Source organism: Pedobacter suwonensis (genome assembly GCF_007833675.1).
Taxonomy (GTDB): domain Bacteria; phylum Bacteroidota; class Bacteroidia; order Sphingobacteriales; family Sphingobacteriaceae; genus Pedobacter; species Pedobacter suwonensis.
Map to the genome: position 1 here is coordinate 5419545 of NZ_CP031708.1, position 57671 is coordinate 5477215.

47 protein-coding genes and 4 tRNA genes (1 of these 51 only partly in view) are annotated in these 57671 nt (G+C 39.9%); 24 read left to right on the forward strand and 27 right to left on the reverse strand.

The window, feature by feature from the left end:
* From DV942_RS22260 to DV942_RS23730, 5 genes are all read right to left on the reverse strand, one after another.
* Window positions 1-552: the start of an SDR family oxidoreductase gene (locus tag DV942_RS22260; protein WP_090980101.1), read on the reverse strand. The gene continues 867 nt to the left of window position 1, outside the view; the window shows 552 of its 1419 coding nt (coding positions 1-552); the start codon lies at window positions 550-552; the stop codon falls past the left edge of the window.
* Between the two features lie 199 nt (window positions 553-751).
* Window positions 752-1774, reverse strand: a complete 1023-nt coding sequence (locus DV942_RS22265) for an NAD-dependent epimerase/dehydratase family protein (protein WP_145861182.1) — start codon at window positions 1772-1774, stop codon at window positions 752-754.
* A gap of 68 nt (window positions 1775-1842) precedes the next feature.
* Window positions 1843-2409 carry a Crp/Fnr family transcriptional regulator gene (locus tag DV942_RS22270; protein WP_145861185.1) on the reverse strand — a complete coding sequence of 189 codons (567 nt, stop codon included), beginning with the start codon at window positions 2407-2409 and terminating at the stop codon, window positions 1843-1845.
* Between the two features lie 356 nt (window positions 2410-2765).
* Entirely contained in the window at window positions 2766-3002 is a 237-nt protein-coding gene (locus DV942_RS23725; RefSeq protein ID WP_222431133.1) for a helix-turn-helix domain-containing protein, read from the reverse strand.
* Window positions 3003-3100: 98 nt separating this feature from the next.
* The gene (locus DV942_RS23730) at window positions 3101-3730 is read right to left on the reverse strand and encodes a hypothetical protein (RefSeq protein ID WP_222431134.1); all 630 of its coding nucleotides are present in this window, start codon (window positions 3728-3730) and stop codon (window positions 3101-3103) included.
* Window positions 3731-3834: 104 nt separating this feature from the next.
* Between DV942_RS23730 and DV942_RS22280 the strand changes: the two genes are divergently transcribed.
* From DV942_RS22280 to DV942_RS22290, 3 genes are all read left to right on the forward strand, one after another.
* The gene (locus DV942_RS22280) at window positions 3835-4944 is read left to right on the forward strand and encodes an FAD-dependent monooxygenase (protein ID WP_145861187.1); all 1110 of its coding nucleotides are present in this window, start codon (window positions 3835-3837) and stop codon (window positions 4942-4944) included.
* A gap of 632 nt (window positions 4945-5576) precedes the next feature.
* Window positions 5577-5990, forward strand: coding sequence for an NAD(+)--rifampin ADP-ribosyltransferase (arr, locus tag DV942_RS24065; RefSeq protein WP_403001992.1), 414 nt, complete (start codon window positions 5577-5579; stop codon window positions 5988-5990).
* A 192-nt stretch (window positions 5991-6182) separates the two neighbouring features.
* Entirely contained in the window at window positions 6183-7016 is an 834-nt protein-coding gene (locus DV942_RS22290; protein ID WP_145861191.1) for a transporter, read from the forward strand.
* A 134-nt stretch (window positions 7017-7150) separates the two neighbouring features.
* On the opposite strand, the gene DV942_RS22295 is transcribed toward DV942_RS22290, so the two are convergent.
* From DV942_RS22295 to DV942_RS22310, 4 genes are all read right to left on the reverse strand, one after another.
* Window positions 7151-8266 carry an FAD-dependent monooxygenase gene (locus DV942_RS22295; protein ID WP_145861194.1) on the reverse strand — a complete coding sequence of 372 codons (1116 nt, stop codon included), beginning with the start codon at window positions 8264-8266 and terminating at the stop codon, window positions 7151-7153.
* 78 nt (window positions 8267-8344) lie between these two features.
* The gene (locus tag DV942_RS22300; protein WP_244950776.1) at window positions 8345-9217 is read right to left on the reverse strand and encodes a helix-turn-helix domain-containing protein; all 873 of its coding nucleotides are present in this window, start codon (window positions 9215-9217) and stop codon (window positions 8345-8347) included.
* Window positions 9218-9421: 204 nt separating this feature from the next.
* A tRNA-Leu gene (locus DV942_RS22305) sits at window positions 9422-9505 on the reverse strand.
* 68 nt (window positions 9506-9573) lie between these two features.
* Window positions 9574-9649, reverse strand: a tRNA-Gly gene (locus DV942_RS22310).
* 587 nt (window positions 9650-10236) lie between these two features.
* Here DV942_RS22310 and DV942_RS22315 point away from each other — a divergent pair.
* Both DV942_RS22315 and DV942_RS22320 read left to right on the forward strand, forming a co-directional pair.
* Window positions 10237-10938 carry a hypothetical protein gene (locus DV942_RS22315; protein ID WP_145861197.1) on the forward strand — a complete coding sequence of 234 codons (702 nt, stop codon included), beginning with the start codon at window positions 10237-10239 and terminating at the stop codon, window positions 10936-10938.
* A 27-nt stretch (window positions 10939-10965) separates the two neighbouring features.
* Window positions 10966-11421, forward strand: a complete 456-nt coding sequence (locus DV942_RS22320) for a hypothetical protein (protein ID WP_145861199.1) — start codon at window positions 10966-10968, stop codon at window positions 11419-11421.
* An 81-nt stretch (window positions 11422-11502) separates the two neighbouring features.
* Here DV942_RS22320 and DV942_RS22325 read toward each other — a convergent pair.
* The 3 genes from DV942_RS22325 to DV942_RS22335 form a co-directional block, all read right to left on the reverse strand.
* Window positions 11503-11586 (reverse strand) — tRNA-Leu (locus tag DV942_RS22325).
* A gap of 69 nt (window positions 11587-11655) precedes the next feature.
* A tRNA-Gly gene (locus DV942_RS22330) sits at window positions 11656-11731 on the reverse strand.
* Between the two features lie 94 nt (window positions 11732-11825).
* A complete protein-coding gene (locus tag DV942_RS22335; RefSeq protein WP_145861201.1) occupies window positions 11826-12314 on the reverse strand; it encodes a regulatory protein RecX in 489 nt (162 codons plus the stop codon).
* A 61-nt stretch (window positions 12315-12375) separates the two neighbouring features.
* Between DV942_RS22335 and DV942_RS22340 the strand changes: the two genes are divergently transcribed.
* From DV942_RS22340 to DV942_RS22350, 3 genes are all read left to right on the forward strand, one after another.
* Window positions 12376-14835, forward strand: a complete 2460-nt coding sequence (locus tag DV942_RS22340) for a bifunctional UDP-N-acetylmuramoyl-tripeptide:D-alanyl-D-alanine ligase/alanine racemase (protein WP_145861203.1) — start codon at window positions 12376-12378, stop codon at window positions 14833-14835.
* A gap of 221 nt (window positions 14836-15056) precedes the next feature.
* Window positions 15057-15647, forward strand: a complete 591-nt coding sequence (locus DV942_RS22345) for a DUF502 domain-containing protein (RefSeq protein ID WP_090980081.1) — start codon at window positions 15057-15059, stop codon at window positions 15645-15647.
* A gap of 167 nt (window positions 15648-15814) precedes the next feature.
* Window positions 15815-16012 (forward strand): hypothetical protein, encoded by a 198-nt coding sequence (locus DV942_RS22350; protein WP_090980079.1) that lies wholly within the window; start codon window positions 15815-15817, stop codon window positions 16010-16012.
* Window positions 16013-16255: 243 nt separating this feature from the next.
* Here the strand turns inward: DV942_RS22350 and DV942_RS22355 are convergent, their stop codons facing one another.
* A complete protein-coding gene (locus DV942_RS22355) occupies window positions 16256-18601 on the reverse strand; it encodes a TonB-dependent receptor (protein WP_244950777.1) in 2346 nt (781 codons plus the stop codon).
* Window positions 18602-18918: 317 nt separating this feature from the next.
* On the opposite strand from DV942_RS22355, the gene DV942_RS22360 reads away from it, so the two are divergent.
* Genes DV942_RS22360 through DV942_RS22370 form a run of 3 tightly spaced genes read left to right on the forward strand, consistent with a single transcriptional unit; the run spans window position 18919 to window position 22435 of the window.
* The gene (locus DV942_RS22360) at window positions 18919-20064 is read left to right on the forward strand and encodes a PAS domain-containing sensor histidine kinase (RefSeq protein ID WP_134203487.1); all 1146 of its coding nucleotides are present in this window, start codon (window positions 18919-18921) and stop codon (window positions 20062-20064) included.
* Between the two features lie 53 nt (window positions 20065-20117).
* Window positions 20118-21491, forward strand: coding sequence for an NAD-dependent succinate-semialdehyde dehydrogenase (locus tag DV942_RS22365; RefSeq protein ID WP_145861208.1), 1374 nt, complete (start codon window positions 20118-20120; stop codon window positions 21489-21491).
* Between the two features lie 14 nt (window positions 21492-21505).
* Window positions 21506-22435 (forward strand): NADP-dependent oxidoreductase, encoded by a 930-nt coding sequence (locus DV942_RS22370; RefSeq protein ID WP_145861210.1) that lies wholly within the window; start codon window positions 21506-21508, stop codon window positions 22433-22435.
* A gap of 106 nt (window positions 22436-22541) precedes the next feature.
* On the opposite strand, the gene DV942_RS22375 is transcribed toward DV942_RS22370, so the two are convergent.
* Window positions 22542-23483, reverse strand: coding sequence for a cation diffusion facilitator family transporter (locus tag DV942_RS22375; protein ID WP_090980069.1), 942 nt, complete (start codon window positions 23481-23483; stop codon window positions 22542-22544).
* A gap of 266 nt (window positions 23484-23749) precedes the next feature.
* Entirely contained in the window at window positions 23750-24739 is a 990-nt protein-coding gene (gene mgrA, locus DV942_RS22380; protein WP_145861213.1) for an L-glyceraldehyde 3-phosphate reductase, read from the reverse strand.
* Between the two features lie 356 nt (window positions 24740-25095).
* Here mgrA and DV942_RS22385 point away from each other — a divergent pair, with 356 nt between their 5' ends.
* Window positions 25096-26268 (forward strand): aldose epimerase family protein, encoded by a 1173-nt coding sequence (locus tag DV942_RS22385; RefSeq protein WP_145861215.1) that lies wholly within the window; start codon window positions 25096-25098, stop codon window positions 26266-26268.
* A 70-nt stretch (window positions 26269-26338) separates the two neighbouring features.
* Here the strand turns inward: DV942_RS22385 and DV942_RS22390 are convergent, their stop codons facing one another.
* Complete coding sequence (locus DV942_RS22390; RefSeq protein ID WP_145861921.1) at window positions 26339-27001, reverse strand: HAD family hydrolase; 663 nt, start codon at window positions 26999-27001, stop codon at window positions 26339-26341.
* 204 nt (window positions 27002-27205) lie between these two features.
* On the opposite strand from DV942_RS22390, the gene DV942_RS22395 reads away from it, so the two are divergent.
* Window positions 27206-27826, forward strand: coding sequence for a Crp/Fnr family transcriptional regulator (locus DV942_RS22395; protein ID WP_090980059.1), 621 nt, complete (start codon window positions 27206-27208; stop codon window positions 27824-27826).
* Window positions 27827-27829: 3 nt separating this feature from the next.
* Here the strand turns inward: DV942_RS22395 and DV942_RS22400 are convergent, their stop codons facing one another.
* Complete coding sequence (locus tag DV942_RS22400; protein WP_090980057.1) at window positions 27830-28456, reverse strand: phosphatase PAP2 family protein; 627 nt, start codon at window positions 28454-28456, stop codon at window positions 27830-27832.
* 446 nt (window positions 28457-28902) lie between these two features.
* Here DV942_RS22400 and DV942_RS22405 point away from each other — a divergent pair, with 446 nt between their 5' ends.
* A complete protein-coding gene (locus DV942_RS22405) occupies window positions 28903-29403 on the forward strand; it encodes a very short patch repair endonuclease (protein WP_145861217.1) in 501 nt (166 codons plus the stop codon).
* On the opposite strand, the gene DV942_RS22410 is transcribed toward DV942_RS22405, so the two are convergent.
* The gene (locus tag DV942_RS22410; protein WP_090980053.1) at window positions 29404-29754 is read right to left on the reverse strand and encodes a hypothetical protein; all 351 of its coding nucleotides are present in this window, start codon (window positions 29752-29754) and stop codon (window positions 29404-29406) included.
* A 446-nt stretch (window positions 29755-30200) separates the two neighbouring features.
* On the opposite strand from DV942_RS22410, the gene DV942_RS22415 reads away from it, so the two are divergent.
* The gene (locus DV942_RS22415; RefSeq protein ID WP_145861219.1) at window positions 30201-30893 is read left to right on the forward strand and encodes a lysoplasmalogenase; all 693 of its coding nucleotides are present in this window, start codon (window positions 30201-30203) and stop codon (window positions 30891-30893) included.
* A gap of 1025 nt (window positions 30894-31918) precedes the next feature.
* Complete coding sequence (locus tag DV942_RS23595; protein ID WP_159435184.1) at window positions 31919-32074, forward strand: hypothetical protein; 156 nt, start codon at window positions 31919-31921, stop codon at window positions 32072-32074.
* Window positions 32075-32296: 222 nt separating this feature from the next.
* Here DV942_RS23595 and pbpC read toward each other — a convergent pair whose 3' ends face one another.
* The 3 genes from pbpC to DV942_RS22430 all read right to left on the reverse strand — a co-directional run bounded on the left by pbpC (window position 32297) and on the right by DV942_RS22430 (window position 40914).
* A complete protein-coding gene (gene pbpC, locus DV942_RS22420) occupies window positions 32297-34669 on the reverse strand; it encodes a penicillin-binding protein 1C (protein WP_145861220.1) in 2373 nt (790 codons plus the stop codon).
* Window positions 34670-34902: 233 nt separating this feature from the next.
* Window positions 34903-35451, reverse strand: coding sequence for a transposase (locus DV942_RS22425; protein ID WP_222431135.1), 549 nt, complete (start codon window positions 35449-35451; stop codon window positions 34903-34905).
* 93 nt (window positions 35452-35544) lie between these two features.
* Entirely contained in the window at window positions 35545-40914 is a 5370-nt protein-coding gene (locus DV942_RS22430) for an alpha-2-macroglobulin family protein (RefSeq protein WP_145861223.1), read from the reverse strand.
* Window positions 40915-41347: 433 nt separating this feature from the next.
* Between DV942_RS22430 and DV942_RS22435 the strand changes: the two genes are divergently transcribed.
* On the forward strand, window positions 41348-41785 hold the full coding sequence (locus DV942_RS22435; protein ID WP_145861225.1) for a nuclear transport factor 2 family protein: 438 nt from the start codon (window positions 41348-41350) through the stop codon (window positions 41783-41785).
* Between the two features lie 123 nt (window positions 41786-41908).
* Here the strand turns inward: DV942_RS22435 and DV942_RS22440 are convergent, their stop codons facing one another.
* Together DV942_RS22440 and topA are read right to left on the reverse strand one after the other, a co-directional pair.
* Window positions 41909-42313 carry a hypothetical protein gene (locus tag DV942_RS22440; RefSeq protein ID WP_090980043.1) on the reverse strand — a complete coding sequence of 135 codons (405 nt, stop codon included), beginning with the start codon at window positions 42311-42313 and terminating at the stop codon, window positions 41909-41911.
* Between the two features lie 75 nt (window positions 42314-42388).
* Window positions 42389-44953, reverse strand: a complete 2565-nt coding sequence (gene topA / locus DV942_RS22445; RefSeq protein ID WP_145861226.1) for a type I DNA topoisomerase — start codon at window positions 44951-44953, stop codon at window positions 42389-42391.
* 568 nt (window positions 44954-45521) lie between these two features.
* Between topA and DV942_RS22450 the strand changes: the two genes are divergently transcribed.
* Window positions 45522-46034 (forward strand): glutathione peroxidase, encoded by a 513-nt coding sequence (locus DV942_RS22450; protein ID WP_090980040.1) that lies wholly within the window; start codon window positions 45522-45524, stop codon window positions 46032-46034.
* Between the two features lie 537 nt (window positions 46035-46571).
* On the opposite strand, the gene DV942_RS22455 is transcribed toward DV942_RS22450, so the two are convergent.
* Entirely contained in the window at window positions 46572-47408 is an 837-nt protein-coding gene (locus tag DV942_RS22455) for an MBL fold metallo-hydrolase (RefSeq protein ID WP_145861228.1), read from the reverse strand.
* Between the two features lie 47 nt (window positions 47409-47455).
* Window positions 47456-47899, reverse strand: a complete 444-nt coding sequence (locus DV942_RS22460; RefSeq protein WP_145861230.1) for a MarR family winged helix-turn-helix transcriptional regulator — start codon at window positions 47897-47899, stop codon at window positions 47456-47458.
* Between the two features lie 170 nt (window positions 47900-48069).
* On the opposite strand from DV942_RS22460, the gene DV942_RS22465 reads away from it, so the two are divergent.
* A complete protein-coding gene (locus tag DV942_RS22465; protein ID WP_145861232.1) occupies window positions 48070-49299 on the forward strand; it encodes an MFS transporter in 1230 nt (409 codons plus the stop codon).
* Between the two features lie 167 nt (window positions 49300-49466).
* Here DV942_RS22465 and DV942_RS22470 read toward each other — a convergent pair whose 3' ends face one another.
* The gene (locus DV942_RS22470; RefSeq protein WP_450091362.1) at window positions 49467-50435 is read right to left on the reverse strand and encodes a LacI family DNA-binding transcriptional regulator; all 969 of its coding nucleotides are present in this window, start codon (window positions 50433-50435) and stop codon (window positions 49467-49469) included.
* Between the two features lie 303 nt (window positions 50436-50738).
* Between DV942_RS22470 and DV942_RS22475 the strand changes: the two genes are divergently transcribed.
* The 5 genes from DV942_RS22475 to DV942_RS22495 all read left to right on the forward strand — a co-directional run bounded on the left by DV942_RS22475 (window position 50739) and on the right by DV942_RS22495 (window position 56738).
* Entirely contained in the window at window positions 50739-52568 is a 1830-nt protein-coding gene (locus DV942_RS22475; protein WP_186462377.1) for a glycoside hydrolase family 2 protein, read from the forward strand.
* A 121-nt stretch (window positions 52569-52689) separates the two neighbouring features.
* Window positions 52690-53862: a glycoside hydrolase family 88 protein gene (locus DV942_RS22480; RefSeq protein ID WP_145861236.1), complete on the forward strand. Its 1173-nt coding sequence runs from the start codon at window positions 52690-52692 to the stop codon at window positions 53860-53862.
* 99 nt (window positions 53863-53961) lie between these two features.
* Entirely contained in the window at window positions 53962-54786 is an 825-nt protein-coding gene (locus tag DV942_RS22485) for an SDR family oxidoreductase (protein ID WP_145861237.1), read from the forward strand.
* A 74-nt stretch (window positions 54787-54860) separates the two neighbouring features.
* Complete coding sequence (uxuA, locus tag DV942_RS22490; protein ID WP_145861240.1) at window positions 54861-56024, forward strand: mannonate dehydratase; 1164 nt, start codon at window positions 54861-54863, stop codon at window positions 56022-56024.
* A gap of 204 nt (window positions 56025-56228) precedes the next feature.
* Window positions 56229-56738, forward strand: coding sequence for a YdeI/OmpD-associated family protein (locus DV942_RS22495; protein WP_145861242.1), 510 nt, complete (start codon window positions 56229-56231; stop codon window positions 56736-56738).
* A gap of 35 nt (window positions 56739-56773) precedes the next feature.
* On the opposite strand, the gene DV942_RS22500 is transcribed toward DV942_RS22495, so the two are convergent.
* Window positions 56774-57508 (reverse strand): polyprenol monophosphomannose synthase, encoded by a 735-nt coding sequence (locus DV942_RS22500; protein WP_145861244.1) that lies wholly within the window; start codon window positions 57506-57508, stop codon window positions 56774-56776.
* Window positions 57509-57671: the final 163 nt, after the last annotated feature.

A 57671-nucleotide genomic window follows, 5' to 3' on the forward strand; every position in this document is an offset into this window, starting at 1 on the left:
GATGGCAATTGGCTGGCATTTGGTATGTAACCACTTAGGTGCAACCATAACTGGCAACTTTTCTACTAAATCTCGTATAATTTCAAATGATGCACTACCAGAACCCACAATTATTCCGGCCCTCAATGTAGTGAGGGGAACTTTGCTTTCGCCCAGCAATTGTTCCACTTTTTTGCGTGAGGCCAGGTGTTTTGAAAGTTCAGTGCTGTTTACAATCCCGCTCAGGAAAATAATTTGCTTTGCCGAAGTTTCGCTAATCGCTTTTGAAAAGTTTCGGGCAGACTTTGCCTCACTATCGCTAAAGTCTTTGTTTCCGCTCATTGAATGGACGAGGTAGTAAGCTGCATCGATATCTGTTGGAAGTGATCGCAAACTTTCAGGTTTCATGAGGTCAGCTTCGATAACGGTGATCTTAGCATGACGGCTAAATTTGTTCTGGTCGAAGCGTGCTGCATTTCTAACCAGGCAAAAAACAGTATGACCCTGTTCTAAAAGAACTGGAAGCAATCGCTGAGCAATATATCCGGTTGCCCCGGTGAGTAGTATTTTCAAACCGTAATTTTAATGTGAAGAACATTTAACTGCATGTTATGTTTGCCAGATAGGAAGATAACTTAAAAAGGGCTTGATACAAAATTAAGAACTCATGAATATATTTCTGAGAAATATGAATCGACATCGGTTAAAAGCATAAATTGTTTATTGTCAATTACTTATTGTGTTGGCCATTTCAACCGACCCCGAACATGCATTAAGCATAATTAGCTGGAATTTTTTGTCGGTCGTACAAATAGTACATGGCCTCTTTCACAGCGTGTACCGGCTTTTTAGGGTTGAAACCTAATTCTGTCCGGGCTTTGGAAATATCAAAATCTTGCTGAAGTCCGGAAAACATGGCAATGTCTTTAGTGGTAAGCAAAGGTGTTTTTCCGGTTAGCTTACTTCCAATTTCCATCAGCCATGAAATGATAAAAAGTATGGGTTTTGGAACAGCTGCCGGTAATTTGATTTGCAGTTCCGGGAAAAGTTCCTGGGCAATTTTGGTAGTTTCCTTTATCGACATGCATTTTTCGTTTGCCAGAATATACCGTTCGCCATTCCTGCCTTTTGTAGCGGCAAGGTAGCAGCCTTCGGCTACATCTTTTACATCAACCCAATTCAGGGTAATATTGGTTTCAACTGGAATTTCTTTTTTCAGGATGAGGCTGATGATATTGTAGGAAACATTTAGTGGCTCAAATGCTTCGCTGCCTATCATTGCAGAAGGTAACACAGCAACCAATTCGATATGATGTTTTTTAGCCAGCTCAAACGCCAGCTTTTCGCCGTCATTTTTTGAGTTGTAGTATATATCCCTGCGGTCTGGATTGTAACCATTGCTTTCTTTTGCCGGAAGTGTGGCATAATCCACGGCCGCAATCGAACTTACATACACAATCCGCTTTACACCTGCTTCTGCGGCTGCTTCAACCATATTTTTTGTCCCAAAAAGGTTTACATCGTAGATTTCTTTTCTCGGGTTTTTGGCCCATAGCTTAAACATTGCGCCTACCGCATAAAATGTTTCCACATCTTGCAATGCATTGATCAATGACTGTTTGTTGGTAATGTCGGCCTGCACTACTTCGCATGTTAATCCTTTAAATGCTTCTTTATTTTCGATATTCCGGACTGAAGCCCGTACGGGAATGCCCTTTTCAATCAGTAATCTGACGAGGTTATTGCCCAGGTGACCGTTTGCGCCGGTAACCAATGCTAAATTCTTTTTTGCCATCTTTTAGTATTTGAAATGATAGCACAAAATTCGGCATGGTTTTTTCAAATCCGGTTCGCAAATGTTACCTAATGAATTTTTTTTCGAATCCTGCTCAGGCTTTTGGGGTTCATTCCAAGAAAGGAGGCAATATACTGCAAAGGGACATGCTGTAAAATATGCGGATAGTCTTGCATCAATTTCTGATAGCGTTCTTCGGCACTTAGGGTTGCCAGTTCCTTTGAGCGGTTGTTGTTATAAGCAAGTGATTTTTGAAAAACCGATATGCTGAAATCCTTGAACAACATGCTTTGTTGTGTTAATGTATCCAGGTTCCTTTTGGTAATCCTCAACAGTTCGCAGTCTGTAATGCATTCGAGGTTTTCGATTGATTTCGTCTGATCGATAAAGTGGAAGTAAGAAGTAATAAAACCTGGTGGGCAGTTGATATGGGTGGTAACTTCTTCCCCGCGTTCATCGTAGTGGAAAAGTCGTAGAAAGCCAGATACCACAAAGTATAGGTAACCTGGAACTTTTCCCTCTTTTTCAAGGATGTGGCCTTTTGTGAAAAGTACAGGTTCAAAATATCGCCTGCATAAGGCCGTATCGTCTGATGTTATATTTGCAGATAAAAGTTTAAATAATTTCTCGTACATGTTACAAAGTTAGAAAATCATTTTCCCCCCGCCATCTGGTTGCACTGGTCGTTCGGCTTTTTGAATTTCCATGTTTTTCTTCTGGTCAATCAGCCACTTTCTGCAGGGAAATCGCTTTTAACTTTTCTCTGTTAGTTCTAGCTCTTTCTGCGCATGCCTAAGCGTTTATGTTTGCCACGGAAGCACGAAAAACACGGAAAAATTTTAATCTACTCCGTGATTTCTGTGTTTCCGTGGCTAATTAATTTTTGAACGTGTTTTAAAAGCAATATCCCTGCACTTTCTGCTGTAGATTAGCATTTAATGATTAAAATTAGGATCTTGTAATAATAATTCAGGCCGAAATCTCCTGTATGTTAATTTTGTTGAATATTCTGAATATATTTTTTAGGCTTCTTGCCGATGTGCTTTTCAAATACCCTGGTAAAGTGACCAAGGTTTTCAAAACCCATTGCATACCCGGCTTCAGAAACCGAAAGTTTCTCTTCGCGCAAAAGACGTGCGGCTTCTTTCATCCGCAAATGTTGATAATAGTCATAAATGCCCATACCGAAAACCTGTTTAAATATCCTACGGAGTTTAAACTCGTTCATGCCGGCAATCTGCTTTAATTCCGCTATCGTATTAAAATGGCTTAATGAGGATACGATCTTGTCCCTTACATGGTAAACCGCCTTTATTTCTTTTGCATTTAATTCAGATTTTCAGCGCTTTCCCGTTTCTTTAAACTTTCAAACAGGTAAAATAGCAACTCCATTGCCTTCATTTTATAATAAAAGCTTTTCAGGTTGGCGGGTTCCTCTTTTTTTGATATATCATTAACTGTTCGTAAAATATAATCTGTCATCAGTTCTTCTATCCAAAAACTGTTAGCACGATCAAACAAATAGTCAAAGTAATCAGCCTCTTCCTTTAAAAAATCCTTCAAAAATTGGGCACTGATGCTAATGGAAACATGTGATACCTGGGTGTTCTTTTTAAATTGTAACGTTTGGCTGATCGTATACGGAAAGATGCGTACGTAAGGAGGCTCCGTGGTGTTATTCTTTTTACGATTCTCCGTTTCGTTGTTCCCATGGTTTTCAAGGATATTATGAAATATAATTCCGATACCTTCAACCAGATCAGACTGGCCGGTTACACGGGTAAAATCTTCTTTCACAACAAATGATCCGAAGTGCATTGCCATGTCAGGCAGAAAAGTTATTCCTTTGAATGAGGTGACCTCAAAATTCTGCAGTACATTTTCCACGACCAATCCGAGCTTGTTGGCGAACTGCTGCATATCGCTGTCAACATATTCATTTTTTTTATCGCTCATATTTTTCGACTAAAAATGATAGTTTATCGATTATTTTACTCGTAAAGATACGATTAGTTTTGTGGTGAATAAAAAGCTACATAAAAATTAATTTTAAAAAAGAGATGAAAAAACAGGTGTTGATATCGGGTGCCAGCTTTGCGGGCTTAACGCTGGCCTATTGGCTAAATAAATTTGATTACGAAGTTACGGTAGTGGAATTAGGGAAAGATCTGAGAACAGGCGGTTCACCAATAGATGTACGTGGTGCCGCTTTGGATATCGCCCAGGAAATGGGTATTTACGAGCAGATCATAGCCAATGAATTTGTTCATACGGACGAAATCGTTGACGCCGAAGGAAAAACATTGGTACACTTTGCCATTAATACCTTGCCAGAATACCTGGGCGATATCGAGGTTCACCGTGGTGATCTGGTTGAGATTATTTACAACGTTATTCCTAAAAACGAAGTAAATATCATGTTCAGCAACAGCATAACTGCATTGGTCCAGCAAGATGATCACGTAAAAGTATCCTTTGAAAAGGGTGACGATAAAATTTACGATCTGGTGTTTGGTGCTGACGGTACGCATTCTATGGTGCGAAAACTTGTTTTTGGTCCGGAAGATGACTTTAAAAAGTTTTTGGGTGTGTATTTTGCATTTGCAGCAGCTGACCATATCCAGACGGGACGGCCAAAATCCACTGGTATTGTATATCGCGAGCTGGGAAAACAGGCGGTCATCTTCCAGTTTAAAGCGGCTGCAAATGCTATTCTGGTATTCCGTGCACCGCAATTAAATTGGGACTACCGTGACCGCGACCGGCCAAAGCAAATCCTGAAAGATTATTTCGGCGGGAATGAGCACTGGAAACTTCCGGAAATTTTAGATGCCATGCTGGCTGCCGATGACCTTTATTTCGATGAGGCCTGTCAAATCAAAATGCCCACATGGACAAAAGGCCGGGTAGGTCTGGTCGGTGATGCCGCCTATGCCCCAAGTTTTTTTACGGGTATGGGCACCAGTCTCGCTATGCAAGGCGCAAGCATGTTGGCGAAAGAATTACATCACAACCAGGATCATCAAACTGCTTTCGCAAAATATAATAATGGTTTCAAACCTTTTGTAGAAAGCGTTCAGGCAAGGGTTAACGATTCACTCAAAATTCAGCTACCTGAAACCGAAGAGGAATTACAAGCTTCTTTTGCGGCCTGGAAAAATGATCAGTAAACACTTCGTTAAAGCGGTTTTTTAAGGTAGAATCAGTGGCTCGTTGTTAATGAAATGCCTGCCAGGTATCAATTGGCAGGCATTTTTAATTATATCATTTGATGACTTGTTTGACAGTTGGTTAGTCTTTGCAGAATCATCATTATTTCAATGCTGATTATCTGATTAACTGTGATCTTTTGTAATAATAACGCCGGAATCGAAGCTATAGTGTGCCTGGAAAATTATACCTCAAATCCTGATCTTTTAACGGATTTGGTAGCTATTTTTGGAGAAAGATCAATATTTTCGAGCATGTAAGTATGGAATTCAATCCGCATAATCACATTATTCAGCTTTGTATGCAGGGCATGCAGAATGAAGAAACAGGTAATTTTGAAGCGGCGGTCCAGCTATTTCTTAAGGCCTGGGGCGAAGCAACAAACGACTTTGAAAGGTTTATTGCCGCCTGGTTCGTTGCCAGGAGGCAGTTAAAAAATGCCGAGAGGTTAAAATGGTATGAAATTGCATTGGAACTGGCCTTCAGTGTGGATGATGAAGCAGTCAGGGCCGCCTTTCCGTCGCTGTACCTGAACATCGCCGATTGTTACCAGACACTGGGCGACATTGATCGGGCAAAGCATCATCAGGCCATGGCATTGGCATCAGTTAGTCAGCCCGCTGATGGTGGTCCTTTTTATCACGGCACCAGAGCAGACCTGAAGGTAGGTGATCTGCTGACTGCCGGATATTCATCCAATTACCAATCGGATCTCATCATGAACCATATTTATTTTACGGCTCTGGTAAATGGCGCAGGCCTCGCAGCTGCTTTGGCCAAAGATGACGCCCCGGAACGTGTTTATATTGTTGAACCTATGGGCAGTTTTGAGGATGACCCTAATGTTACTAACAAAAAGTTTCCGGGTAACCCGACCCGTTCTTATCGTACTAAAGAACCACTTAAAATAGTTGGCGAAGTAAGTGAATGGTTAAGGCAAACGCCTGAACAGCTACAGCAATGGCGCGAAAAACTGGCTGCCGACAACGGAGAGATTATTAATTGAGGCGAAGCTGGAGGGCAACCGGAAATCTCGTCTGGCAGGTTTGGCTTCGCCGCTTCTCTGGCATGCAAAACAATCTTTCATCCTATGCTGTTAAGGTAAATAACTAACTACTGTTATATCATTATTAATGCGATCAGACAAACTTTATCAACAACGAGAATCTGAACGTGGCAGTATCAGAAAAACTGAAATATGAACCCAAAATATCTCCTTACCGCTATTGTGATTTTTATGATGCCGAAGTTCATTATGGCACAGACTGCCCAAAAGCCTTACTCTATATTTTCGCCCGTACCGAAAGAAAAACTCCGGGAAATGGAAACAGATCGCCCAGACGTTACCGAATCTGCCATTACGGTGGATGCCGGCCATTTTCAGTATGAAAGCGACCTGTTCGCTCTGGAACGCGAGCGATCGGAATCTTCCTCACAAAAAACGGTAACGATCAATAGGGCTAACCTCAAAATGGGTCTTACCGGCAGCATATCCCTGCAGGTGGGCATTGAAACCTACACCTGGCAAAAAGAAAGGAATAATGAAACAGGAGAAATTGAGAATAGTAAAGGATTCGGCGATATAAATCTCCGGCTTAAACAAAATCTGATCGGGAATGATAAAGGCAATTTTTCAATGGCATTACTGCCCTATGTTACATTGCCGACAGCAACATTTGGTAACAGCAAACTTGAAGAGGGGCTTATTGTGCCCATGCAGGTTAAATTACCATCAGACTGGAAAGTTGGCACGCAGGTGGAGCTTGATCATTTAAAAGATAATTCTGGCGACCAAAAGCATGTCGAATACCTTCAGTCGCTAACAGTTAGCCACGAGATCAGGAAAACCGTTACCGGTATAGCTGAAACTTACTTTACCTACGATTTTAAACAACATCATTATTCAAACTTTTTTAATGCCGCGGTCCAGGTAGAAATCGCACATGATGTAAAAATTGATGGCGGTGTTAATTATGGAATCCAAAAAGATGCGATGAAAAAATACTTTCTTGGCATAGCCGTCCGGATTTAGTAAGCCAAAATAATTAAACAGGAATCTGCGAAAACAGCCACTTCCCGTATCAATTGCAAGCAGGGCAGTTTATCTTTTTCATCTGTCCTAATTGTGCTCCACTGCGATCGTGGATCCAGATTAAATCTTTGGTGTTAAAAAGCAATTCCATTTTCCCATATATCGCGTGCCTGCTGTTCGGTGGCGGGTAATAGTTTATCAAGGGTAGCGACGGCTTCTTTCTGAATCTGTTCGATGAAAGGCCTGAATTTTTTATTGTAAGTTTTGAAAGCCTTTTGAAAGTCGTGTCCCTCATTTGCAAATGCATCTGCAAGTGCGGTTGCACCGATAATTGCCAGCGAGCCTCCCATACCTGCGGCCGGGGAAGCACAATAGCCTGCATCACCTATAAGTGCTACCCTGCCTTTTGTCCATGAGGGCATTTTGATCTGACAAAATTTATCAAAATAGAAAGAAGATGCCTGCAATAGTTCGGCTTCCAATTCAGCAGCCCGCCAGCTCATGCCTTTCATCTGATTAGAAACAATTTCCTTCAATTGCTGCTGATTGCGGAAATCATAGCTGAGTTCTTTTTCGGGTCTGAAGGTGAAAATGATATCTGTCTTATTGTTATGGGCATAAAGCGCTGCGCCCTTATTCGCTTCTGAATACATTTGATAAGTACCGTTTTCAACCAATAATTTATCTACCACTGCAATTGAAAAATACTGACCTAAAAAATGCGAATACTCCGATTCGCGGCCAAACCAGATTTTACGAACCACTGAATGTATGCCATCGCAGCCGAATACATACGCATACTTTTCTGATGAACCATCTCTAAACGTAACTTCCATTTCATCAGCAGATTCGTTTAACCGTTCGATACTGTTATTGAATATGAACCTTACATCATCTTTAACCAGGTTGTATATCATCCCGAGCAAAGTATCCCGCTCCATTTCAAATTCGGTGTCTGGAAATTCTTCACCCGGGTGTTTTAAAATTAAACTGTAACCCGTTTGGTTTGCAGCGTTTTTAAATTCCCATTTTTCCGGACCTACCCGCTGGGCTTTAATCTGTTCGAAAATTCCCATTCTCTTAACGATCTCTATGGTATCCGCCTTGATATCTACGGGAGTGCCGCCTTTTTTGAGCGAAGCCCCGATTTCGATAACTGTTACATCATAGCCTGACTGTTGCATCCAATAGGCAGTGGTAAGACCAGCAAAACTTGCACCGGATATCAGCACATTTTTATTACGTTTCATTTTCTTGGAGTTTAAATACAGCGCGAAATTCTGCAACTTATCGACAGCAAGAAAGAATAGATCGAAGCAAGTATTGGACTAATCGATGTTTTTATTTCTAAAACCCATTGCCGTGTAGCCAGTGGCTTTGGAAAACAACCTGGAGAAATATGGGTAGTCAGCATAACCCAAATGAAACGCAATTTCTTTTACCGATTTATCGGTATGGTAGAGAAGCCTTTTCGCCTCCAGGATCACCCTGTCCCGGATCAGCCGCGATACGGAAAGGCTTGTGGCTTTTTTAATGCATTCATTTAGATAGGGAACAGAGATATGCATTAACGATGCGTACTCACTGGGCCGTTTCAATACCGCATACTTTTCTTCCAGTAACTTCCTGAAAGACATCGCCACGCTGTCAAATCGCGAATAAGAATCTTCAGCCTTTTTATGACTTAAAAATGCGTTTATCAACAAAGCGGTTAAAGCGTTACAGCTGTCTTTTACCAACAAATGGTAAAGTCTATTCTGTTTGTTGCGGTAAAGTTTTAAACTAAGTGAAAAGTGCTCTGAAATTATCTCAAAGGTTTCCGTAGTTAGCGGGAGGGGAGCGGTGGGAGTGAGGTCTTGTAATATGTTGAGGTAAGTTCTGTTCAGGCATTCACTCTGGATGGACATCGAAGATACCGATATATCATCAATATCGTGCATGCAATGTACCTGATCCGGATGGAGGAAAACGATAGCCGGAGCCATAACTTTATAGGTTTTGAAATCAATTTCTATGGTCACCTGTCCTTTTTCAAGAATATGAAAGGTATAACCTTCATCCCGATGCGCCCTGATCGCGGTTTCTTTTTCGGCTATAGTAATAAAGTCGATCTTTTTAAAGTCGTTTTTATCCATAGCGATACCCTGTCTGGAGGTATCGTCCATTGGATTAACCGGTATTTTTTCGCGATTACTTCGCATAAGCCTTATTGTACAAATCAAAGTTTAAATATAAACAACTTTGTTCTCACCTTTTTCCAAAATATAGCGATCTAAGAGAATAGCTTCTTCTGGTGTAGGTAATGTAGAATTCCCGACAATAGGGAACATTCAGTAGCAATCAGATGGATAGAAAAACAAAAAACCTTTCATTTCTGAAAGGTTTTTATTCGATTTTTTTTGATGTACTCGGGGCGGGAATCGAACCCGCACGCCTTTGAAAGCACAGGATTTTAAGTCCTGCGTGTCTACCAGTTCCACCACCCGAGCATTAGCCGCTGCCGATCTCCATCGGCTTGGTTAACTTAAAAATAAATGCCTTCTGGTAGGAAGGCATTTGGAGCGAAAGACGAGATTCGAACTCGCGACCCCGACCTTGGCAAGGTCGTGCTCTACCAACTGAGCTACTTTCGCAAAATTAACACATATGTTGTGTTCCTTTGGGGTTGCAAATATAGAAATATAAATATCACTGTCAAAAAATAATTTAATTTTTTTTGCTTTAATCAGTGTTTCCTGTGGTTTTTTATGGCGTATATCACAGAAATCAGTTGATTCAATTTTGATTTTAATTTTGTAAATTTTAAGATTATCAGCTAGTTAAAAGCGGCTTGATCAGCTCAGACGAAAAAAATTCCATCAGGTAAAAAAATAAAAAAAAATATGTGGTTGTTACTGTTATTGTTGACTATTCAATATTAACTTTTTTCAGCAAGGATGAAAATCAAAGAAATTTACTTTTTGTGGTGATAGCTGGAATAACATTGCCCCGGGAATTTAAATATTGATGGCTTGCAGATACAGGTTATTGACGATAAAGCAACGGTTCACCATCCGGATAAACGCGATTGAATAGTAAAAACTTTTATTAACTTACTCTTGTTTATGGATTCCGCTGAATGATAGCTTTGTATTTCCGGTTTCGGCTGGATATGTCAGGCTTATTTATTAAAGCACATCAGATTAGTTGCCGAATGAAAAGACGAATAGATGCATTCCTTATGATAGCAGTATGCGGGCTTTTGGCCTGTAATGCTAAAACAGCACAGAAGCAAGATTTGGTAAAGGTGAGCCCGACGCTGCAAAAGCCGCTTGCCGGACAAAAACGAAATAACGGTGGTGAACACATTGACCGGATGACTTTTGTAGAATATCTGGATGATGGTGATTATTCTCAGATTTTGGCAAAGAAAGGCGATAGTACCATTGTGCTGATCAATGAAGCGGATACCACCAGAAACCTGAATCGTGGAGATAAGATACAGGTTACCTGGAAAGACGGTACGGTTACCGTTCCCGGAGATCAAGAGGACGAAATGCCCGCCAGTTTGCTGGTCTCTGTAAAGAAAACGGCCGACGGACCGGTAACGGCCTTCAGAAATAACTATGGTAAAAAAATAAAATATACCTGGTCTGCCGAAGAGGAATTTACTTCATCATACCTTGACAAGGTTTATCGCTTAACAGAATATTACCTCACCCAAACCAAAAACCCTTTACTGCGGGCGGCCATAAAAAAACGGGAGGAACTGACTTATTCTATCGAATCGGCAGAAAGGAACGGTGAGCGCTACAGGGTAATTGGTATTGCACCGATAGGACCAAACGGCAGCAATATTGTTCAGTGGCTTTATGTTGAAGAAGAGAAGGGCAGGGTTTACGAATACGATCTTCCCGGGGATAAACTGGTTGCATTTGATTGACTGAATTTAAACTGATTTACAGAAGTAATGACCAAACTTATTTTAAAATATTGGATCATCGATTTACTGGCAGGCTTTGTTTTATATGTAGCCTACATCATCACCATTATGAATTCATCAGCTTCGGGTAACGGCCTGGAGGCTGCTATTCTTTATTTTGCAGATATCGTTTTAAACATCGGTTTTTCGTTGTTGTACCTGGCTGCAGCGGTCATTTGTTCTTTCACGGTTCTTTTAAATTTCATTCGGGAAATCAGGAATAGTTCCTTTTTTTTATGGCTTAGCTTTTCAGGTGCGCCGGTTTTGCTGATCGGGATGTTTATTGCCAGTTTATCAATGGATGGTTATCATTATAGCAAAAATGTGATGACCAAACTATGGATCTTTGCACTGCTTTATCCGTGTATCACCACAATTTTATATGTGCGGTTTAGAAAGCAATACAGAAACTCAATAGCATTTCCGGTAATGCGCGTTAGCTGAGCGTTAGGATTCAACTACAAAAGTGATTAAAAATAAAAAACCTCTCATTTCTGAAAGGTTTTTATTCGATTTTTTTTGATGTACTCGGGGCGGGAATCGAACCCGCACGCCTTTGAAAGCACAGGATTTTAAGTCCTGCGTGTCTACCAGTTCCACCACCCGAGCATTAGCCGCTGCCGATCTCCATCGGCTTGGTTAACTTTAAAATAAATGCCTTCTGGTAGGAAGGCATTTTGGAGCGAAAGACGAGATTCGAACTCGCGACCCCGACCTTGGCAAGGTCGTGCTCTACCAACTGAGCTACTTTCGCATTTACAAAACTGATGTTGTTGTTTCGTTTTGGTGATGCAAATATAGGCAGATTTATATATCTGTCAAGGGATTTTTTATTAAAAATTTAATATTTAATTTAAATTGCTGGCTTTCAGTACAAGTAAAATTAAATCAGTTTCAAATCCTTTTGCCTGAAGGTAGCTCATCAGCTTATTTTTCCGCTTAAACGGATCACTTTCACCCAAACTTTGTACTTTTTTTACTGCTAATTTTTCTATCGTCTGTAAATAATCATCTTCATCGATACTGTAAATTGCTTTTTGTAAAATTTTATCGGGAACACCTTTCAATTTCAAACCCTGCTTTATTTTAATCCGGCCCCAATGTTTGATGTTAAATTTGCCCGATGCATAATGTTTGGCAAACCTTTCTTCATTTAAAAAATTGTTGATGATCAGGTCGGTAATAATTTCTTCCAGTTCATCGCCGCGCATGCCCCATTCAACCAGTTTATAGCGCACCTCTTTTTGCGAGCGCTCCTGGTAAACACAAAAACTTTCGGCTTTGGCCAAAGCTTGCTTTTTATCTAATATTACTGCTTCTTCTTTACTGCTTTTCATAATTAATTACTGAAATTCGTAAAAATAAAAGCGATTACCTTATTTTTCTGAATATAATAACATGCAAAATCCCATATATACGGTTTCCAAAATAGCTGAAATTTTAAATGCCAATACCAAATTGTTTGATGGAGAGCTTATTATCCATTACCTGGTTATTGACAGTCGTTCGGTTTTGCTGCCAGAAAGTTCGATGTTTTTTGCGCTTTCTTCACACCGTAACGGACACGAATTTATTAAAGATGCTTATACAAAGGGAATCAGGAATTTTGTAGTTACTGAAGCAAAATATATTCATGAATATCCGGATGGTAATTTTTTACTGGTAAACGATGCCTTGGCGGCGCTACAAAAATTAAGCGCATATCACCGGAATCAATTTGATTTAAAAACAATCGGTATTACGGGCAGTAACGGGAAAACCATCGTTAAAGAATGGTTATATCAGCTTTTAGCAGCCGACTTTAATATTGTTAAGAGCCCTAAAAGTTATAATTCGCAGATCGGAGTACCACTTTCTGTATGGCAGATTGAGGCTGAGCATACCCTCGGTATATTTGAGGCCGGTATTTCTGCGGTGAATGAGATGGAACATTTAGCTGAAATAATCCGTCCTGAAATTGGAATTTTAACCAATATCGGTGAGGCCCATGCCGAAGGATTCAGTTCTAAAAAAGAAAAACTTACCGAAAAACTGAAACTCTTTTCAACATCCGGACTATTGATTTACGCACCGGAATATGTTAGTGAAATAGGTATAAAAAACCTGCCTGGTAAAAAACAGTTTAGCTGGAGCAGTAAACAGGCGGCAGATCTGCAGATCACTACGGTTGAACCTATTGAGGGAAGATGTTATTTAAGGGCCATTTATCAAAACAGGGAGATTGAATGTATTCTTCCCTTTAAAGATAAGGCTTCGATAGAAAATGGCATGATCTGCTGGGCAACATTATTGGCTTTGGGTTATAGCCCGGAGCAGGCTGATCTGCGGTTGGAGAAACTGAGCCCCGTAAGCATGCGTCTGGAATTAAAAAACGGCATCAACCAATGTTCCGTTATTGACGATTCGTATAGTGCTGATATTTCTTCTTTAGCCATCGCACTCGATTTTTTAAACCAGCAAAACCAGCATCCTAAGAAAACCGTTATCCTTTCCGAATTATTCGAAACCGGACGAGATGATCTTGATTTGTATACCGAAATAGCCGGGTTGCTATCGCAAAAAAAGATAAACCGTTTAATCGGCATCGGTGCGAACATAGCCCGTTATGCCAATCTGTTTACGTTCGAAACGCAGTTTTTCGAGGATACCAGTGCTTTTGTTGAAGCTTTTCCGGGTTTACATTTTAACCACGAAACGATACTGGTAAAAGGGGCCAGGCGCTTTGATTTTGGGCGCATCAGTAAATTACTTACCCAAAAAATACACGATACCGTTTTAGAGATCGATCTGAATGCCATGGTGGGAAACCTGCAGTTTTACCGGTCTAAAATTAAGCCTGGCGTTAAAATAATGGCAATGGTTAAGGCCTTTTCTTATGGTAGCGGAAGTTTTGAAATTGCCAATTTATTGCAGTTCCACAAAGTAGATTATTTGGCGGTAGCTTATGCCGATGAGGGCATTGCTTTGCGTAAAGCCGGAATTACTTTGCCTATTATGGTGATGAGCCCGGAAGAATCTGCCTTTGAAGCCATTATCAAACACCGGCTGGAGCCTGAAATTTATAGCGTAGAGATCCTGAATAGTTTTTTGAATGCCTTATCTGATTACGATTTTGATTATCCCATCCACCTTAAAATAGATAGTGGCATGCACCGCCTGGGTTTCGATCAGGCTGAAATAGATGCCGTAGCCGTCCTGCTAAAAGATTCGGCCAGGCTAAAAGTACAGAGTATTTTCTCTCACCTGGTGGCTAGCGATGCTGCAGAACATGATGGATTTACCCGGCACCAGATTGATGTATTTAAAATCGTAGCGACTCAATTGGTTAATGTTTTAGGTTATAAGCCATTATTACATATCTCGAATACTTCTGGCATCTCACGCTGGCCTGATGCGCAAATGGATATGGTACGTTTGGGTATAGGTTTGTATGGTTTTGATTCTGCGGTAATCAATAACCGAGGTTTGCAAACGGTAATGGTGCTTAAAACAACCGTTACCCAGGTGAAGCAGTTGGCGCCGGGCGAAACTGTAGGTTATGGAAGGAGGGGAGTTATGCCAAACGGCGGAAAAATAGCAACCGTAAAAATTGGTTACGCAGATGGCTACACCAGGTATTTTGGTAATGGCGTTGGCAAAATGCTCATCAACGGCCATTTAGTGCCTACAATTGGCTCAATTTGTATGGACATGACCATGCTGGATGTGACGGGCATCGAGGTGAAACCCGGAGATGAAGCGATCGTTTTCAATAAGGAGCATACCATTATGCAACTGGCTAAAGATATCGGTACCATTCCTTACGAAATCCTGACCAATATTTCACAGCGGGTTAAACGTGTATATTTCTATGAATAACGCATTGGTTTAGTTGTTCGTCAGTCATTAGTATGGCAAATCGACAATCGGTCCGGATGTTCCCTGGTCGTGAGTACGGCAGATTGCCTAATGGAGATTTACACATTAATCTCTGTTCACTATGCTAAGTAATAGTTTAATAATAGTTCGCAAATTTATACCTGCATCAATGAACTAATGACTAGTGAACAAATGAACTAAAAAAACACTAATTTTACGCCATGAATAGAGTTGGGAAAGCCATATTAAACTATCTGATTAAAGGTTTATTAATTGTGGTACCCATTGCGGTGAGTATTTTTATTGTTGTTTGGGCGGTTACCACAGTTGATAGCTGGTTAAATGTAAAAAATGTGCTTGGTGTAAATCCACTTACCGGCGAAAGCAGGAATATTCCGGGCCTGGGTTTGCTTACCGTTTTGACAATTATTTTGCTGGCCGGCATTTTTGTAACCAATTTGGTTACCGAGCCCATGTACAACTGGTTTCAGCGGATGATGAAACGCCTGCCGCTGTTTAATTTCATCTACTCTTCCATAAAAGATTTAACCGAAGCCTTTGTAGGCGACGAGAAGAAATTTAACCACCCGGTATTGGTTGAGGTAGAAGGCGGTTTAAAAAAAATTGGTTTTTTAACACAAAACGATTTGCATAAACTGGATTTACCCAATGAAGTGGCGGTTTATTTTCCGCTCTCTTATTCCTTTGCTGGTCAGCTGTGTATTGTGCAGCGTGATAAAGTTACTGATTTAAAAATGACAGCAGCTGATGCCATGAAACTGGTGGTTAGTGGCGGAGTAAGCGGACTCTAGATCGCTCTTTTCAAAGCGATTACGATCGTCAAATCCGGTGTCTTTAAGCACAGAATCAAAAAGTGTAAAATCAATATAAATTTGATGGAGTTTCGATTTACGTTTACTTTACCGTATAAAAAACCAAATTGGTTGTGATTGCGTAAGTATGCAAATACGCAATCATTATGGAACATAAGGGAAAATTCATTAAAAGAGCATCACTTGATATCAACCAGCTGGACAGCATTAGAATTGGAGATTTTTTATCAGATGAATACGGCAAATCCGGCAAAGTGTGCGAAATTGAAAAAGTAGAGCGCTATGGTGAATACCACTATTATTTCAAACTATCTAAAACGGGCACGATATTAATTATCCTTTAATTTTTATTGGCATTACGTGATCAGTTTTTGCTGGATGCTTCGTGTCTGCTGTGCGGGAGCGCAAAGAGAACCATTGATCGTTTGTGCCGAGGATGATTATTGTAGAAAATAAGTTGAATGCTTTCAACGTCAACCTATTGATATTCCTGTTGTGTTATTAAAAACATTTAATATCACTTCAAGCTCACCTGCGCTGAGCTTGAAGTGATGGATCTGGATTAGACTTTCTTTAACCCTTTTTCGTTAAAATTTATAAGATAAGGTAGTGGCAAATTGGCGCGGAGCAATGGGATTTACACTATAGTTTTCGTGCACAAAATAATTCAGTGCATTGGTAAGGTTAGAAACTTTTGCAAGCAGCGAGAACTTTTTCCAGCTGTACCCCGCAGAAAGATCGAATGTGGTAAAGGCGCTTAACGGGATTAGCCTTAGTGTTGTCGCATTTTTAGCATCGTTCCAGCCGCCGTTGCGTTTGCCGGTATAAAATGCAGAGGCACCCAATTTTAAACCTTTTATTGCTCCATCCTGGAAAGTATAGAATAAGGTGGCGTTCGCCGTGTTTTTAGTTGTACCCACCAGGCGAACATTTTCAATCATACCGGTAACATCAGGCGTGTTGGTAAAGCGCATAAAGTTGTAGCTAAATCCTGCCGTGAAATTTAAACCGGTTAAAATGGCGCCCGTTAAATCGATTTCAAGACCGTCACTTACGGTAGTTCCGTTTAATTGTTTGAGGTTGGTATTGGAGTTAAGGTTACCATTTTGATCATACATAGCGGTTTGCGCCGTGTTGTTGTTCCTGATTTTGTAATAAGTTAAATTGGCCGATAACCTACCTCCGAATAGATCATTTTTTATACCGGCCTCATATTGATCTACCAGTGATGGCGGAAGCGCCTCAAGATAAATGTCGGTACCGGTATTGGTAATAAAGTTGCCCGCATAGCTGATGTACAGCGATGTAGTTTTAAGAGGCTGGTATATTAATCCTAATTTAGGAGAAAAAGCATCATCAAACTTTGTTGCGCCCGGTGTAGTTATTCCGGTTTCTAAATTCAAGGCCCTTGAACTGGCATTTTTCTGGTCTGTATAACGTAGGCCTGCCAAAACCTTAAATTGCTCAGTTACTTCGATCAAGTCCTGAACAAAAGCACCATATCTGTATATCGGTGCAAGTGTGCTGGTTATGGCAAAAGCTTCAGGCATTACCCCTGAACCATAATAGGTGGCCGGATCAAATACATTTACATTGCCATAATTTAAGGTTGTGATATTGGCATCCTTCGCATCTTTACCATAAGCGAAGGCATTACTGGTTACTCTGGATTGATCGGCATCTGCACCAAATAAAACGGTATGTTTAATCTTTCCCGTATGGAAACTCCCGTTAACATTAATTTGCTGGTTATAAGTAAATTCTTTACTAAGTGCTCTCGAAAGATTTCTCGCTGCAATACCCGATGTATTGGCTTGGATGCGGTCAGATCCATAATAATTACGATTGTAAGATTGGAAGGAACCAATGGCATTTAACTTCCAGTTGCTGTTAAATTTATGGGTGATATTGGCCTGTGCAGTAGCCGTATTTGTTTTATTGTAAGCCCATGGTGTGTTGATGAATGCACTTCGTCCAAAATCTACAATCTGGTTATTCACCGATCCCACACCAAAATCGGGCGTGAAATCACTTTTCAAATAATCACCCTGGATCAAAACTTCCGTTTGCTCACTTATCTGATATAACATTGATGGATTAACATAAAAACGTTTTGATTTTACATTATCCCGAAAACTTCCTGCATTTTCATAAGTGCTGATTGCCCTAAAGGCTAGTTTCTTGGATATCGGACCATAAAAATCAATCATTGGCTTGTATTGATCATAACTACCTGTCCGCATACTTACCTCACCACCAGTTTCAAATTTAGGCTTTTTAGTCACCATATTTACAACGGCTCCACCGGTTACACCACCATAAAGTAAAGCAGCACTACCTTTTAACACTTCTACTGATTCCAATGTACTCGCCTCCGGGCTGCCGCCGATAGTTGTTCTTGCACCATTTTTAAAAATGTTATTGCTGCCCAGGCTATAACCCCTGGCATAGAAGTTTTCGCCAACGGCCCCGCGATTGGCACCTAAAGCCACGCCATTTACATTTTTCATTACATCACCAAGGGTATTTGCCTGCTGATCTGTAATAACCTGATTTCCAATAATTTGAACAGCCTGTGGAAGGTCAATAGGCGCAATGGCGATTTTACCTAAATTAACCGGTTTTCTATTGGGAGTTTTATAACCATTAACCGCTACTTCATCTAATTGTGAAGATGATTCTGCTATGGTAAAATCGGCATTTACGGTTTGACCGGTAGTTACCACAACTGACTTTTCCTGCGCAGAAATGCCCACCGAAGATATCTTGATGATGTATGTTCCAGACGGAACATTCTTGATTGTGAAATTACCTTTTTCGTCAGTTTGGGTGGTTTTACCCGTGTTTTTTAAACCAACATTGATGTAACCTGCCGGGATGCCATCACTGGTTTTGATAACACCTGCAATTGACCCTGTTTTATCTTGTGCCATGATATTTCCTGTCAAAAACAGAAAAAGGACAATAAAATTTAAAAGAAACGTAAAATTTTTATTCATTTTATTTAGATTGATTCTTATTTGGCGCAAAGAAAACAATTTTGCGGTTCAAAATCAAATTATTTTTATTTATTCTAAATAAGCTTAATTGAAATAGTGAATTCATTTATATCAATTAAAAGCAATGAAAAATTATTAAAATCAACAATTTGGAAGAATAGCCAAACATTTGTGAAGTTAGGCTTGTATCATAACTAGTTCAATTGTTTATTCAACATATTGTCGTAGCCGGTTTTAATTTAAAGTATAAAATGGAAAGATATTCAAAAGTTTTAAGCAATGATCAGCTTTTAGAGGTTCTTTCTTTATCAAAAGATGCAACAGCCATCTACACATCAGCGGATATTGTAATTGAAATGGCTAATGATGCCATGATTGATTTTTGGGGCAAAGACCGTTCGATTATCGGTAAACCACTGGAACATGCCGTGCCCGAATTAAAGGGGCAGCCTTTTATCCATATGCTCAAAAATGTAATGTTAACAGGAGTTACCGATCAAGGTAGTGCAATACCGGCTGAAACGATGAGGGATGGGAGGCTTCAAACTGCCTATTATAGCTACGAATACCGGGCAATAAAGGATGAGTCTGGAATTCCATATTGTATTCTTCATACGGCAAGTGATGTTACCGACATGGTAAAAGCCGAAAACGCCATTAAAGAAACTGAACTACAGCGTGAAGCACTCGATCAGGAACAGATTTTAATCAGTATAAAGGAAGAACAACAAAAAAATGATTTTATCAGCATGGTAAGCCATGAACTGAAAACACCTTTAACATCCATCAGTGCTTACGTACAACTGATGCAGAGTAAAAACCTGGCAGATGTTTTTGTGACAAACACATTGGCGAAGGTTCAGAAGCAGATTCGCAAAATGAGTACCCTGATCAGTTCTTTTTTAAATGTATCGCGTTTGGAATCGGGAGAAATCCAATTGAATTTATCGCATTTTGACCTGGATAAGGTAGCCTTGGATGTGGTAGAAGACTTAAGGTTAATTTATCCTGGTAATCAAATCGATTTTGAAGCAGGGGCATCTAAATTAATTTACGCCGATAAAGATAAAATTGGTTCTGTTATTTCAAATCTGATCAGCAATGCCGTAAAATATTCAGATTTAAACAGCACGGTTTTAGTTAAATCGGTGATCAGCGACAATGATGTTCATGTATCGGTAACTGACTTTGGTATTGGTATTCAGGCCCATGATCTGGAAAAACTTTTTGACCGGTTTTATCGTGTTTCAAGCCAGCAGACCAGAACGATTTCGGGATTTGGGATAGGGTTGTACCTGAGCGCTGAGATTATTAATTCGCATAAAGCTAAAATCTGGGCAGAAAGTGAATATGGCAAAGGTTCTACCTTTCATTTCCGTATTCCACTTGCTTCTTAATCCACTAATCTAAAATAAACAACACAATTAAAATGCTCATTTGTTATCATTAAATGAGCATTTCGTCTATAAACCCTATAAATGGGGAAATCATAAAAAAATACCGGGAAGATACTGATCATTCCATCGGTCAGAAGATAGATCAGGCGCATCAGGCATGGTTAAATTATAAGGAAACTGATTTCGAAACCCGTTCCGGATTACTGTTGCAGGTTTCAAAACTTTTAACCGGGCGCAAGGATGAGTTGGCCGAACTGATGGCCTTAGAAATGGGCAAACCATTAAAGGCCGGTGTGTCCGAAATACTTAAATGTGCCGCCGTTTGCGAATATTATGCTAAAAATGGAGCCGGATTTTTAGCAGATCAGCTCATCGAAACAGATGCGTCCAAAAGTTATGTGAGCTTTCAACCTATCGGTGTGGTACTGGCTATTATGCCCTGGAATTTCCCATTCTGGCAGGTATTTCGCTTTCTTGCTCCCGCCTTAATGGCCGGCAATGCGGGTGTATTGAAACACTCATCGGGTGTTACCGGCTGCGCGCTAGAAATAGAAAGGATAATTGAAGATGCAGGATTTCCGGAGCACGTTTTTAAAACGCTGATCTGCAGCAGTAAGGCCATTCCGAAAGTAATTGAAAATCAATATATCAAGGCGGTAACATTAACGGGTAGTACCGAAGCAGGCAAAAAAGTAGCGGAACAGGCAGGCAAACTGATTAAAAAAACAGTTCTGGAACTTGGAGGTAGCGATCCGTATATTATTTTGGAAGATGCAGATTTGGAAGAGGCAGCAAAAATATGTGCCGAAGCAAGGTTGATCAACAACGGACAAAGCTGTATTGCCGCTAAACGCTTCATTGTACAAGCATCAGTAGCAGAAAAATTTACGCAACTTTTTAAAGCCGAAATGGAAAGCAAAAGAACGGGCGATCCACTATTGGCTGAAACAGATCTTGGGCCAATGGCCAGGGCCGAACTTCGCGATGAGCTGCATCAACAAGTATTAAAAAGCATAGAACAAGGGGCAAAATGTATCCTGGGAGGCGAGATTCCGTCTATTGCAGGTCACCATGCCTATTATCAACCCACTATTTTAACCCAGGTAAAAAAAGGCGTACTGGCATATGATGAGGAGCTGTTTGGTCCGGTAGCTGCCATCATTACAGCAAAAGATGCCGATGACGCCATCTATATTGCTAATGATACCATTTTTGGACTAGGGGCGGCTGTTTTTACTAAAAACAACGCACTGGCAGAAGATATTGCGCGTAATAAACTGGCGGCAGGCTCCTGTTTTGTAAACCAGGGCGTAAAATCAGATGTTGCTTTGCCTTTCGGTGGTATCAATCAGTCTGGCTACGGCCGCGAGTTAAGCATGTTTGGTATCCATGAGTTCGTGAATATTAAAACAGTATATATCAAGTAATAATAATATCCTATATGAAAGCAGTTAGAATCCATGAGTATGGCGGTCCGGAAGTGTTATCAATTGACGAAATTCCAATCCCCCAACCAGCTCCCGACGAAGTATTGATCAAAGTGCATTCAACCAGCGTTAATCCGGTTGATTGGAAAATCAGGGAAGGACAACGTAAAGATAAATTTCCCGCAAAATTACCTTTAACATTGGGCTGGGACGTTTCCGGTACCGTGGAGGAAGTTGGAGAAAAAGTAAGTGCCTTTAAAAAAGGTGATGAAGTATATGGCAGACCTGATCCAACCAAAAATGGGGCCTATGCCGAATACATCGTAGTAAAAGCCAATATCATCAGTTTGAAACCGACGAGTATAGGACATACCGAAGCAGCTGCCGTGCCTTTGGCAGGCTTAACCGCATGGCAGGGTTTATTCGATCATGGTTTGCTGAAATCCGGACAAAAAGTATTGATCCATGCTGCAGCTGGTGGCGTAGGTACGTATGCTGTACAATTTGCAAAATGGAAAGGTGCTTATGTCATCGGTACTGCATCAGATACCAATACCGACTTTTTGAAGCGTTTGGGCGTTGATGAGGTGATAGATTATAAAATGGAAGATTTTGAGTCTGTGGTAAAAGATGTGGATCTTGTTTTGGATACAGTTGGAAAAGAAACCCAGCTCAAATCATTAAATATATTAAAAGAAGGCGGACGCGTAATTACGACTTTAATGCCGGAATTTGTGGCCGAAGCCAAGGTTAAAAAAGTTCGCCTGATTGGTTTTATGGCGCAGTCCATTCCTGCACAACTGACTGAAATAGCCGGTTTGATAGATTCAGGAAAAGTTAAGCCCATTATTGATAAAGTTTTGCCTTTTACGAGTGCAAAACAGGCGCAAATGGAAAGTGAACAAGGGCATACGAGAGGAAAAATTGTTTTGCAGGTGATTTAGCATCAATTATAAAGCAGTGCTGAATAAAGAGGGGGGAGATACTTAAAAGATCTCTCCCTGGCCTGCTAAAAATCACCAGTTCATTTGCTTAGCCAATTTAACTGTGTTATTCGAGATGAATATCAGTACTGAAATCATTTTCTGTTACATCAGCAGACTGCGGCTGGATAATCACAAACTTAACCACATTTAATTCTGCTTTAATTTTAGCTCTCAACCTGTCGATAGCATTGGTTAAATCGGTGGTGTTTAATTCTGCATGGAAAGTAAGAATGAGTACCAGTAATACTTCCTTTGGAGATTGATATTGTGATAAAACACTGGTTACGGTAATTACATCCGGATCATTTTCAACCATTTTTTTAATTTTCTGCTGCGTTTCTGATGTTAAACCTTCGCCCATGAGTAGACTGCGGCTCTCTCTCGCGAGTATAAACGATACAAAAATTAGAAGTGTGCCCACTAAAACCGAAGCCAGTCCATCTAAAAATGGTAAATTTAAATTATGGCTAAGTACCATGAAAATAAAAACAATTACCAATCCTAAAACTGCGGCACCATCCTCAAATAGCACTAAAAAGCCAGATGGATCTTTACTTTTAATGATCGCTTTCCACCAGGGTAAACCTTTACGCGTTTTATTAAATTCTTTTATCGCAATGATTAGTGAGGTGCCTTCGAAAATAAAGGATAAACCCAATACCACGTAATTCCATGTTGGATTGCCCAAAACCTCCGGACGGCGGATGTGTGCAATGCCTTGCGAAATTGAAACGACACCGCCTAAACCAAAAATCATAATGGATACAATGAACGACCAGAAATACAGCTCTTTCCCATAACCAAACGGGCGGGATTTATCTGGCGGTTTTACACTTCTTTTTAGCCCATAAAGCAATAAAAGCTGGTTACTGGTATCAACCGTTGAGTGAATGCCTTCTGCAATCATTGAAGAGCTGTTGGTAAACGCTCCAGCTATAAATTTGGTTACGGCGATTAATAAATTGGCTGCTAAGGCACTATAAATAGAATTATTGGCTCTTGCCATAAATTAAGAAATGTAATAGATTCATTTCTTAAACCCATTTAATCTCATTTGGTTTTAGAACAAATGATGAAATTGGGTTAATCTTTATTTCAATCATTGAATGCTCATCTCAATACAATACGTTTAAGATCAGCTTGGCTGATCCGCTATGTGGTTTTTGCCTGCGAGCGTAATGATTTTTAACGTCAACAGTTTTAAGACTTATAGATTCCATGATGCTCCATCCGATCGCTATAGAATGAAGCATCATGGCTGTTTACGAATTTTTAAGCTAAAATCTCGTCAATTAATTTGAGTTCGGCTTCGCTAAAGACGATATTATCCAATGCTTTAATTGAATCCGTAATCTGTTCCGGTTTACTTGCACCAATGAGTACCGTCGTGATTCGATTATCTTTCAATATCCACGATAAAGCCATATGCGCCAGCTTTTGTCCACGCGATTGAGCCAGATCATTTAATCTGGAAATTACGGCCAATTTATCTGGCGTAATGTTGCTTTCTTTCAGGAAAATGCCGCTTGTAGCTACCCTTGAGTCAGATGGGATTCCGTGCAAATATTTATCGGTAAGTAAACCTTGCGCCAATGGCGAAAATGGAATACAACCCACACCATTTTGCGATAAAACATCAAGTAAACCATTTTCAACCCAACGTTCAAACATCGAATATTTGGGTTGGTGGATTAAACAAGGCGTACCGTTATCTTTTAAAATCCTGATTGCATTTTCGGCTTCTTCAGCCTGATAATTCGAAATACCCACATACAATGCTTTTCCCTGCTGCACCAATAGACTCAAAGCACCCATCGTTTCTTCTAATGGTGTTTCAGGATCTGGACGGTGGTGGTAAAAAATATCCACATAGTCCAGCTTCATTCGTTTTAAGCTTTGATCTAAACTGGAAACCAGGTACTTTTTTGAACCCCAGTCGCCGTACGGACCATCCCACATGGTATATCCGGCTTTACTTGAAATAATCATTTCATCACGATAGCCTTTAAAATTTTCGTGCAGTATTTTTCCGAAAACTTCCTCAGCCGATCCAGGCGGCGGGCCATAATTATTAGCTAAATCGAAATGAGTAATTCCGTTATTAAAAGCAGTATAGATAAGGTTTTTGCTGTTTTCAAAAACGTTTACATGTCCGAAATTATGCCATAAGCCTAATGATATGAGCGGTAATTTTAGTCCACTCTTTCCGCAACGGCGATATTGCATTTTGTGATAGCGATCGGTTGAAATAATTTGATTCATGCTTATAATTTGATTGTTGCAATAATAATTAGTTTTGACGGATTTTCGCTGCTGATGGTTAATATATTCTTAGTTTCATACGTAATCATAAGAGAAACAAATAATTTGGAGCTTGTTTTACCGAAATCCAAAACGATGATCGCTTTAATTATAAGGCGTAAAATCATTATGAACAGAATCCTTATTGAAATTCTGATCTTCCGATTGTTCTTCTACATTTTGTAATGGGTATTCTACAAATCGTATCGTTACGTTTTAATGGTGCTAATATTTGTTTTTTAATTCATCTAAATCGTTTTATTTGTAAAATTAAGCGATATATTTATAATAAAAATCTAAACCAAGTATTCCAATTTATGAAATTAAAATCACTAGCAGGCCTGTGCGTAACGGCTGCAATCGGATTAGCTTCCTGCCAATCCGGAACCAAAAAATCTTCTTCAGCAGATACTTTGAAAGGTACCCCTTTAGCAGTTGTAAAATTAGTTGCCGATTCTTTTAAAAAAGAAATTGATGGTAAACAGACTGCCTTGTACATTCTAAAAAATAAAAACGGTGCAGAGGCCGTTTTTACCAATTACGGTGGTCGCCTGGTTAGTTTAACAGTGCCAGATAAAGATGGGAAGCTGGTAGATGTAGTGGTGGGTTTTAAAAGCATTGGCGATTACGAGAAATCAACCGAACCTTATTTTGGTGCAACCATTGGCCGTTACGGTAACCGTATAGCCAAAGGAAAATTTACACTTGAGGGCAAAAGCTATTCGCTTTTTACCAATAACGGACAGAATACCCTCCACGGCGGCAAAAAAGGCTTTCAATATGTTGTTTGGGATGCAAGTCAACCTGTTGCCAATAGGTTGGTCCTGCATTATCTGTCGAAAGATGGAGAAGAAAATTTTCCAGGTAATTTAGATGTTAAAGTGACCTATACCTTAACAGACGAAAATGAATTGAAGATGGATTATGAAGCTAAAACCGATCAAACTACCGTGGTAAATTTAACCAATCACGCGTTTTTTAATTTAAATGGGGATGGAAGTGGAGAAATTTTAAACCATGAGGTGAAGATTTATGCGGATGAATATACACCTGTTGATTCTACCCTGATCCCGACCGGGAAAATAGAAAAGGTTAAAGGCACACCGTTTGATTTTACCACTGCAACAACTATTGGTGCACGCATAAATGATAAAAACGAGCAGTTAACTTTCGGTAAAGGTTATGATCACAATTATGTGCTTAATAAAACCAAAGCCATGGGCATGTTTCATGCGGCTACGGTAAAAGGAGACCAGTCGGGCATCATTATGGACATTTATACACAGGAGCCAGGTCTGCAATTCTATAGCGGAAATTTTATGCAAAGCAAAAATACCTTTAAAAGTGGTGCTAAAGATGATTTTAGAACGGCAATTGCCATGGAAACACAACACTTTCCAGATTCACCCAACCAACCTGCTTTTCCGTCAACGGTTTTAAAACCAGGCCAGATTTATAAAACAAGCTCTATATACAAATTCAGTAAATAATCTGTCTGGTGACTGATTTAATGAAAATGATGATGAAACGTGCGGCCTGACTAATTCGGGCCGTATTGTTTTAGAAAAGTTCCTGTAACACGGGGTCAGTATAATCTTCTATAAATGCAATAATGTTATGATAGGCGGAAAACTCTGCTCTGGTGTGCATGGTTGTAAGTACAACACATTTCATTCCGGCATTTTGCGCCGCCTCAACACCTTTCGGTGCATCTTCAAAAACAATACATCGGTTAGCGGCCACACCCAAAATTTCAGCACCTTTGGTAAAGGTTTCAGGATCTGGTTTGCTGTTCGCCACATCTTCGGCACTTACTATTGCTTTAAAGTAAGAACGGATATTTAAGTTATCGAGCACAAAGTTGATGTTGAAAGGAATGGCTGCCGAACCGATAGCCATCTGGATACCTGATTGTCTTGCTTTTTCCAAAAAATCGCCCAAACCGGTTATTAATGCCAAATGCGCTCTATACGCGGCCTGATACCTGCGTTCTTTTTCGATGGAAATCTGATCAATTTGTTCCTGGGTGAAATGGCCCACGCCAAAAACACGTTCCAGCAAATCCTGGTTTTTGCCATACATCTGTTTCTTAACAGCGTCAAAACTGATGTTGGCACCTAAATCATGTGTAAGAATATCGTGCCAGGCTTTGTTGTGGAAAGCCATATCATTAATCATGGTACCGTTGAGGTCAAAAAGGAAAGCTTTGGGTTTATCGTTCATCATAGCGGCAAAATTATTATAATTTTTATTATTAAGTTAAAAGATACTTTGTCAAAACAAATAACCAAAATATAAATGCCTGAAGCTGTGTCACAATCAACCGATAAGACCATATATTCCTAAATATAATTTTTAACAGTCAGGCGCGTTTTTATCCTTTGGAAATCCTGTGTTCAAATAATAACTTGCACATGTTATAAAACCATGATCGATATGATGACCGATGCCTATGATGAGGGCGATGCTTTTATCAAATATTTAAATGAGCTGCAGCCATTAAGAAAAGAAATAATTGATCGGGTAAAGAAAGAGACATTTAAAATAGTGGTGCGGAAGAATGAGATTTTGCCTGAGTTAAACCACATTAACGGAGATTGTCTGTTCTTTATCCTTAAGGGATTGGTACGCGCTTTTATATTAGATGAAGGAAAGGACATTACCGCATGGTTAACAGCTGAAAATCAAATGATCGGGAAGATTAGAAATCCCGGGACACTCGTGCCAACCTACCCGGAACAATATCAGGCATTGGAAGATTCTGAACTGCTTATACTTCCTTACCGTTTTATCGACGATCTGTATGTTAAATTTCCTGAAACCAATATTTTGGCCAGAAAATTATTGGCTATACATTATCATACTTCGCAGGAAAGGTCTGTTTTATCACGAATTCCTTCGGCTGAAATCAGGTATAAACAATTCCAAGCAGGTTTTCCCGCGATAAAGTCCAGAGTTCCGCTAAAATTTCTGGCGAGCTATTTAGGCATGCGGATTGAAACTTTAAGCAGGGTAAGGAAGAAAGAAAAACTGCAGGCAAAAGCTTAATCGCTATCCTTTTTTAAAATAGAAGTAACAAAGCGGGAAAAGGCAGATTAAGCCTAACAGAAAACCACCTAGCGTATCTGTAAGCCAATGTGCACCCAGGTAAATTCTGGATGGTGCAATGCCGATCATTAAAAAGGCTGAAATGTAGGTTACGATATTCCGGGTTAGCTTCGGCACATCTTTCAGCGTATTCATCAAAATGATTAAAAACCCAAAAAAGAGTGTGTAAGAAAGTACATGGCCGCTGGGATAACTTTGAAATCGGTTCACTTCAACCAGTCGCACGTAAAATGCAGTTGGACGTGGACGGTTGATTATATTTTTTATACCTAGAATAATTAGTCCCGATAGTAAAACAGTCGAAATGAATATTCCTTCCCGTTTATATTGTTGTTGATAAAATACAATTGCCACGATAACTACAGATAGTAATGAGTAGGGGAGTTCGCCAAAAAAGCTGATGGCCAGCATTAATTGATCTAACCAGTCGGCATGGTACTGTTGAATAAGCAAGGAGGTTTTAATGTCAAAATCAAGTATGGGATGTTTTGCAATAAAGAAGCTTAAACAGGCAAAAGCAGCAATTAACAGGACAAGTATAAAAATTAGCGTATTTCGTTTTAATGGCATAGGTATAAATTGATCAGGGCCAAAACTATGGATTTTATGCTGATAGCTGCAAAATTTACGGCTTTTAAAATGCTATAATTTAAAAGTAAGGGTTGTGGAAATTCGGTTTCTGTACTTAATAAAATAAAAACCTTAAAATATTCATCAAGAAAATCAGACTATTCATCAAGGAAATACACCTATCTGTATAACAAGTTGGGAGGTGTTGAAATGATTTCCAATCTTCGGGTCAGATAATAAGGATATCTATGCTTATGAGGTTGGCAGGATTATTTTCTGCCAACTGAAAAAGCTCACTTTTCGACAATTTACTCAAATTATACTTTTTGTATTAACGCTTCGGCCCAAGTGCACCTCCTTTAAAAGAGGAGGTGCTTAGGTTGTTCCCGTTTATTCCATTTACCGCCGTTTTTAAACAATTCACTGTACTTTGGGTTAACTTAATTATGGAGCCCAAACCATATAAAGAAGAAAATATTAAAGTTCCGCGCTTTGAAGAAAGTGATGGTTTTTACACCACCACACAGCGAAGCCAGAACATGTCTAAAATTAAGGCAAAAAATAGTTTGCCGGAGTTAAAACTTCGGAAAGCGCTTTGGGTAAGAAATGTGAGGTTTAGGATTCATCCGAAGAAAATTCCCGGCAAGCCAGATATCGTGATTAATAAATATAGACTGGCCATATTCGTTGATGGTGATTTTTGGCATGGTTACAAATGGGATGAAAGGAAAGCCTCCATAAAAACAAATTCGCGTTTTTGGATTCCGAAGATTGAACGAAATATACGACGCGACCGAAATGTAAATCAGCAGCTCAACGCCAGAGGTTATACAGTAATGCGGTTTTGGGAACATGAGGTTAACGAACATTTAAATGCTTGTGTTAACCAGGTTATGCTTTATATAGAGGCTGCTAAAGTGGCAGCCATACCACAAGCTGACGATTGATTATTTTACGACAATCTGTTTCGGATCGGTAACTACAATCTGTTTTTTGCCTTTAAAATCTGAAACCACTCCGGTGACACAAACATTATTTCCAATAAACATGCTTGCAGGTTCTGAAGGGAATTTACGCTCATCTTCTTTATTGATCACTATAGTGATCAGCTCTTTTGGATAGGCACCTCCCAAATTAATTAAGGTTAATTTATCTAAGGCTTTTGCGCTGTACACCGAATCGCAGATGGAAACGTTTTTTCCGACATATTGAGCTACATCTTTGGCTAGTATCATCGTTTGGCTTTTTGCATAAAATGCTACCGCAGTTAGCGAAAGAAGGAGAGACAATTTTTTCATAGGTGGGATGATTTAATGGACAATCAAATGTAATAAGACATTAAATTGACCACCCAAAGGTAAGGTTGCGTTTGCGAAATATCAATAACTAATGCCAAACAAGCATAAATATTACAGTAATATATTTTTACGCTGATGAAGAAAATCGCTAAGCAAATATGCCTGACGAAGCATTTTATATGAGTATAGATTACACTAAATGATCTATCCCGTTTTCCAAATTGCCCAAGAGAATATAGGTTTGGATCCTGCTGCGTTAATTTCGTGTGTAGTTTCATTAGAACCGAAAGTATGGCAAATTAGACTTGTGTATTTCAGGCCGCTTTCTGGTTCTTTGTAGGTACTGTTTTGAAATTGCCGGTTGGGTTATCAAGTAATTTTTATGGCGATCCACTTAATATCCGTAATTTGGTTTTTAAATTTGCAAAAGGCAAATCCCGGCGTTGATGAAGACCAAGTTATTTTCTTTTATATTTTTTCTCGTATTCATAATTCAGTTATATGCAGAATATACCAATGATATGCTGCTGCGCAATTTTACCAAGCCGTTAATAGTAGTGGTGCTCTTAGTGTGGCTTTATGTCGGCTCGAATTTAAAAGGACGTTTCCACAAGCGGATTTTTGCAGGATTGATTTTTGCCTGGCTTGGCGATGTGCTGCTGATTTTTCAAAAAGATAAACCTAGTTTTTTTATCTATGGATTAATCGCCTTTGTATTTTGCCATATTTTTTACATCAGGGCATTTACACTTGATCATAAATCTAACCCTAATCACAAAACGCCATATTTTTTATGGGTTGTAGGCGCTTTTGCCATCTTTTGTTCAGGGTTGTTCTTCTACCTGCAGCCTAAACTGGGGCCCATGCAATTCCCCGTTTTAATGTATGCTATCATTGCCACGGTTATGGCCATTATGACCTTCAATCGATATGGTAAAGTAAACATTTTCAGCTTTAAGCTCATTTTTTATGCGGCATTGTTTTTCTTGCTTTCTGATAGCATTTTGGCGGTTAACAAGTTTAGTCAGCCCATTCCACAAAGCGGAGCATTAATTATGGCAACTTATATGATTGCGCAGTATTTAATGGTGTATGGTACAATTTCGCGTCAGTTGGTAGTTACCAGAACGGAAGTGTAGCAAGCAGGGATTTGGTATTTTTTAAGGCAACTCATTTGCTGTTTTCCGATTTTTTGGATCTGTTTTGGTTATCTCAGAGATGATTTATGCATTTGAAGCGCAAACCTGTACTCAACACCATGTTTGTTCCCGTTTTCTGCTTGTACGCTTCGCTGCCTCGTACCTCGTTGCTGCAGGGTACCGCTGCAACCGGGGCTGAATGGCTAAAGCAGTATTTCATTTGTGGGGCTGCAGGGTGCAGAACCCCTTATTTTTAAACCCGATAAAGCGGAATAGCCCGGAGCGCAGCGAGGACTATAAGCGATAGCGGGACTGTAGGCCGCCAAGAACCATTTAACATTAATTTCCTGAAGAACCTAAATCATTAATACATTAAATTTATTATTCGGAGCGCAAAACCTGTACTCAACACCATGTTTGTTCCCGTTTTCCGCTTATACGCTTCGCGGCCTCGTACCTCGTTGCTGCAGGGTACCGCTGCAACCGGGGCTAAATGGCTAAAACAGTATTTCATTTGTGGGGTTGCAGGGTGCAGAACCCCTTGTTCTTAAACCCGATAAAGCGGAATAGCCCGGATCCCGGCATGCCGTTGGGAGTGGACTATAAGCGATAGCGGGACTGCAAGCCGCCAAGAACCATTTAACATTAATTTCCTGAAGAACCTAAATCATTAATACATTAAATTTATTATTCGAAGCGCAAAACCTGTACTCAACACCATGTTTGTTCCCATTTTCCGCTTATACGCTTCGCTGCCTCGTACCTCGTTGCTGTAGGGTACCGCTGCAACCGGGGCTAAATGGCTAAAGCAGTATTTTATTTGTAGGGCTGCAGGGTGAAGAAACCCTTGTTCTTAAACCCGATAAAGCGGAATAGCCCGGATCCCGGCATTCCGTCGGGAGAGGACTATAAGCGATAGCGGGACTGCAGGCCGCCAGGAACCATTTAACATTAATTTCCTGAAGAACCTAAATCATTAATACATTAAATTTATTATTTGAAGCGCAAAACCTGTACTCAACACCATGTTTGTTCCCGTTTTTCGCTTATACGCTTCGCTGCCTCGTACCTCGTTGCTGCAGGGTGCCGCTGCAACCGGGGCTAAATGGCTAAAGCGTATTTTATTTGTAGGGTTGCAGGGTGCAGAAACCTTTGTTGCTAAACCCGATAAAGCGGAATAGCCCGGAGCGCAGCGAGGACTATAAGCGATAGCGGGACTGCAAGCTGCCACGAACCAATCACGTTCATTTCCTAAAAGCCTAAATCATTAGTACATTAAATTTGTTGTTTAGAGCGAGAGGTGTGCGCAAAAAATTATTGATTGGATTACTTCCCGAGTAAACAGCGGATCTCTTATTTTCAATCTGCTTGTATACACTGGCATAAATGCAAACGAATTTCGTTTACTTCTTTTCCTTATCCAATACCGTAAAAGCCTGCACCAGTCGCTCGCCATTCTCATCAACCAATGTCAAGGTATGTTTACCGGGCGGCGGACTAATGGCCAATTGATGAAAATTAGTGGTGGTACTTATATATTCATCATCAATGTGCCAGTATATTTTAGCACCTGGATTTCTGTGCGCTGCATTAATTACGATTTTACCTCTGGTTCCATCTAGTTCCAATGGGATGTAAACAATTGCATTGTTTTTAGGATAAATGACTTCCATCACACTGTTTCCACCTGAAAGATCACAACCAGCTTTAAAAGGAGGGAGGGATTTATAACCGCTATTTTTTATTTTGTAATAGTATTCCATAGCCGGTGGTAAAATGAACCAGCTTTTGTGTTGCATCTGAGTGGTACTTTCACAATTGTCGGTAACCCTGAAAGTACCTGTTTGATCTAAATGAACCAATTTGTGAAAAGGACAAACGGCTGTCTTTTCTCCGGCAACCGGAACAAGTTCTTGAATTACATCAGTGCAATATTCTCCGGCTTTGTAACCGCTTTGTCTACATATGTTAAGTTTTTTGAGTTTGGTTACCGGTGTTTCGAACCATTTACCATTAGGCAACAATCTAAAAATATCAAAGAGCACTGGTGCAGCTGCTTCTATGCCCACCAATCCTGGCCGGCCTTCACCATCTGCGTTACCTACCCAAACGCATACGACGTAATTTGGAGTCAAGCCTACGGCCCAGGCATCGCGGAAACCAAAACTTGTACCGGTTTTCCAGGCTACCCGTTGCGAAGATGAAAACTGTTCCCATAAGCCTTCATCACCAGGGCGCATTACTTCTTCCATGGCATTAAAGGTAGCCCATATGGCGCCGTGATCTAAAAACGAGTTGCGCTGATAGTCTTTTTCCTCTTTAGTTTGATGGCTAAAGTAAGTAGCCTGTTTATAATCTTCGGGATTGTAAAGGCCTTTATAGGTGTTAAAATGGTTTAGTGTACGTACCATGCCCATATAGGTGTTGGCCAGATCCCACATGGTAACTTCGCTGCCACCTAAAATTAGCGACAATCCATAATGATCTGCCGGCTGGTTCAAGGTGCCTATTCCCAGTTTTTTTAATTTATCGTAAAAACGCTCATACTTGTACTGCTGCAACATTTTAACAGCCGGAATATTTAACGAGCGGCTCAGCGCTTTATCAGCAGCAATAGCGCCATCATAACCCAGATCGTAATTTTGTGGCGAATAACCGGCTATTTGAGTAGGAATATCGGGAATTATGGTATGCGGTAGTATAAAGCCATCATTAAGCATACTGGCATATAGCAATGGTTTTAAAGTACTACCCGGGCTCCGAGGAGCCTTAATCATGTCTACATGGCTTTGTAACTCGGTATTTTCTGGTTGATATATATTACCTACATAACTCACCACCTGGCCGGTTTTGGCGTCAAGTACCAAGGCAGAAATATTATTGATATCGTTTGCCCTATAGCGGTTGTTATATCGTTTTAATATGGCATTAACTTTTAGCTGTATGTTTTCATCCAGGGTAGAAGTAATTCTGGTATTTGGGATGTTAAGGTTAACACGTTCTGCTTTAAAGCGGTTTAATAGGTGCGGCGCATTTTGGGGCAGGGGCATAGGTTTGCCCGGCACTGGCTCTAATTTAGATAAATTAGCGGTAGCCTGATCGATATATTTTAACCGGGCAAGCTTATCCAGCAGATCATTTCTTTTTTTGACAAGTCTGGTTGAGTTTTTACCGGGATGAACCAATGAGGGACTGTTGGGAAGAACGGCCAAGGTGGCCATCTCACCCCATGAAAGTGTTTTGGCATCGCGGCCGTAATACCGCCAGCTGGCAGCTTCTAAACCTACAACATTACTCCCGAAAGGGGCGTTAGCGGCATACAGGCCTATAATTTCTTCTTTTGAATATCTCATTTCCAAACGGAAAGCTAAAATGACCTCCAATAATTTTTGCCAAATGGTCCGGTCTTGTCTACGCGATAACCGGATAACCTGCATGGTTAGCGTACTGCCGCCACTTACCACACTTTTTGCCCGCAGGTTTTGCCGCATGGCCCTGCTCATGGCCAATACATCTACCCCAAAATGGCTATAAAACCGTTTATCTTCAAAAGCAATAATGCAATCCTTAAATTTTACAGGAACACGATCTGCTACCGGAAAACGCCACTGCCCGTCGCTGGCGATTGCAGCACTTAATAAATGCCTGTTGCTGGCCTCGATAACATAGGAGGTAGGCGTTTTGAAAAGTTTTGACGGCAAGGAAAAAAGGAAAGCCAAAAGCAGTGTAAAGCAGATGAGATCGGAAATGAGGAAAGCTTTTGGGATTTTGTTCATTTTGTGTAAAAAACCTATCAGGTTTAGAAAACCTGACAGGTTTGAAATTTATTTGTTAATTTACTTTACAACTATTCTAGTTGTAGCGTCTCGCTACGACATTGTTTCGTTTGTTAAATATTTTTTAATCGATAATTATAACATCAACTTGTCCTTTTCTAATTTGATGATAATCGCCGGCACTACTATTAACCCATGCCATGGTTCGTGTCATCACGAACCATTTTTAAATTCTAAAATTCTAATCTTAAATCCTTCAAAAAAGCATATCTTAATTCATTCTTTTCGTAAAAAGATGCCGAGGAATATAAATATTCTTCAGGCTCCGTTGCCAACTGCCAATGTGTTGTGCAAGGGTTATTGTGCAAATAGTCTAGCTTTTGATACGCAACTTTTGGAGTGTATAAATGTATTGCTAAAGAATCTCTCTGCCAAAATTCATAATTCTTATTAATCGCATTTCTGTAATAATGAACAAGTTCACTAGGACTTAATAATTTTTTAAACTCATGAGCTGTATATTTTAAAAAAGAACCTTGAACGGTTTCTTTTCCATTTAGCTCTTTAGTCCGCAGAATTACATGTATATGATTAGGCATAATGACGAAAGCGAAAATATTAAGTTTATTCAATTTGCTTAAATATTCAAATGAATTTAATATAATCTGTTTAAAGATATCCTTCTCTAATAGTTTTTGCCATTTGTTGATGGTTGCCGTCCAAAAATAAATTTTTCCAATTTCAATATAATTCTTTCTTCTTGCTTCAAATAATTTATCCATTGATATTAAATTTCTATTTAGGAAAAAATGTAAGCAATAAATAGATAAAGTTTCGGTTCGTGGTGACACGAACCGAGGCTTTTTAAAATAAGCCTATTTCACCACCTGCACCCATTTGCCAGGTTCAGTAGCCGAAATATCATTGTTATACATCGCTTCACATTGAACGGCCGATAGATAGTATTTACCCAGGTAAGAAGCATTAAGCAGTACCTTATAAACCAAACTTTCGCCTTCCCTTACATTGAAATAAGTGAAAACACGATCATCTCTAATGTCCTGATAGGTGAAAGGAGATGATGCCAGGATACTTTGGTTATCATTTACACGGGTATTGATGATTTCCCATCCAGAAGGGAAAATCTGTGTTAATGCCATCTGTTCGTAATAACCCATTCTGCCAGGATTTTTGATGGTTACTTCGGCATAAAAATCTGTTCCTTGTTTCAGGGTAGTGGGATCTAAAACTTTTCCATTTAAACGTTTGTAGTTCACGCTCATGTCTAAAACATCAGGACGGTTAGGTAAAAAGTTATTCTGACCAGCAACTGGTTGTCCTTCTAAAACCAAACGTACAAATAGTACATTATTTCCATTATTGGTAACCGAAGCCGTATTTCCTTTAAAGCTTACCGGTGTACTATTGATATATTGCGTCGAGTTTACAGGTGCAGACTTACCATCCAATACATATTGATATTGCAGCTTATTAGCCGACTGGTTGGATCCGCAGAATTTAGCGATAGCCAATAAACTATAGGCAGTTGTTTGTGTGCTATACCAGGTGTTTTCACCCAGTTTGGCTGCTAAAGGTTGCAATAAACCTGCTGCTTTTGCTTTCTGACCAAGTAACGTCAACGTTTCTAAAATCATAGCTTCGTCACGCACATCAGAGCCATAAGTTCCTCCCAATTGTTTATAGGGCTGAACGGATGTATCCAGGCCTTTGATCATATTTTGAGCCACCTCATTTTGTCCGGCTAGTTTATAGGCCGCTGCCAAACGCCACTTCGCAGCTACAGATAAATATTGGAAAGCTTTCAAACGGTTCATAGCTGCCATCTCTGGTCTTTTAGCCAGTGCCAGCACATATAAACGATATGCTTGCGATAAATCGCCGCCATAAAAATTATTGCTGTTTGGCGCCCAGTTTGTAGCCTTTGATTTTTGAAAGCGCAATAACTCATCTAAAAGACCAACGGGAAGGGTATAACCGGCATTTTGTGCTTCAATTAAAAAATGACCGGCATAATTACTTCCCCATTCATCCGATGTACCTTCGCCAGGCCAGTAAGATAAACCACCGTCAGTCGTTTGGAAACCTTTAAGCCTATTTATTCCAGCTTTGATGTTTTTTTCCGTTTTAGCTTTCTGCTGTTGGTTCAATGGGCTTAAACGATCTAAGAATAACTGAGGGAATATGCCCGAAGTTGTCTGCTCGATACAGCCATGTGGGTATTGAATGAGGTAACTCAGTCTTTTGCCCAGGTTAATTGCCGGGATAGAAGATACTTCCAGCGAACCTGAATTGGTACCCGTCATTCCGATTGGTAAATAATTTACTGCCCATTTGGTGTGTGGCTGAACGGTTGCAGAAACCACATTGGTTACATATGGGTTTGGATTTCTGATATCCATTTCCACATCATAAACTGTTTTTTCGGCTCCGCTTTGTGCAATTACTTTCACTTTGGCAATACCCACGGTATTTGGTGCTTTTACCTCAAAATAGGCCATTTGTTCACCTGTTTGTTTGTAGTAAAGTTGTTGCCTGTTACTGCCCTGAACAATTAAATTATTGGCCTGCAGTTGTACCGATACATTTTTGAGGTTTTTCTCTGTGGCAAATACGTTTACCGGTAAAGTGAAACTTTCTCCAGGGCCAATAACCCTTGGCAGGGTGGCCAAAACCATTAAAGGTTTTTTAACCTGAACTGATTTTTCTGCAAAACCATATGCCGCATCCTGTCCGGCAACTACCATAGCCCTTACGGCGCCAATATATTGTGGCAATTTAAACTTGTGCGTTTTACTTTCGCCTTTACCTATAGCAAATGGCCCCATAAATTTAACCACCGCTTTAAAACGGTTGGCTTTTGCCGGGTTTAAATTTTTGTTGATGCTTCCATCACCGCCGATACTTAAAATTCGTTCTAAATTCCCGCCCCAGGCGCCAAGCACATAGTCGAATAAATCCCATGTTTTAACACCTAAACCTTCGCGGGCATAAAACACACCATGTGGGTCAGGCGTTTTAAACCGGGTTAAGTCAAGCAAACCTTCATCAACCAGTGCAATGGTATAGGTCATGGCTTTGCCATTCTGTTCGCTCACAGTAATGGTATTTTCGGTTTCCGGTTTAATCTTATCGGCCATTTTAATGGTCGGTTTTAAAGTCGTTTGCGGATCTTCTATAGCAAGTGGAATAGCGCCATACATTCTGATCGGTAAATCGTTAACCGTTTGTGCGTGCGGTTGCAATAAAGTAATGTTGGCAAAAACATTAGGTGCCATCTCTTTTTCTGCCTTGAATTTAAATTGTGTTTGGCCGGCTTTGGTATCTACCCAGAACGTTTTTAACACATGGCTTCCATTTTCAATTGAAATGAGCGCTCTTCCATTTTTACCTGTTGGTATGGTTAAAGTAATATCCTCTCCAACGGTGAATTTTTCTTTATCAGCGGTGAACGATAACATGGAGGCTTCTGTTGGATTACTGCCTTGTTCTCGCTGTGCCCAACCCGGCCAATCAACATAAACTGATTTTCCGGTAACATGTCCGCCGTTTACATCGCGTACCAGAATCAGATAACGGCCCCATTCCGGTTCATCAACGCGTAAATTCCAGCTTCCTTTGCCATTAAATAAATTTACCTGATGACTTTCAACTAATTTGTTGTATTGATTTTGGGTAAAGTTGGCGTAAGTATACTGGTCATCCTGTTCCCACCACCAGCGCCATTGGGTTTTATATAATTCTACGGTAACTGTTTTGGTTCCGGTCAATAATTTTCCATCGGTATTTACATTAACAATTTCCACTTTATGATCTTTACCTGTAACCAACATACCACTTAGGCGGTCGCCTTTTTCGGTACGGATACCTAAGTAACTGTTGTACACATGATAAGGAATGCTAAAATTATCGATGCTAAAATTACCGCCGGGTTCGAAAACTTTTGTGGTAAAATTTGCCCTTAACACACCAGGCGCGGTGTTATTCTCATTCAGGTTGGTGTTGACCTGAGCAGTACCGTTTTGGTTTAAAGTGCCTTCAAAAATGGTTTTTACCTGCGATTCGAAGTTAACCGTTGGATTATCAAAGCTAAAACCATCAAAACCTTTAAATTTGGTTTCGGTAGTATTTAAGTTTACATCAACTTTTGCTCTTAAATTTTGTGCAACAGCACCAAAAAGCCACCTGGCCGATAGGGTAGCGGCTGACGTTCCTGCACTTAAATATGTTCTGTTGCCAATATTGAAATCAATTTTCAAACGGTTTGGCATTATGGTTTCAATTTTTAAAGTTTTGGTGAATGTAGCACCGCCTGCTTTTACCTTGGCCATCCAGTTTCCTGTTGGTGCAGTACTTTCTGTAGCAGTTTTAAAGGTATAAAACCCATTTAATGGCTTGCCATTAATCAACCTTTTGTAAAGCTGACCTTTAGGGTTGTAAAATTCCATGGTTACCGGATAATTAGCGGGAAGTTTTTTGAGTTTATCTTCCAGAACAAAGGAGACAAATAAACTATCGCCTGGTCGCCAGACTCCGCGTTCTCCATAAATGAAACCCTTTAATCCGCTTTGAACAACATCACCACCCACATCGAATCTGCTTAGAGGCAGCGAGCTGCCATCGTCTAATTTAAGGTAGCCACGTTCCGAACCATTTTTGGCAATCAACAAAAATGGCTGGCGTTTAAGATCAAACTTGGCAAAACCATCGCCATCAGTTTTGGTGGTGAAAATAATCTGTTTCTGGTAGTCCATTAATTCCAGGTTTACACCACTTAATGGTTTGGCTGTTAATAAATCGGTTGCTACAATCAGCATGCTGTTATCATTACCACGTTTGGCCACCAAACCTATATTTGAAGCAATTAAGTTTCTGCTCGCCCAGCGCTGGCTGGTATAAAATGATGGTGTACATGGATTATCTTTATCATTCCACCTGTAATCAGACGGGTAATAATTGTTGTAACGCTGCCAGAAATCATCATCCTCATCAATTTTTTCACCGTAGCCTTCATAATCACCGTATTCGCTTTCTTCATCGCTACCATCGGATTTATCTTCCCCGGCTTTACAATTGTAGGCATTATACTCCTGCCTGAACGCAATGGTAACCCTGTACATAGCTCCGGGCTCCGTACGGATCATTTTATCCAGATCAAGTGTAAAACGGTTCTTTTTATGAAGGTTAAGTGCCTTGTCTTCATCTAAACGTACCGTTTTCTGCAGGATGGGTTTAGCCACCCGTCGCAACTCGTTACCATCCTTATAACTATTGGTCTGGAAAAACTGGGGGATATTATTTTCATAAATCTTAATCACCGTAACATCAACGGCTTTTAGATTAATCGCTTCAAAAGGTAAAACCAGCTTTCCGGAGTTCGGTAAAATGGTACCGGCACCCGCAATGGTCACCGCTGGTAATTTATCTTCAAAAACAAGATTCGCCATTTTGCCATCAGACAATTTTTTCCCGTTGATATTTTCAACCCCGGCGTTTACGTTAAGTGCATAATTGCCTTTCAGCTCTTCTGCAGCATAGACTTTAACCTGACTGGCATCAATGGTATACCTCAAATCACCCAAATTGCCCAGGGTAATCATACCGGTTAAATCCTGACCAACCCCAATTGGTTCAGAAAACTGAACCAGGGCATAATCCTCTTCACCCTGGATAGCCTTCATGTCCAGGATTTCGAATTTGTTGATTGCCGGAACGCGAATTTCTACTTCACCTTTTTGATCTGCATCAATGGCATCACCATCCCATTCTATTTTTAATGTTTGGTCGTTACCTATTTTTTTAATGCTATCAATGGTGAATTTCGAACTATTTTTAGCTGGATCATGTTGCCATTTAATTTTTAATTTCTGATCAAAATCCAGTGAGAGTGTTTTTTCTATTTTACTGGTTTCTTCCACATCAGCAGTGGCCACTTCACCGGTGAGTTTCATGTAATCCAGAGAAGTATTATTCTGAGAAACCAATCCGTTTTGAGAAAGGATTAGCCCTGGAGTAATGACTTTGAATTCGAAATCGAAATCTTCCAGACCTTTTTCTGTATCAGAAACTTCTGAAAGTTTAAAGGTAGCTTCGTAGTTTTTGCCTGGTTTAAGGTTTTCATCAGGTCTGAACTCAACGGTTTGAGGGTCTATCCAATAGGTCTTTCCAGAGATGGATGGTGAGAAGTCGAAAAGCTCCCTTGTGTCTGCTTTTCCCAGATCCTGCATACCTGTTGCAGCATTTGCCAGGTGTACGCGGATGAAACTCTTTTTAGAGATGGTACCAGAAGTGTAGGCTTCGATGTATTTTGCGTAAGCCTGGTTTTCTTCGTTGCTTTTCTTTTTTTATTGAAATAAATAAATACAATTGACGCTATCGAAACAGCAAGCAAGCCAATAAAAATAAATTTCTTTTTTGAGGACGATTGGTAGGTAGATGGTTGTTCCATAAATGAAATTCGTTAAGATACATGAGATATAATCTTGCGGTTGGAGCAATTGCTATGCCGTAATTAATCTATTTTGACCGTTAAAACCATATTTCATCAGAAAATTAACTAAATTCAACGTTAAACAGAATAATGTGGAAAATTATAACGAATATGTTGCTCGTGTAAAGGCTTTTGGATATGTTTACAACTTCAACTTTAAATGACCAGGTATGATCAAAAAACTCTTTATTTTTTCGTGTTTACTAATTTCTACAACTTTTTGTTTTGCGCAGAAGACAAATGCAGAAAAGGAAGTTAACAAAGCGGTAGATCAACTTATAGACTTAATGATTCATCCGGATAGCTTAGGCTTAGATAAGTTATTACTTAATAATTTAAGTTATGGTCATTCAAGCGGAAAAGTACAAACTAAGCAAGAGTTTATGCATTCGCTGCTTTCCGGTGAATCTGATTTTTTAGATGATATTGTTCTGGGCGATCCTAAAACAATTATCCAGGGAAATACAGCATTGGTAAGACATAAATTAATGGCTCAAACCAATGATAAGGGCATAAGAGGGAACGTAAATTTGTACATCCTCCTTATCTGGAGCAGGGAAAAGGCTGGATGGAAGCTGCTTGGAAGGCAGGCGGTTAAGGTGCCCTAGGATAGTTTGGAAGTATTTAGTCAATAGTCTTAAGACCTAAGTCATTTACGAGCGACTTACGCGTGTATAAGACTAATTTTTTAAACTGAATTTGACTGGGGAGTCGAAACTCCAAACCCCAAACTATTTAATCATCACTCCAGGTTTATTCACTAAAGGTATTTTGATCAGATTAGAATCAATAATGCTTTCAGGCAGAAATATAAATTTTTTATCGTAAATGGTACTGCCGATGTAATAACTTAACCAATATTCGTTGGTTAAGCCAAAAACTTCCGGATCAATGGCTTCTACTCCTGCAAAAGAATTGGCTTCCATATCGCCAATAAAGTGTCTTAACACGGAGGTTTTTACCTGCTTGCCATCTTTTTCACCATAACCTTTAGAGCTGATCAATACATTGGTTAAGGGCTCGTTTTTAAGATTAACAAGATAAACCGTCCAGTTTTTTACTTCGGGTGTTTCACCCATCAAAACAACGGCCATGGCAATATCTTCAACTATATTTTCAGGTAAATCTGCTTTCAACTGGGTTAACTGTTTAATTGTATAATTTATTTTGGATGAGAGAATCCTACCATCCTAAAATCATTTAATTCTGGCCTATTTTTTCTTTGCAACTGCCTTTTTTGCCGGTGCCGCTTTTTTCTTTGCCTGTGCTTTTTTCTTCGTTTCGAAAGCGTTTGGCACCTGCTCCACAATCATTTTCTTAACGGTTTCCAAATCGATGTCGGCCAGTTCTTCCGGCGTATATTTTTGCTTGGTGGCCTCATTATTCCGTAATTTAAGCATCTGTTTACCAAAACGGATAAATGGTCCCCAACGGCCATTTTCAATAGAAATTTTTTCGGCATCCCAGGTTTTGATGTACCTATTGGCCTCTTTTTCTACTTTTTTGCTAATTAAGGTATTGATATCCTCCTGGCTTAAATTATCGAAATCATATCCTTTTGCAGGGATATTGATAAAGAGATCGTTCCATTTAATAAAGGGACCAAAGCGGCCTTTTCCTTTTGTTACGCCTAAACCTTCGTAAAAAGCAATAGGTGCATCGGCATCCATTTTTTCTTTGATAATTTCAACTGCGCGTTCATAAGTTAACGATAAAGGCTCTTCGTTTTTAGGAAGAGAAATAAAGCTTTCGCCCCATTTAACGTATGGACCAAAACGGCCAACCCCAACCATTACCTCTTTGCCTTCAAAATCAGGGAGCTGGAAAGGAAGTTTAAACAGTTCCAGCGCTTCCTCTAAAGTAATGGTTGCGACAGACTGTGTGCGCATTAAACTGGCATATCGAGGCTTTTCCTCATCATCCAATTCTCCGATCTGAACCAAAGGGCCAAATTTTCCAACCTTGGTATATACATTTTTACCAGTTGCCGGATCTACCCCCAGCAATCGCTCGCCGGTGGCACGTTCTGCGGTTTCGAGTGTTGTTTCTACTTCAGTATGAAAGGGGTTATAAAACGAGTGCAACATTTTGGTCCATTCCTGTAACCCCTGTGCAATCTCATCAAATTCTTTCTCCACCTTTGCGGTGAAGTTGAAGTCGACGATTCCTTTAAAATGCTCCACTAAAAAATCGTTTACCACTTCACCAATATCAGTTGGGAAGAGTTTTGATTTCTCAGCGCCGGTAATTTCTGATTTAATTTCTTTTTTTACTTTTCCATCTGCTAAAACAATAGCCGTAAAATTGCGCTTTTTGCCATCTCTATCTTCTTTTACTACATAACCACGGTTTTGTACCGTTGAAATCGTTGGAGCGTAGGTAGATGGACGGCCAATGCCTAGTTCTTCCAGCTTTTTAACCAAGCTGGCCTCAGTATATCTGGCTGGCGGGCGGGAATAACGCTCGGTGGCCTGCATTTCTTTTAAAAATAATTCCTGCCCTTTTGCTAAAGGAGGTAAAATGGCACCACCTTCTTTTTCTTCGTTTTCATCATCGTCCGTAGATTCCAGGTAAACTTTTAAAAAGCCGTCGAACTTTAATACTTCACCTTCAGCTACTAGGTGTTCTTTTCTGGTTGATGCAGTAATCTGGGCTGTGGTTTTTTCGAATAACGCTTCGCTCATCTGCGATGCAATAGAACGTTTCCAGATCAGATCGTACAAACGCTTTTCTGAAATATCACCATCTACCGTATGTCTGTCAAAATAAGTAGGGCGGATGGCTTCGTGCGCTTCCTGTGCACCTGCCGATTTGGTTTTATATACCCTTGGCTGATGATATTTTTCGCCATAAGCTGATTTAATTTCGGCGGCAGCGGCATTAACAGCAGTTTCTGATAAGTTGACCGAATCTGTTCTCATGTAGGTAATCTTACCGGCCTCATATAATCTTTGCGCTACCTGCATGGTTCGTGCTACCGAAAAACCTAATTTTCTGGAGGCCTCTTGCTGTAGGGTAGAAGTGGTAAATGGAGCTGCAGGATTGCGTTTGGCAGGCCTTGTTTCCAAACTGGTGATATCGAATTTAGCATTTACACAGTCCTGAAGAAACTTTTCTGCCTCAGCCTCATTTTCAAAACGCTGTGGAAGTTCTGCCTTTACCATTTCTTTTCCTTTTCCGGTTGAGAACTGAGCGGTAATTTTATAGGCAGCAGTAGCGTTAAAGTTTAAAACTTCACGCTCTCTATCTACTATTAAACGTACCGCTACCGATTGTACACGGCCTGCAGAAAGTGATGGTTTTACTTTTTTCCATAACACCGGAGAAAGTTCGAAACCCACTAAACGATCTAACACACGGCGTGCCTGTTGAGCGTTTACCAGGTTATAATCAATTCCTCTCGGACTATCAATTGCTTTTAAAATGGCCGGTTTGGTAATTTCATGAAAAACGATACGTTTTGTTTTCTCCACTTTCAGGCCTAAAGTTTCGAATAAGTGCCACGAAATGGCCTCTCCCTCGCGGTCCTCATCGGATGCTAGCCATACCATTTCGGCTTCTTTAGCTAGCTTTTTTAATTCAGAAACCACGTTTTTCTTATCGGCAGGCACCTCGTATGTTTGGGCAAAATTATTCTTGATATCAATCGCCATATCACCTTTAACTAAATCACGGATATGGCCATAGCTAGATTTCACCAGGAAATCTTTACCTAGATAGCCTTCAATAGTTTTAGCTTTTGCGGGTGACTCGACGATTAATAAATTTTTGGCCATGAAATACGTTTTTGTGCAAATAAAGCTATAATTAGGGCACAAATCCAAACCCGATGAGAATTTAATACAAAAAAAATCTTAAATGTTGGTAAAATATATGGGATTATCAGTCGGTTTTAATCTGATTTTAATTCTTTTTGAAAGGCAGTTTCGGTGGTGGATAGCTAAGGCCTGCTCCCGCCTGTTGCTTCAAATCCGCAACCGCCATTCCCCGGTCTCCAGGTTTCCCGCTTCACTGGGGTTTAGGTGGCATGGCCTTTACTAGTATTGCGGTTTTATCAGCTTTATGCCGAACTGGGGTTACAGAAGATCAATAACCTGTTATTAACTAATCTGATAATATAACGGAACAGCCAACTGCGCAGCGGAGAAATAAGCGGTAGCAAAACCAATTATCACATAGAACACCCACACTTTCATTTCCACACTATTAATAGTGTTCGATAATAAAATAGCTCAATAGTGACAGGAATTCGACATAATTGGTAGCGGATACATTAATTTACATGCAAATCACACTTGTAAAAACTATTTGTGGCTATATTCGTATATTAAATTAAAAAAAACGATGATCAGCACTATTCTAATCCTATTAAACTTATTGGTGTCGCCACCAAAAAATGTTTACGATTTCAGCTTCAAAACCATTGATGGCAAGGAAATTAAACTTTCTAAATTTAAAGGCAAAAAAATCTTGATTGTTAATACTGCATCTAAATGTGGTTTCACACCGCAGTATGAAGATTTAGAAAAACTTCAGAAACAATATGGTAAAAAAGTAGTACTAATCGGTTTCCCTGCAGGTAACTTTGGCGGTCAGGAATTTTCTACCAATGCAGAAATTAAAGAATTTTGTACCGGAAAGTACAATGTTTCCTTTTTGCTGGCCGAAAAAAGCAGCGTTAAAGGCAATGATATCAGCCCATTATTTAAATATTTAACATCTCAGACCAATACCGAAGAGCAGGGCGATATCAAATGGAATTTTGAGAAGTTCTTAATCAACGAAAAAGGTGAGTTGGTACACCGTTTCCGTTCAAAAACAAAACCTACTGATGAAGCCATTACCAAATACCTGTAAAGGATGAAAAATGGATGATGTAAAAGGGAAAGATTGATTTGATCTTTCGCTCAACAAATAATTAAAAGGTAAAGTGGTAAATAGCCATTTTGCCTTTTTTTCGTTTATTAACATAAGTTCAATTGGTATTTGCAGCTTCTAGGTGAATATTTGCTTAAGCTGGAGGTCACCCTGATTCGATAACTGTAAGATTTATTTAAGGGTCTTAGCTGCAATCAAAATGCTGACTGCGAGGTAGCTACAACGCAATTGAAAACACTATTTATACTGTAAAATAAACTCAGCATGAAACCATGGCTAGCCTGGAATGTGACCGGTTAAAAAAAGAAAGGGGCTTAAATCCATAAGCCCCAAATAAACCAAACAAACTATTTATGAAGTATATATATAACGCCTGTCCGCATAAAAAGTTTTTGAAAAAAAATAAATCTATCGACGATTTATTGGTGTTTTATTATTGAATAGTGGTTAACTATCTAAGATAGTCGAAGCCGTCTAATCATTTATAAAAATTGCAGTTGTTTTTGACTCGAGATGCTAAAACAGGTTGAGCTGTGCCGGTTGGTACAGACTTGGATCGAAAGAATAAGGTTCCGGCGTGTTTTGGCTATTGGTAACGTAATAAAGCTCCGATTCTTCATGTCTTGAAGCTACCTTGATAAAAGTATCGCCCGCTACATTTTTGAAAAGTTTTTCCACAAGGGCTGCATCATTATTGTCTTTTGATAAATGGCTCAATAATAAGTGGCTCATGTACGGCGCTTTATGATTGATGAACAGTTCTAAAGCCTGTGTATTGCTGAGGTGGCCGCGGCCGTTTGTAATCCTTCTCTTCAAAAAATAAGGATAGCTACCGTTTTCCAGCATTTGTGCATCATAATTAGCCTCTAAAAAAGCGGCATGGCAATTTTTAAAATGTGCAATCAGTCGATCGCATACTGAGCCTATATCTGTAAAAACACCAACACGTACTTCGTTACATTCAACCGTAAAGCTGTAGGGATCGGCCGCATCGTGGAATTTAGAAAAAGCAGCAACTTTTAAACTGCCGATCTGAATATGTTGCTGGTGACTAAGGGAAAAGGTGTTGTTCGCGTCGAGCAGAAGCCTGCTGTTTCTTAAAGTTGGTGTACTAATGTAAACGGGGAGTTTGTATTTTTTAGCAAAAACGGCTAAGCCCTTGATGTGATCGCTATGCTCGTGCGAGATAAAGATTGCTTTTACTTTACTGATAGACAGCCCCAAACGGTTCATGCGGATTTCAACCTCTTTGCAGGTCAGGCCAATATCAACCAAAACGGCGTCATGATCATTACCAATGTAGTAACAATTGCCATTGCTGCCCGAATTAATTGAGGTGAAATACAGTGCCATTTAAGGTTGCAAGATAAGGCTTATTTAGCGAACGGGAAAAAGAAAAACTATGTCTTTGCATCATGGTGTTCTACCAGTCGCGAAAGTAATGGCAGGAAAGCCTGTATCAAATTGATTTCTTCTGAAGAAAAGATTTTTTCCATGGTTTGAACCAGCCACTCTTCTTTTATCTTTCGGGTGGCAATAAGATGTTTTTCTCCAAGTTCGGTTAATCCGATAAAAACTTTTCGCTTATCTTCCTCGCTGGGGAATCGTGCTACACATTTGGCATCGAAAAGTCGGTTGATGATCTGAGAAACGGCCTGTTTAGATACCCTTTCCATGTCGGCCAGCTCCGTAGAAAGCAATTTGCCATGTTGCTCCAATAGCGACATGGTTAATATTTCTGCATTGCTAAATTCTGAACTTACGTTCTGTTTGCGCAACGCCCTGGTTAAGCGGGTAATCGTGCTTCTTAACTTTGCAGCAATTTCTTGTGTTTGAGTTGGCATTCTATTGGTAAATATACTTTACAAAGATAGCGCTTTATTTTTAATCATAAATGGTGGTGGCTTTTTGTAATACTCAATTTTTGATTTTAAAATGATAAAAATTGTATTTTTTGGCTTTAGTATTGTTTTCATGTTTTGTATTTTTGTAAAGTTACTTTACTATTTTAATCATGAGTATTTTTCGTTCGTTAAGGCATTATAATTATAGGCTGTTTTTTACAGGTCAGGCCATTTCATTAATTGGTACATGGATGCAGCGTGTTGCCATTAGCTGGCTGGTTTACCGTTTAACAGGGTCAGCTTTTTTATTGGGATTGATTACTTTTTTAAGTTTAATTCCTTCTCTGGTGTTGGCGCCCTATGCAGGAAGTTATGTAGACAGGCATAATAAATATAAAATATTGGTGATTACCCAGGTAATTCTGATGCTTCAGGCTGGCGCCCTGGCGTTAATGATCTGGTTTAAAGTGTACGATATGTTCTGGATTGCAGCACTTTCGCTGGTTCAGGGCCTGGTAAATGCTTTTGATGTGACGGCACGCCAATCGTTAATGGTAAATTTAATTGATGATAAAGAAGATTTGCCCAATGCCATTGCGCTCAACTCTTCAATGTTTAATGCGGCCAGGCTAATTGGTCCGGCGCTGGCAGGGGTGATTTTAAGTACCTTAGGAGAGGATATCTGTTTTATCATCAATTTTATAAGTTTTATCGCGGTATTAGCTTGCATGGTGATGATGAAGCTTAAACTTACCGAGCATCAAAAGTCAACGGAAAATATCTGGGTTGACCTTAAAAAAGGATATGATTACCTTAAATCATCGCCAGACCTGGCTGCCATGGTATTAACAATGGCTGTATCAAGTTTACTGGTTATCCCTTTTACTACTTTGTTACCCGTTTTTGCAAAAGATATTTTCAGCGGAAATGCTACAACATTTGGCTGGTTCGAAAGTGCTGCTGGATTTGGGGCGTTCTTCGGGGCCATTTATATGGCTACATTAAAAGCAGGTCAGAATCTGCAGAAAATCGTCATGTTGTCGGGTGTTTTGCTGGCTGTTTCCGTTGTGGCACTCGCCATATCACCATCACTTATTCTCGCATTAGTTTGTACAAGTTTAGCTGCTCTGGGTTTGATGGCTCAAAATTCATCTATTAACACTTATTTGCAAACCCATGCCGATGATGCAATGAGGGGAAGGATAATGAGTTACTATATTATGGCATATCAGGGCGTGTTGCCAATTGGCAGTTTGTTGATGGGTTATCTGGCTCATCTTTTCGGTACGCAGGTGGTGGTTGCTTTTGAAGGAATTGCAGGGCTATTAATTGTTGCGGCATTTGTGTATAACGAGCGGCACAGAAGTCAAATGAATAGCAGTGCAGTTTCGTTGAATTAGTATTGTTAAGTGGTGTAAGATTTAAGTGGTGTAAGATGTTTCCATCTTACACTGTATAAATAGATCAGGCGTAAAAGAAAGCAAAAAAAACAGTCAGATGGTAACACCTGACAGTACAGAAAGCACAGAAGCTGCGAACAAAACGCCAAACGCCTTTTACCAAACGCTTACCCGTGCACCACTAACTTACAGTCCACCATTACCTTCTGATGTTTTTTCATATCGATTTCCTTGTTGATTAACCGGAGCAGGAGTTTAATGGCATTTTCACCTACTGATTCGGGGTTCTCTTCAATCGAGGCGATAGGGGGCGAATCGAGGTAATTGATAAATGCATTGTTTCCAAAACCTATGCTTTCGATTTTATCAAAGTTAGGATGGTTTGATGATTTCAGGTATTTTATGGCATCAAAAAGAATAGGTTCTTTAAAAGCTACAAGTGCAGTGGGCATATGGTCTGGATCGGCAAATAAATTCTTAATTGCAGCAATGGTATTTTCCTTGTCAAAATCAGTATAAGCAACAAATTTTGCTGAAAAAGGGACATCATTATCTTTTAAGGCATGAATATAGCCATTAAAACGGTCGTGTGTAAAATTGGTCATTTTTGGACCGCCCAGGTAAGCAATTTTGGTATGGCCCCTGTCGATCAAAAATTTGGTGGCCTCATAGCAACCCTGAAAAGTGTTGCCCAAAACCTTGTGGCAGCTTAAATTAAAACTCGGGTTGCGTGTGTAATAAACTACCGGAATGCCCATATGTTCAAACTGATTTAGGTGTGCAAAATCCTGTGTTTGTTTCGAAATGGCTACAATCAAACCGTCAACACGACTCCTTAACAGCATATTTGCCGATTGTATCTCCTTTGCCAGCTCATCATGCGATTGACTGATGATCACATTGTATCCATTTTGTGTTGCTACTTGCTCTATGCCATCAATACTTCTGGTGAAAAAGTGGTCTAAAAGGTTGGGCAGGACTACTCCAATAATACGTGATTTCTTTTCTTTTAAGTTGATGGCAGATTTATTGGGCGTAAAATTTAGCTCGCGGGCCATTTCCTGAACACGCTGCTTCGTGTATGCATTTATGGTAGGGTAATTATTAAGGGCTTTTGATACCGTAGAAACTGACATCTTTAACTTTTCAGCCAAGAATTTCAGGGTTATGGGTGTATTGTTCATCATCTTTTCCGATCGCTATGCATAATTAAGAAAAAATGCCATTATTTCAAACGTTTGAAATAGGGTTTTAATCTGTTTTTAGCCTGTTTTGGTTCACTTTAAATCAATTAATCTATTTAGCTTTTCTAAATTCGTTAGCGTAATACAACCAGGCGAAAACATAATAATGCTCAAATTTAGGCCAGCGGAAGCGAAACCGTCCGCAATTAATTGTTAGTTTTGAAACGATCAATTAATCATATTAAAATTTAAGTTATGCTAAAAACAACCTATAGCGTATTTTTAATCTGCTTTTCGCTTCTTTCATCATTCAGTTACGGTCAGGTTACGGCTATACAGAACATTAAAGGCCGTAAAATACAGAGTCTTAATGGGAAATGGAATTATATTATAGATCCCTACGAAAATGGTTATTACGATTATCGTCATGATCCTTTTGATCAGTCTAAAAGTGGATCCGGAGGTTTTTATGATGATAAAGTGCAAAAAGATAAATCAGAACTGATTGAATATGATTTTGACCATTCGCCACAAATGAACGTTCCCGGCGATTGGAATTCGCAGTCAGAAAAATTAGAACTTTACGAAGGTAATATCTGGCTGCGCAGAAAGTTTGACGCAAAACCCGAAAAAGGAAAAAAATATTTCGTCTACTTTGGAGCGGTAAACTACGAAGCACATGTTTACCTTAACGGGAAAAAACTTGGCGTGCACAAAGGCGGTTTTACCCCGTTCCAGTTTGATGTGACCAATACTTTAAAAACTGGCGAAAACTCCATTGTACTTAAGGTCGATAATATCCGCAGGCAGGATGAAATCCCAACCGTAAATACCGATTGGTGGAATTATGGTGGCATTACCCGCGATGTTTTTTTAGCTGAATTTCCGGAGCATTTTATCAGTGATTACAAACTGCAGTTGGTAAAGGGAAATAATAACCTGTTAAATTTCTCGGCAAAACTGGCTGATGCAACCGCCGGTCAGGAAATTACGTTGTCCATCCCCGAACTTAAGCTTGAAAGGAAATATAAAACGGATAACGAAGGTAAAATAGCTGACGAATTTATCTGGAACAATTTAATTTTATGGTCGCCGGAAACACCGAAATTATATGAGGTAAATATCAAAAGTGATAAAGAAAATATCAATGATAAGATTGGTTTCAGAACCATCCAGGTCAACGGCGATAGCATTCTGCTGAACGGTAAATCTGTTTTTTTAAGAGGAATATCACTCCATGATGAGAATCCGCTTTTAGCCGGGCGTTTGCGCTCAGAAGGAGATATGCGTATGATGTTGCAATGGGCTAAAGACCTGAATTGTAATTACGTGCGATTAGCGCATTATCCGCATAATGAAGAGATGATCCGCCTTGCTGATGAAATGGGCTTACTGGTTTGGGCCGAAGTGCCTGTTTACTGGACCATCAGCTGGACCAATCCCGCAACCTATGCTAACGCCAAAAAGCAACTGACTGATTTAATTGTACGCGATAAAAACAGGGCAAGTGTAATTGTCTGGTCGATCGGGAATGAAACGCCGCTAAGCGATGCCCGTTTGAGTTTTATGAGCAATTTGGCTGAAGCTGCCCGGGCATTGGATGATACTCGTTTGATTGCCGCTGCTTTAGAGGTGCACCGCGAAGGAAATAATATGATATTAAATGATCCTCTGGGCGAAAAAATAGATCTGGTTAGTTTTAATGAATATGCTGGCTGGTACTCTGGCGGTAACCCGTCCGAAATTGTCAAATACAATTTCGATATCAAATATAAAAAGCCGGTTGTGATTTCAGAATTCGGTGGTGGCGCTTTGGCTGGTTTCCATGCTGATGAAAATACCCGCTGGAGTGAAGAATACCAGGAGGCCTTATATAAAAACCAGATAATAATGTTGAGCAAAATCGGTGCCTTGCGCGGCATGACGCCATGGATCTTAACCGATTTCAGGTCGCCACGGAGACAGCACCCGATCTATCAGAATTTTTGGAACCGTAAAGGGTTGATCAGTGAAACAGGTCAGAAAAAGAAAGCATTTTTTGTGCTGAAGGATTTTTATGATCAGATGCAGGTTAAATACAAATAATAACATAAATAAATTGTGTCGCCATTTTAAAAAATTATGGAGGGTAAAATGAGATCAAAGCATACCGATGGAATTAGTAGGCAGCCCTTTACTATCCGTAAGTTATTAATCTGGTTGTAACATGAAGATGAAATTAATAACAATCGCATTAAGTATTCTGTCTTTCAATACAGTAAAGGCTCAGCAATTAAATGTAGCCAAGGCCTTTGCATCGGCAGCCGAACAAACCAATGTATTGATCAAAAATGTAGATTCGGCACGGAAAGTGAAGCCTAACCTGGTTTCGCCACGTACGGTAGAAAACGGAAAGTTTAAAATGGTGGGATCCGGAGACTGGACCAGCGGATTTTTCCCGGCTGAACTTTGGTATTTCTATCAATACACAAAGGATAAAAGATGGCTGCAATTGGCCAAAAAGTATACTGAAGACATCAAGCCGGAGCAGTTTAACAAAGGAACACACGATCTGGGTTTCATGATCTATTGCCCGTTTGGTAATGGCTACCGCTTAATAGGCGATCCGGCTTACAGGGCGGTAATTATCCAGGCCGCAAAATCCTTATCAACCAGGTTTAATGCTACCGCAGGCGTGATCAAATCCTGGGATCATAATGGCGATAAATGGAAATATCCGGTAATTATCGATAATATGATGAACCTTGAACTCTTGTTCGAAGCCACCAGGTTAACGGGCGATTCATCTTTTTACAAAATTGCGGTAACGCATGCCAATACCACTTTAAAAAACCATTTCAGACCTGATTTTAGTTCTTACCACGTTATCGATTACGATACCCTGACAGGTAAAGTGCTTCAGAAAGTAACGGCACAGGGTTATGCAAACGAATCCGCCTGGGCAAGGGGACAGGCATGGGCGTTATATGGTTATACCATGTGTTATCGCGAAACTAAAAATAGGGTTTATTTAACTCAGGCCGATGGGATTGCAGATTTTATCCTGAACAATAAAATTACCCCTGTTGACGGAATTCCTTATTGGGATTACAATGATCCGAAAATCCCTGAAACATCAAGAGATGCATCTGCTGCTTCCATTACCGCTTCTGCACTTTATGAGCTGGCAACGTACAGTGCACACGCTAAAAAATATAAAGCGGCAGCCGATAAGATCTTAAACTCACTCACAACAAAATATACGGGTAAAATTGGTTCAAACTATGGTTTCATTTTAACCCATAGTACAGGGCATCGTCCAGCCAAATCCGAAATAGATGTACCGATCAATTATGCCGATTATTATTATCTGGAAGCTTTGCTTAGAAGTAAAAAATAAAGTTCAGTCCCGGCGGTAGTTGTTTGAAAGAATGATATATGCTTGTGCAGTATTGAAGAGATAGATCAGAATTGAATATAATATTATAAGACATTAAAGATGATAAAAGAAATTGGAGGCCTGTTCTCACTGGAAAATAAGGTAGTAGTTGTTACCGGGGCTACAGGTGTTTTAGGTGAGGCATTTGTTAATGGTTTGTGTGCAGCCGGAGCCACCATCGTGGTGATCGGGAGAAACGAAGAGGTGGCTAAACAAAGGGTAGCAGAGGTAATTGATACAGGCGGTAAAGCGATTTATATTATTGCCGATGTACTGGATGAACAGCAACTGATAGATGCGAATACAACAATCATCAAAACATACGGGCGGATAGATGCATTGGTGAATGCAGCAGGTGGTAATATTGCCGAGGCAGTAATCCAGCCCGGAAGCGATATTTTTGACATTAATATTTCAGCCCTGAAACAGGCATTTGACCTCAATTTATTCGGAACCATGTTGCCTACGCAGATTTTCGGAAGAGAAATCGCAAAAAATGGAGGAAGTATCGTCAATATTTCATCGGTTTCTGCTAATCAGGCCGTTACACGCGTATTGGGTTACTCACTCGCCAAAACTTCAATAGATTGTTTTACCAAATGGATGGCTGTTGAGCTGGCCAACCGTTACCAGGATAAAATCAGGATAAATTCCATTGTGCCTGGCTTTTTTATCACCAACCAGAACAGGGCATTATTAACCAATAACGATGGTTCTTTAACCGCAAGGGGGCAGGCCATTATTGCAAAAACCCCATTTAAACGCTTTGGTGCACCCGAAGAGTTAATCGGAGCATTGGTATACCTGCTGAGTGACGCCGCTAAATTTGTAAACGGTGAAAATATTAAAGTGGATGGTGGATTTACCGCATTCTCCGGCGTTTAAGGATGGGTTTAACCGTGAAAATTTTTAAAATCAGCTCATCAGTGCAATCATATAAATCAGTGTAATCATATATCATGAAAAAATTAGAACAAACCTGGCGTTGGTATGGCCCTAATGATCCGGTTAGCCTGCAAGATGTTAAACAGGCAGGTGCTACAGGAGTTGTAACAGCATTACATCATATTCCGCATGGCGAAGTTTGGCCTTTGGAAGATATCCGGGAAAGAAAAGCCATTATTGAGGCTGCAGGTTTAACCTGGTCGGTAGTAGAAAGCGTTCCCGTACACGAAGCCATTAAAACCCGAAGGGCCGATGCAGGCCAGTATATCGAAAATTATAAAAGTTCTTTGCGCAACCTGTCGGCCTGCGGTATTAAGATCGTTTGTTATAATTTTATGCCGGTATTAGATTGGACACGTACACAGCTGGATCTCGAAATGACCGATGGATCAAAGGCACTTTATTTCAACTGGATCGATCTGGCCATTTTTGATCTCTATATCTTAAAGCGCGAAGGGGCGGAGGCAGATTATTCAAAATCTGTTTTAGATCGGGCTGCCGCTAAATTTGCCAGCTTGACCGAACAGGAGCTGGTTGATCTCCGCATCAATGTGTTAATGGGCATCCCGAACGAAAAAGAAATTGAACTGGAAACCCTGCGCAACAGCATTAATGAGTATAAAGCGATTGGAACACAGGGTTTGAAAGAGAATCTGAAGTTTTTCTTATCATCTATTGCCGAGGTTTGTACCGAAGAAGGCATCAAAATGACCATCCATCCAGATGATCCACCTTATGCCATTTTAGGCTTACCAAGAATAGCAAGTACACTCGAAGATTTTAATTACATTATTAAGGAAGTGGACCAGGCTTTTAATGGTGTTTGTTTTTGTACAGGTTCCTTAGGTGCCGGTATGGGGAATAATACCTTGGAAATTTTCAATGCGGTTAAAGAAAGGGTATATTTTGCACATTTGCGTAACGTTAAAAAAGATGAAGACGGCAGTTTTTACGAAGCCGATCATTTAGGTGGCGATGTAAATATGTACGAGATCATGAAAGCGCTCACCGCAGAAAATGCAATACGCGATCAGGCCATCCCTTTCCGCCCAGACCATGGGCACCAGATGTTGGATGACCTGGCCAAAGTAAGCAATCCGGGGTATTCGGCCATAGGGCGATTAAGAGGTCTTGCTGAACTCAGGGGATTAGAGATTGGTGTTACAGGAAACTATTAATTGAGATCATTGTCGGGGCAGGAACGAAAGCTTGTCCCGACTTTTTAGTAAAGCAATTTCATTGGGTTGTTTATTTTCTTGTCATTCTGATAAGCGAAGTTGGAAGAATCTTTTTGTTTGCGCGCGTTTCCAAACGCGTGCGTAATAGCTAAACGATTGTATCGTTAATGGTTTTTCTTCAATAGAATTTCTATATTTAAACTCATGATCCATTTCAAAGCAGAAATAGAGCGTTTCGAAACCATGGGCGAAAAAACGGGCTGGAGTTATGTATTTATCCCGGCTGCTTTAGCCAACGGAATTAAACCCAACTGTAAAAAGAGTTTCAGGGTGAAGGGAAAGATAGATCAGTTGGAGATTAACGGTATGGCAGTTCTGCCAATGGGAGAGGGCGATTTTATTATAGCTTTAAAAAGCGATGTGCGAAAAAAACTTAAAAAAGAAGCCGGGGCAGTTGTAGAATTATCTTTGGAAGAAGATAAAGATTTTAAAATTGAAATGCCTGAAGATCTTGAAATCTGCCTGTCAGAAGAAGCGCATTTAGTCCAAAACTTTTTAAAACAGCCTAAATCGCACCAAAACTATTATATCAATTGGATTAACCAGGCTAAAACAGAAGCTACGCGTACCAAGAGAATAGTAATGACTGTTAAGGCAATGGATAAAGAACAGGATTTTGGTACAATGATACGGGAGTCTAAAGGAAAGTCCTGAATTTAGTGCTAAACTCCAAACTTCCAGCTTCAAACTTAAGCTTTCCTGCTATAGTTCCTGAACCAACTCGAAACTTTCATCTGGATTACACCGAAAAAAGCCTCCCTAAAAATGCGGGTACTCATTTTTGATGTTCCTTCAGTACGATCGGTAAAGATGATCGGAACTTCAACTACCTTAAAGCCAAATTTAATGGCGGTGAATTTCATTTCGATCTGAAAGGCGTAACCTACAAACTTAATCTTGTTTAGCGGGATAGTTTCGAGCACAATCCTGCGGTAACATTTAAAACCGGCAGTAGCATCCTGAATGTTGATCCGGGTAATGATACGTACGTACATGGAAGCAAAATACGACATTAAAACCCTGCCCATTGGCCAGTTTACCACATTCACACCTTTAACATACCTCGAGCCAATGGCTACATCTGCGCCGTTTACACAGGCTTCGCGTAAACGCAGTAAATCTTCAGGGTTATGAGAAAAATCGGCGTCCATTTCAAAAATATAGGCATAATCATGTTGCAATGCCCAATTGAAGCCATAAATATATGCGGTGCCTAAACCTTGTTTGCCTGCCCGTTCTTCAATAAATAAGTGCCCCTCGTATTCCCTTTGTAATGATTTTACAATTTCAGCAGTTCCATCAGGAGAACCGTCATCAATAATTAAAACATGAAAAGGCTGTGTCAAAGAAAAAACCTTTCTAATGATTTTTTCGATGTTTTCCTTTTCGTTGTAGGTGGGAATGATGACTAAACTATCTGACACGTGTGTTGTGGTTTTTAAATAAAATAAGCTTTGGCCTTTGTTTGGTTTACCGTTTTTTAGCTTTTAACGTGCGAAAGTAAATATTTAATATGAAATCATCATGAATTTTCATGAATTCAGGTGATTTGTCCCCTCGATCGTTATTCTGAACTTGTCTCAGGAT

Bases quoted from the DNA above. Each gene is read 5' to 3' on its own strand.
- DV942_RS22265 (WP_145861182.1), bottom strand. From the start codon at position 1,774: ATGGCAAAAAAGAATTTAGCATTGGTTACCGGCGCAAACGGTCACCTG.
- DV942_RS22270 (WP_145861185.1), bottom strand. From the start codon at position 2,409: ATGTACGAGAAATTATTTAAACTTTTATCTGCAAATATAACATCAGAC.
- DV942_RS23725 (WP_222431133.1), bottom strand. From the start codon at position 3,002: ATGAACGAGTTTAAACTCCGTAGGATATTTAAACAGGTTTTCGGTATG.
- DV942_RS23730 (WP_222431134.1), bottom strand. From the start codon at position 3,730: ATGAGCGATAAAAAAAATGAATATGTTGACAGCGATATGCAGCAGTTC.
- DV942_RS22280 (WP_145861187.1), top strand. From the start codon at position 3,835: ATGAAAAAACAGGTGTTGATATCGGGTGCCAGCTTTGCGGGCTTAACG.
- arr (WP_403001992.1), top strand. From the start codon at position 5,577: ATGGCATTGGCATCAGTTAGTCAGCCCGCTGATGGTGGTCCTTTTTAT.
- DV942_RS22290 (WP_145861191.1), top strand. From the start codon at position 6,183: ATGAACCCAAAATATCTCCTTACCGCTATTGTGATTTTTATGATGCCG.
- DV942_RS22295 (WP_145861194.1), bottom strand. From the start codon at position 8,266: ATGAAACGTAATAAAAATGTGCTGATATCCGGTGCAAGTTTTGCTGGT.
- DV942_RS22300 (WP_244950776.1), bottom strand. From the start codon at position 9,217: ATGCGAAGTAATCGCGAAAAAATACCGGTTAATCCAATGGACGATACC.
- DV942_RS22315 (WP_145861197.1), top strand. From the start codon at position 10,237: ATGATAGCAGTATGCGGGCTTTTGGCCTGTAATGCTAAAACAGCACAG.
- DV942_RS22320 (WP_145861199.1), top strand. From the start codon at position 10,966: ATGACCAAACTTATTTTAAAATATTGGATCATCGATTTACTGGCAGGC.
- DV942_RS22335 (WP_145861201.1), bottom strand. From the start codon at position 12,314: ATGAAAAGCAGTAAAGAAGAAGCAGTAATATTAGATAAAAAGCAAGCT.
- DV942_RS22340 (WP_145861203.1), top strand. From the start codon at position 12,376: ATGCAAAATCCCATATATACGGTTTCCAAAATAGCTGAAATTTTAAAT.
- DV942_RS22345 (WP_090980081.1), top strand. From the start codon at position 15,057: ATGAATAGAGTTGGGAAAGCCATATTAAACTATCTGATTAAAGGTTTA.
- DV942_RS22350 (WP_090980079.1), top strand. From the start codon at position 15,815: ATGGAACATAAGGGAAAATTCATTAAAAGAGCATCACTTGATATCAAC.
- DV942_RS22355 (WP_244950777.1), bottom strand. From the start codon at position 18,601: ATGGCACAAGATAAAACAGGGTCAATTGCAGGTGTTATCAAAACCAGT.
- DV942_RS22360 (WP_134203487.1), top strand. From the start codon at position 18,919: ATGGAAAGATATTCAAAAGTTTTAAGCAATGATCAGCTTTTAGAGGTT.
- DV942_RS22365 (WP_145861208.1), top strand. From the start codon at position 20,118: ATGAGCATTTCGTCTATAAACCCTATAAATGGGGAAATCATAAAAAAA.
- DV942_RS22370 (WP_145861210.1), top strand. From the start codon at position 21,506: ATGAAAGCAGTTAGAATCCATGAGTATGGCGGTCCGGAAGTGTTATCA.
- DV942_RS22375 (WP_090980069.1), bottom strand. From the start codon at position 23,483: ATGGCAAGAGCCAATAATTCTATTTATAGTGCCTTAGCAGCCAATTTA.
- mgrA (WP_145861213.1), bottom strand. From the start codon at position 24,739: ATGAATCAAATTATTTCAACCGATCGCTATCACAAAATGCAATATCGC.
- DV942_RS22385 (WP_145861215.1), top strand. From the start codon at position 25,096: ATGAAATTAAAATCACTAGCAGGCCTGTGCGTAACGGCTGCAATCGGA.
- DV942_RS22390 (WP_145861921.1), bottom strand. From the start codon at position 27,001: ATGAACGATAAACCCAAAGCTTTCCTTTTTGACCTCAACGGTACCATG.
- DV942_RS22395 (WP_090980059.1), top strand. From the start codon at position 27,206: ATGATCGATATGATGACCGATGCCTATGATGAGGGCGATGCTTTTATC.
- DV942_RS22400 (WP_090980057.1), bottom strand. From the start codon at position 28,456: ATGCCATTAAAACGAAATACGCTAATTTTTATACTTGTCCTGTTAATT.
- DV942_RS22405 (WP_145861217.1), top strand. From the start codon at position 28,903: ATGGAGCCCAAACCATATAAAGAAGAAAATATTAAAGTTCCGCGCTTT.
- DV942_RS22410 (WP_090980053.1), bottom strand. From the start codon at position 29,754: ATGAAAAAATTGTCTCTCCTTCTTTCGCTAACTGCGGTAGCATTTTAT.
- DV942_RS22415 (WP_145861219.1), top strand. From the start codon at position 30,201: ATGAAGACCAAGTTATTTTCTTTTATATTTTTTCTCGTATTCATAATT.
- DV942_RS23595 (WP_159435184.1), top strand. From the start codon at position 31,919: ATGTTTGTTCCCGTTTTTCGCTTATACGCTTCGCTGCCTCGTACCTCG.
- pbpC (WP_145861220.1), bottom strand. From the start codon at position 34,669: ATGAACAAAATCCCAAAAGCTTTCCTCATTTCCGATCTCATCTGCTTT.
- DV942_RS22425 (WP_222431135.1), bottom strand. From the start codon at position 35,451: ATGGATAAATTATTTGAAGCAAGAAGAAAGAATTATATTGAAATTGGA.
- DV942_RS22430 (WP_145861223.1), bottom strand. From the start codon at position 40,914: ATGCAGGATCTGGGAAAAGCAGACACAAGGGAGCTTTTCGACTTCTCA.
- DV942_RS22435 (WP_145861225.1), top strand. From the start codon at position 41,348: ATGATCAAAAAACTCTTTATTTTTTCGTGTTTACTAATTTCTACAACT.
- topA (WP_145861226.1), bottom strand. From the start codon at position 44,953: ATGGCCAAAAATTTATTAATCGTCGAGTCACCCGCAAAAGCTAAAACT.
- DV942_RS22450 (WP_090980040.1), top strand. From the start codon at position 45,522: ATGATCAGCACTATTCTAATCCTATTAAACTTATTGGTGTCGCCACCA.
- DV942_RS22455 (WP_145861228.1), bottom strand. From the start codon at position 47,408: ATGGCACTGTATTTCACCTCAATTAATTCGGGCAGCAATGGCAATTGT.
- DV942_RS22460 (WP_145861230.1), bottom strand. From the start codon at position 47,899: ATGCCAACTCAAACACAAGAAATTGCTGCAAAGTTAAGAAGCACGATT.
- DV942_RS22465 (WP_145861232.1), top strand. From the start codon at position 48,070: ATGAGTATTTTTCGTTCGTTAAGGCATTATAATTATAGGCTGTTTTTT.
- DV942_RS22470 (WP_450091362.1), bottom strand. From the start codon at position 50,435: ATGTCAGTTTCTACGGTATCAAAAGCCCTTAATAATTACCCTACCATA.
- DV942_RS22475 (WP_186462377.1), top strand. From the start codon at position 50,739: ATGCTAAAAACAACCTATAGCGTATTTTTAATCTGCTTTTCGCTTCTT.
- DV942_RS22480 (WP_145861236.1), top strand. From the start codon at position 52,690: ATGAAGATGAAATTAATAACAATCGCATTAAGTATTCTGTCTTTCAAT.
- DV942_RS22485 (WP_145861237.1), top strand. From the start codon at position 53,962: ATGATAAAAGAAATTGGAGGCCTGTTCTCACTGGAAAATAAGGTAGTA.
- uxuA (WP_145861240.1), top strand. From the start codon at position 54,861: ATGAAAAAATTAGAACAAACCTGGCGTTGGTATGGCCCTAATGATCCG.
- DV942_RS22495 (WP_145861242.1), top strand. From the start codon at position 56,229: ATGATCCATTTCAAAGCAGAAATAGAGCGTTTCGAAACCATGGGCGAA.